Here is a 57520-nt window from a genome sequence, read left to right as displayed (position 1 = left end):
GTCACGCCGCGCCGTCTGGTTTTGTCGGTCAATGGCTTGACGGCCGAAAGCCCGAACACCCGCGAAGAGCGTAAAGGCCCGCGTGTTGATGCGCCCGAAAAGGCGCTTGAAGGGTTCTTGCGATCCACGGGTCTTGCCAAAGACCAGCTGGAAGCGCGGGACGACAAAAAAGGGCAGGTCTGGTTTGCGGTGATCGAAAAGCCGGGCCGCCCGGCGGCTGAGATTATTGCTGAATTGGTTCCCGATGTGGTGCGCAACTTCCCATGGCCAAAATCCATGCGGTGGGGCGCAGGCAGCCTGCGCTGGGTCCGGCCATTGCACACAATCCTGTGCATTTTGACGGATGAAGCGGGCGCAGAGGTTGTGCCGTTTTCGGTCGACACGATCACCTCGGGTGACACAACGCGGGGCCACCGTTTCATGGCGCCGGATGCCTTCTCGGTCACGTCGTTCGAGGATTATGCGGCTAAGCTGAAACGCGCCCATGTGGTGCTTGAGGCTGCTGAACGCGCAGATGCTATTTGGAACGACGCCACGAACCAAGCCTTCGCTGCGGGTCTGGAAGTCGTAGACGACAAAGGCCTTCTGGCTGAGGTCGCGGGGCTAGTTGAATGGCCGGTGGTCTTGATGGGCGAGATTGCGGAAGACTTCCTCGATCTGCCGCCCGAGGTGCTGCAGACTTCGATGAAAGAGCACCAAAAGTTTTTCTCGGTGCGCAACGGAGCGACGGGGCGCATTGAGCGGTTCGTGACCGTGGCCAACCGTGAAACAGCGGATCAAGGCGCGACCATCCTTGCGGGCAACGCAAAGGTGCTGTCGGCGCGGCTGGCGGATGCGAAGTTCTTTTGGGAGAACGACCTGCGCGTGGCGACATCTGACATTAACACATGGGTGCAATCCCTTGATAACGTGACATTCCATAACAAACTGGGCAGCCAGCTGGAACGAATTGAACGCATCAAGGCACTGGCCGGTGAAATCGCGCCCTCCGTGGGTGCTGACGCCGAAACGGCTGCGACTGCGGCGGGTGTGGCCAAGGCAGACCTTAGCTCTGAGATGGTGTATGAATTCCCAGAGCTTCAGGGCTTGATGGGCCGCTACTACGCGACGCACGCGGGCCTGCCGGCGGAAGTCGCGGCGGTGTGCGAAGAACACTACGCACCGCTGGGGCCCTCGGATGACGTGCCCACGGCACCGGTTTCGGTGGCCGTTGCGCTGGCGGACAAGATTGATTTGTTGACCGGCTTTTGGGCAATCGAAGAAAAACCCACTGGGTCCAAGGATCCGTTCGCCCTGCGTCGGGCCGCACTCGGTGTGATCCGGTTGGTGTTGGAAAACGGCGCGCGCATGAACCTGTCAGAGGTTTTGGCCAAAGGGTATCCTGGCGCGGATGTGGCTGATCTGTTGAGCTTTATCTACGACCGCCTCAAAGTGTATTTGCGCGATCAGGGTATCCGGCACGACGTGATTGATGCGTGTCTGGCGATGCCGGGTGCAGATGATCTGGCGTTGCTGGTGGCGCGGGCGCGGGCGTTGAATGACGTGCTGGCGACCGAGGATGGCGAAAATCTTGTGCAGGGCTTTAAGAGAGCGTCAAACATTTTGAGTCAAGCTGAGGCGGCCGATGGGGTGGAATACTCGTTTGGCGCGGATGTAAAGTTTGCGGAGATGGACGAAGAAAAGGCCTTGTTTGCGGCATTGACGACGGCAGAGGGGGCGATCTCTCCGGCCATCGAGGCCGAAGATTTCGCGGGCGCCATGGGCGCCATGGCCCAGCTGCGCGGTCCGGTTGATGCGTTCTTTGACGCGGTACAGGTGAATGCGGAGAGTGAGATTTTGCGTCGCAACAGGCTGAACCTGTTGTCGCAGATCAGAACGATTTGCAGTCAAGTCGCGGATTTGACCAAGCTGACGGGCTAACTGCTGCAATGGGCTTCTACTTGTGGTTGTGGCGATCAACCGCATGACATGAACACACGCGTTATGAATGTGATGCTTGTGTGACCGGCGCAGCACCCTATGCTGCAGATGCACCATGAGATTGGCAACATGCTTGAGAGCCCTGATTTCACTGAAGTGACCACAACTGCGGATATCCGCAAACAGCGTCACGGCAACCGCGCAAAGTGTTTGCAGCGGTTGGTACGTTTGGGGCTGCCGGTGCCACAAACGGTGGCGCTTTCGTTCGAGACAGTGCGCAACATTGCCAATGGGCAGATGCCTGATCTGACGTCGCTTTTGGGAGTGTTTGAGGCTGATCCGCTGCTGATCTCGGTGCGGTCCTCAAGTGAGGCTGCTGATTGGGGCGGACCGGGCACGATCCTGAATATCGGCATGAACGACGCGACCCATGCCCTGCTGTCAGAGCGGTTGGGCCGAGAGCGTGCGGACAAGCTGTATCTGCGGTTCATCCGGTCGTTTGCGATTGAGGTGATGCGCCTCGATGATGCGCCGTTCCTAGATGCGCAAACCCCCGCAGCGGCCATGGCCGAATATGCTGCGGAAATGGACGATGCCTTTCCGCAGGACCCAACCGTTCAACTGAGTGAGGTCCTACGATCTATGGCCCGCGCGTGGGAGGGGACCTCTGCTCGGCTGTTGCGCCAAGCTCAGGGTGCGCCCGCAGATGCAGGGCTGGGCCTTGTGGTGCAGCGTATGGCGCTGGGGCTGGCTCCGGGTCAATCCGGGGCGGGTGTGATCCAATTTGTCAGTTCTGTCACCGGTGAGCCGCAGGTCACAGGGCGCTACTTGGGCCAAGCGCTGGGGCGAGAAGCCCTTGAGAGCAATGCAAAGGCGCTTTTCCTCACCAAGGACCCGCGCGGTCCGTCGCTTGAGGAGTTGTTGCCAGAGGTTTATGCCGAACTTGTGGCCGCCGGGGCCTTGATGCGGCGCAAACTACGGGCCGAGATGCAGGCCGAATTCACCATTGAGGAGGGGCGTTTGGCCATCCTCGATGCAGTTCGGGTCAAGCGCGTGGCACGTGCCAACCTGAATATCGTGACCCGACTTGCGCGCGACGGCATCATCACTCGCCAAGAGGCGATGATGCGGGTTGAACCGCAGGAGCTGTCCCAGTTGTTGCACCGTCAGGTCGATCCGGCCGCGACGATAACGGTTCTTGCAAAGGGGATCGCGGCGGCACCCGGTGCGGCCTCTGGCAAGATTGTCTTTGATGCGGCTGCCGCCCAAGCGGCCCTATCGCGCGATGAACCCTGCATCCTTGTGCGCCGCGAAACCTCGCCCGAGGATGTGCGGGGCATGCATGCCTCAGACGCGATCCTGACAGAGCGAGGGGGGATGACCTCTCACGCGGCGGTGATTGCGCGGGGCCTTGGGGTGCCGTGCGTGTCTGGCGCCACCGGGGTCAAGGTCGATCACGATGCCAAGCAGATCATTTTGCCGGATGGCAGCACGCTGCATGATGGCGACATCCTGACGGTTGATGGGAGCAGTGGACGGGTCCTTAGCGGGGCCGCGCCGATGGTCGAACCTGCACTTGATGGTGCCTTTGGGGAGTTGATGACATGGGCGGATGACCTGCGGGACATCGGCATCAGAGCCAATGCCGATACGCCCGCCGACGCTGCCTTGGCCCGCACCTTTGGTGTGGATGGGATCGGGCTTTGCCGGACGGAGCATATGTTTTTTGAGCCGGGCCGCCTGACGGTCATGCGCGAAATGATCTTTGCGGAGGATCCCGGTGACCGGGCTGCCGCGCTTGAGCGGTTGTTGCCGATGCAGCGGGCCGATTTCATTGAACTGTTCACCATCATGCAGGGCGCGCCGGTGTGCATTCGACTTCTGGATCCACCGCTTCATGAGTTTTTGCCCAGTAACAAAGAGGGCATGCGCGCCATGGCTGAGGCCTTGGATATCCCGCTGAGCCGGGTGCGCGCGCATATCGAATCGCTCAATGAATATAATCCAATGCTGGGGATGCGTGGCGTGCGCCTCGGCGTAGCGATCCCCGAAATTTATGAGATGCAGGCCCGGGCCATCTTTGAGGCCGCGGTCGAAGTGGGCCGCAACGGAACGCCTGTCGTGCCCGAAATCATGATCCCACTGGTCAGTGCTCAGCGCGAGGTGGAGCTTGTCAAACGCCGCGTAGATGCGCTTGCAGCCTCTGTGCGGGGCGAAAGCGGAACGGAGCTCGATTTTCGTCTTGGCGTGATGGTCGAGACACCGCGCGCTGCTTTGCGCGCCGGTGAAATCGCCGAAAACTCTGCATTTTTGTCATTTGGCACAAACGACCTGACACAGATGACCTATGGCCTCTCGCGCGATGATGCGGGTCGGTTCATGTCGGCCTATGTCAATGAGGGCGTCTATCCCGAGGATCCGTTCCAGACGCTTGATCTGGACGGTGTGGGCGAGTTGTTATTGCTGGGGGCGGAACGCGGGCGCGCCGCACGTCCTGATGTGGTGCTGTCACTGTGCGGCGAACACGGTGGCCACCCCGAATCCATCGCGTTTTGCCGAAGAGCAGGGTTTGACTACGTCTCTTGCTCGCCGTTTCGGGTCCCGGTGGCCAAACTTGCGGCCGCTCAGGCGAGGATTCGCCATGAGACAGGCCCCGACGGCGGCGCTTGACCACAAAATCGACGTCAACAATCAAGACAAATTGATCTGACTTGCCCCATTCCTGCCATCTATTAACGCTGATCTGTTACTTTTTTGCCACAAGCGGCGCATCAACGGTTCTGAGCGTATAGGGGGATCGTTCACATTTCGGTAAGGACGTTGCGGGATTGCCTGGGGGCATCCAGCTGTATGGGATGTAGTTGTATGAAGATGTTTGCTGTGTCGGCGGTTATCGCCGTGGTTTTTGGTGGCGTGGCGCAGGCCGATATTCGGTTGAGCACGTCGAACCCCTCTCCCGAGACTGTTGGGATTCAACTCTCAAGCCTTATGGAAACTGAGCGGGAGGCGCTGTTTTCGACCAGCGCGCGCCGGATGCAGTCGATTGCACGGCCCTACGTGGCCCCTCGTGCGGACGCGCCCAAGCCCGTTTTTGACCGTAGCGATTTGGATGCGATGCCCAAGGCGAGCGGTGGGGAACAATGGCAATGCCTGACCGAAGCGCTCTATTTCGAAGCGCGCGGCGAGAAGCTGAAAGGTCAGTTTGCGGTTGCAGAGGTGATCTTGAACCGGGTCGACATGCCCAACTATCCCGATAGTGTTTGCGGTGTGATCAACCAAGGCACGGGCAAACGTCATGCCTGCCAATTCAGCTACACCTGCGATGGCCGCCCCGAGCGGATCAATGACCGCCAGTCGTGGGAGCGTGTGGGCAAAGTTGCGCGCATCATGTTGGACGGTGCGCCGCGCACGCTAACGGATGAAGCCTCGCATTATCACACCACCGCAGTGAACCCCCGTTGGGCGCGCGTTTATCCACGCACCACGCGGATCGGCACGCATATTTTCTATCGTCAGCAATACTGATCCGCTGACCTCGCGTGCGGCGTCGATCCTGACGCTCAATTCGCCGGAACTGAGCCTTTTCAGCGCGCGATCCTTGTGGCACCTAAGGGCCGATTGATCCGCGCAAGGAAGGGCGAGATATGTCAGACGAGACACGGTTGGCCTTTGCCCACCCTTCTGAGCGCGCGGCGGCGACCGCCACCAACACCGATCCGCTCGACCGGATTTCTTTGCGGGATCATATCCGCGAAGTTGAGATCGGCGCGTTTCAGGCCGAGCGTGGATTGCTGCAACGTATCAGCTGCAACGTCGTGGTCGAAGTGGTGCCCATGGGGGATCATCTGGACGACGATGTCGACCGTATCCTCAGCTACGACACTTTGATCGAAGCCATCGATTATGAGCTAAAGGCCGAGCGCCTGAACCTGCTTGAGACGCTGTGCGCCCGCGTGGCTGAACGGATTTTGCATGACCCGCGTGCGGCCCGTGTCTTTGTGCGGATCGAAAAGCTGGATCGCGGACCATTTGCCCTTGGGGTTGAGGTCGTGCGCAGCCAGACCCGTGCGCCGGTACGGATCGTTGAACCTGATGCTGTGGTGCATCCGCAGGTCATTTACCTCTCAAACGAGGCCATTCAGGATCCGCGCCTGTCGGAGTTTGTAGATACATTGGTCGGGGTTCCGACAATTCTGTGCGTCGGCCCCGGCCAGACGCAGGCCCCCCAAGTCGCCCAGCCACAGGCGCAGCGGCGCGTGGATCTGTTGGCTATTGAACAAAACGCATGGATGCTCGCGGCCCGCGATGCGCGGTGCGTTGTGGTCGATAGCCGGACCGAGCTGGATTGGGGCCTCAAGAATGATCAGGTTTCGGTCTGGGCGCCGTCCCGCATTGTGCTGGATGCAACCGATGCGCCCGATGGGGCCGACCCGCTGGTTTTAGCCGGCTACTGCGCGCAGATGTTTGAAGCGACGCGGAGCCTGTTTATTGGCGCCTCAGGCCCAGATGTGCCCAGCACCGCCGAGGTTGCCGCCAGCATCGCCGATGTGCTTGACGAGCCAATCGCCTAAGCCATGAACACCGCGTATTATCAGCCGATCCTGACCCGCGCCCCCCGCAACCCCGATCAGGCCATCCGGATCGCGGGTGGCTGGATGTGGGCCGAGGCCATCAATGTGTTGCGCCGTGGGCAGAGCCCTGAGCGGATCGCAGTAGAGGACGCGCCCAGTGATGTACGCGCGCGTCTCACGGCGCCACGCGCCCCGATTGCCGGTGTGACCATGGATCGCCCGCGTGTGATGGGCATCCTGAACGTGACGCCGGATAGTTTTTCAGACGGTGGTCAGTTGGCCACGGATGCCGGATTGCACCTTGATACGATTCAGTCCCGCGCCCGTGCTATGGCAGAGGCGGGGGCGGATATCTTGGATATCGGCGGCGAAAGCACCCGGCCTGGGGCCAAAGAAGTCCCGGTTCCCGAGGAAATCGCCCGTATCGTTCCCGCGATTGAGGCGCTGCGGGCAGGGGGCGTGACGCAGCCCATTTCGCTCGATACCCGCAAGGCAGCGGTGGCCGAGGCCGGCTTTGCCGCGGGTGCCACGATTCTGAACGATGTTTCCGGCTTTGGGTTTGATCCCGCACTTGGCCCTTGGGCGGCTTGCGAACAGGTCCCAACGTGTTTGATGCATGCCCAAGGCACGCCCGAAACGATGCAGGCCAATCCGCAGTACGATGACGCGCTGCTCGATATCTATGATGCGCTTGAGGCGATGGTGGTTCGGGCAGAGGCGTTGGGTCTGACCCGTGCCCAGATCATGGTCGACCCGGGCATTGGGTTTGGCAAAACCCGCGCTCATACGCTGGCGATTTTGCGGGGTCTGAGCGTGTTTCACGGGTTGGGCTGTCCAATCCTGCTGGGTGTGTCGCGCAAATCCTTTATTGGCGCGCTGACGGGTACAGACCGGGCCGCAGACCGCGATCCCGGCTCTTTGGCGTTGGGCTTGGCGGCAATTGAGCACGGGGTGCAGATTTTGCGCGTGCACGATGTTGCAGGCACCTGCCAAGGTCTGACACTATGGGATGTGGTTCGGCAGAGCGCTGAGGCACCCGCCGACTAAGCCCCCCGTCAGAGGTCCGGCCATCGGCACTGCAAAATTGTGGCAATGGATTGGAAAAGGCATGGGCTCACTTTTTGGCACGGATGGGGTGCGGGGCAAGGCGAACAGCTACCCGATGACCGCTGATATGGCTTTGCGTCTTGGCGCGGCGGCAGGGCGGTATTTCCGTCAGGACCGCTCGGCGCAGCACCGGGTTGTTATCGGCAAGGACACGCGCCTGTCTGGCTACATGCTCGAAAACGCGCTGACGGCGGGGTTGACGTCTACGGGCATGAACGTGCTGCTACTGGGTCCGATCCCGACACCTGCGGTGGGGATGTTGACCCATTCGATGCGCGCGGATTTAGGGGTGATGATTTCGGCCTCTCACAACCCGGCGCATGACAACGGGATCAAGTTTTTCGGACCCGATGGATACAAGCTCAGCGATGAGGCAGAGGCTGAAATTTCAGCGCTGGTTGAACGCGGTGTTGAACCTGCCGCCGCCGAAAACATCGGTCGCGCCAAGCGGATTGATGACGGGCTCGGTCGCTACGTCGAATACGCCAAGACAACTTTTCCTGATGGCTTGCGGCTTGATGGGCTTAAGGTAGTGATCGATTGCGCGAATGGTGCCGCCTACAAGGTCGCGCCCGAGGTCCTGTGGGAGCTGGGCGCAGAGGTCATCCCTGTCGGTGTCTCGCCCAATGGGCACAACATCAACGACAAATGCGGCTCGACCCACACGGCCACGGCCGCCGAGCAGGTGGTGGCGCATGGCGCCGATATCGGGATTTGCCTTGATGGCGATGCGGACCGCGTCTTGATCCTGGATGAAACCGGAACACTGGCAGATGGTGATCAGCTGATGGCTCTGTTCGCGGCGCGTTGGGCGGATGAGGGGCGGTTGCACGGTCCCGCGCTGGTCGCGACCGTGATGTCGAACCTTGGGCTGGAACGGTTTCTTGCGGAGCGCGCGATCCTATTGCACCGCACGCCCGTGGGCGACCGCCACGTGGTAGAGGCCATGCGCAAGGGCAAGCTGAACCTTGGGGGCGAACAGTCGGGCCATATCGTGATGACCGACTACGCCACGACGGGCGATGGTCTGATCGCGGGCCTTCAGTTTCTGGCCGAGATGGTTCTGACGGGTCGCAAGGCTTCGGACCTGATGCAAAACTTTGAACCCGTACCGCAAAAGTTGGTCAACGTGCGCTTCGCCGCCGGGCAATTGCCGTTGGATGATGCCAGCGTACAGGCCGCGATCGCTGCCGCCGAGACAGAGCTGGAAGGGTCGGGGCGCCTACTGATCCGTAAATCCGGCACCGAGCCGTTGATCCGCGTGATGGCGGAATGCGAAGACGCGGACCTGTTGGAAAAAGTGGTTGGCGACGTCGCTGGTGCGGTTGAAATCGCGACCAGCTAGGGGCTGCGGTCAGGCTATGCCGGACCTTCGGCAAAGCCTTGCCTATTATGTGCCAAGTAACCGGGTGATCTGGGTTCTTTACGTGCAGGTCACGCCGCAGTGCGGCGTATTTTTTGGTGTTCAGGGGTGGAAACTTATGCTTACCTGCCGTTCACACTTAGGGCGCGCCGTAGTGGAGATAGTATCCGCATGAGGCGCACCCGGTTTAGGTGACAGGTTTGGATCATCCAGGATGATTCGTCAGAGGTTGGGGTGGGCGTGCGCGCCCGGACCCGCGGGGGGGACGGAGGGAGGAGCCGGCCCCCCCAACTTTATCACCAAACACTCGGTGCGGCCTCAGACCTTTACACGCTCAGATTTCGGATCGTACATCGGCTTAAGGCTCGCGGTGGCAGCCACGCGTGTGCCCGCGACTTCGATCTCATAGCTAGAGGCGAGAACCTCTTGCACGCTTTCGCCTTTGCACGGCACGTACCCCAGCCCCATCGCCCCGCCCAACGTGTGGCCATAAGCGCCAGAGGTCAGGAAGCCCACAACCTCACCGTTTCGCAGGATCGGTTCCGCGTGATAGAGCAGGGGCTCTGGATCGGTCAGCTTGAACTGGACCATCCGCATCGCAAGCCCCTCGTCCTGCTTGCGCAGCACCGCGTCGCGGCCAATGTAGGCCGGCTTGTCCTTTTTCACGGCAAAGCCCAGACCTGCTTCCATCACGTGATCCTCGGACGTGATGTCGTGGCCAAAGTGGCGGAAGCCTTTTTCGATCCGGCAGGTGTCCATCATGTGCATGCCACATAGGGTCAGGCCCATTTCAGCGCCTGCGTCCATCAGGGTTTCGAACACATGTCCGGCCATGTCGGTGCTGACGTAAATCTCCCACCCAAGCTCGCCGACATAGGTGACGCGGTGCGCGCGGGCCAGGCCCATGCCGATCTCAATCTCTTGGGCGGTGCCAAATGGATTGGCCGCATTTGAGAAATCATTGGGCGAGACCTTTTGCAACAAATCACGCGCCTGTGGCCCCATGATGGCCAGCACGCCTTCGGCAGCTGTCATATCGGTGATCGTGACGCGGTACGCGCCCTTGTGGCGCATCAACCACGTTTGATCCGCCAGCCGCGTGGCGGCAGGGGTGACGACAAGATAGGCATCGGGCGAGAGCCGCGTGATAGTGACGTCGGCCTCAATCCCGGCGCGGTCGTTCAGGAATTGGGTGTAGACGATCTTGCCCACGGGCACCGAATAGTTGCCGCCTGCGACATAGTTCAAGAATGCCTCTGCATCCGGTCCCTCGACGCGGATTTTGCCGAACGATGACATGTCGTACATGCCCACGCCCTCCCGCACGGCGGTATGTTCGGCCCGCACGTTTTCAAAGAAATTCTGACGGGTCCAGCTATAGCGGTATTCGGCCTCTTGGCTGCCGCGGGCAAACCAATTGGCGCGTTCCCAGCCGGCGAGCTCGCCCATGACCGCGCCGCGATCCAGCAGGTGTTGGTGGAACGGCGTGCGCCGTACTCCACGTGCTGTCCGCTTTTGCAGATAGGGGTAGTGGTCCGCATACAGCAGTCCAAGTGTTTCCTTGGAGCGTTCGAACAAATACGTCTTGTTGCCCTGAAATGGCTGCATCCGAGAGATGTCCACATCGCCCAGATCAAAGGGCTTTTCGCCCGCGTCCATCCACTGGCTCAGCGCCATGCCCGCGCCGCCCGCAGATTGGATACCGATAGAGTTGAAGCCCGCCGCGACCCAGACGTTGTCCATCTCGGGGCAGAGGCCGAGGTGATAGGCATCATCGGGGGTGAAGGATTCCGGCCCATTGAAGAACGTATGAATGCCCGCTTCCGCCAGCATAGGCATCCGTTCGCAGGCGTCCGCGAGGATGGGCTCAAAGTGGTCAAAGTCCTCGGGCAGTTGGTCGAACTCGAAATCCGCCGGAATGCCATTCGCGGCCCACGGTTTTGCGTTTGGCTCGAACGCGCCCAGCAGGATTTTGCCAGCGTCCTCTTTGTAATAGGCGCATTCATCGGGCACGCGCAGGACGGGCAATTGGGTGAGGCCCGCGATGGCCTCGGTCACGATGTAGAAATGCTCACAAGCGTGGAGGGGCACGTTGGTGCCCAGCATAGCGCCAACCTCATGGCCCCACATGCCGCCGCAGTTGACTACGTGTTCGCAGTTGATCGTGCCGGTTTCATCGCCTTGTTGCCAATGGACGCCCGTGATGCGGCGACCGTCGCGTACAACGCCGGTGGCTTTGGTCCGTTCAAGCACCTGCGCACCGCGTTGCCGCGCGCCCTTGGCAAGCGCCAGTGCGATGTTGGCGGGGTCACCTTGGCCGTCCAGAGGCAGGTAAACACCTTGGGTGACGTCGCCGATGTTCAGGTGGGGGTACTTCTCTAACACCTCGGTGGGGGAAATCGCCTCAACCTCAACACCGAAGGCACGCGCCATGGAGGCTTGGCGCAGGATTTCCTCCTTGCGCGCCTCCGTGAGGGCCACGGTGATGGAGCCTACGCGTTTGAACCCGGTGGCCACGCCTGTCTCATCCTCTAGCCCGCCGTATAGCTCTTGGGAATATTTCGCGAGCCGGGTCATGTTTTGCGTTGCGCGCAGCTGCGCGATCAGGCCCGCGGCATGCCATGTGGTGCCAGAGGTCAGCTGTTTACGCTCCAGCAGGACGACATCTTTCCAGCCCAGCTTGGTCAGGTGGTAGGCGACGGAACAGCCGATGACGCCGCCGCCAATGATGACGACGCGGGCAGAGGACGGAGGAAGGCTCATGATGGGTGGGCTCCGGTGTGGAAATGCGCGGTAAGGGCTGCGATGTGGACGGGGCCGACCTCACAGCATCCGCCGATGATGCTGGCCCCCAAGCGGGCCCAGTCGCGGGCGTGGTCTAGGTATTCGGTGGGGCCAAGGTCCTGCCGGGCCTCAAGGGCGTCGACTGTGGCGCCGGGTTTGCGGAACCGTTCCTTGATATGGGTAAAACCGTTGGCATAGGCGCCCAATGGGACGGTTGCACCGGTCAGCTCCGATAGGGCCGTTGTTACAGCCTCGGGGCGGGTGCAGTTGATCAACAGCGCGTCGATACCTGCGATGTCCAAGACATCAGTCACCGCCTCACCAGAGCGCAGCTTGCTGCCGTCGTTATCCTCAACCGAGACCGCGAGCCAGATGGGTTTGTCGCTGGCCTCACAGCCCGCAACCGCACCCCGCGCAGCCTTTAGGCTGCTTGCGGTTTCAATCAGGTGTAGGTCTACATAAGGCGCATGCAGGGCCACGATCTCGGCATAGAGCCGCGCGGCATCCTCAACCTCGGGCGTGTTCTCGGGCTGGTACGAACCGCCCAACGGGCCAAGTGATCCCGCCACCTGACCACCCCCCGCGTTGTCGCGAGAGAACACGGCAATTTCACAGGCGGTGCGATGCAGCATCTCGAACTGCGCGTCCATGCCCACCTTGTGCAGGCGGTCACGGTGGATGGCATATGTGTTGGTCGTCGCGATCTGGGCTCCAGCCGCGAAGTAGTCATCGTGGATGGCACGCACAGCCTCGGGGTGGTCGATCATCACCTGTGTCGCCCAGAGGGGCGTGGGGCGGTCACCCGTGCGGCGGAGCAATTCTTGCCCCATGCCGCCATCAAGAATGATCATGCGCGTAGTCTTTCGTTGGAGGGATCCCACATGGGTTGATCGGCTTGGACCGTTGCGGGTACCTTGGTGCCATAGACATCCACCGTTAGGGCGGTGCCGGGGGTCAAATGCTCGGCCTTGATCATCCCAAGGGCGATGCAGGTTTGTGTTCGGTAGCCCATCGCACAGGAGGTGACTTCGCCCACATGGGTGTCGCCTGCATAGACCGGGGCCATGTAGGGGGCGTCATGGGTGCCGGGTTCCAGCGTCATGGTGACAAAGCCTTTGGTGCGGCCCTGTTGCTTTTCAGACAAAAGCGCCGCCTTACCGGGGAAGGCACGGGGCTTGTCGAACCGGATGAACCGATCCAAGCCACCTTCAAGGGCTGTGTAGTCGGAAGAAAGATCCCCCTTCCACGCGCGGTAACCTTTTTCGATCCGCATGGAGTTTAGCGCATACATCCCAAAGGGTTTCGCGCCACCTTCTAGAATGGCCTCGTAGAGTGCGGGGATGTCGTCCAGCTTGGCGTGGACCTCCCATCCCAGCTCTCCCGCAAAGGAGACACGCGCCAGGGTGCAAGGATGCCCGCCCAGCGTCGTCGCCTGGAAAGTGAGCCATGGCTTGGATAAATCCGCCTCTGTGCCGATTGCGGCCAAGAGGGAGCGCGACGCAGGTCCGGTCACGATCAGGGTCGAGTACTCGGTTGTATGGTCCGAAAGAGCCAAGCTGCCATCTGTGGGCAAGAACGCCTTGAGGTATTCAAAGTCGTGCCATTGCGCGGGCGCTGCTGTGATTAGCATGAACTCATCATCGCTGTAGGCAAAGACCGACATCTCGGTGACGATCCGGCCCCGGTCATCGGCGAAGTATGCAAGCCCCACACGCCCCGCAGAGGGCAGCCGCGACATGGTCAGCCCATCAAGCCAATCGCGCGCGCCGGTGCCTTTGACGGTAAAGCGGGAAAAGCCGGGCAGGTCCAAGACACCGACGCCATCGCGTACGGCCTCCACCTCTTCGCGGATACGGTCCTCCCATGGGCCAGCACGCTCCCAAGTCTCAGCGGTTTCGAGCGAGATGTCATCGCCGGGTTTGGCGAACCAATTCGCGCGCTCCCACCCGTTGTAGGCGCCCATCTGACCACCCATCGCGCGTAGTTTGGCATCCACTGGCGATAGCTTCTTGTCGCGACCTTCGGGCCATTCGTAGTGGGGGTAATGCATGGCGTATTCATGACCATAGGTCTCAAGCGCTTTGGTGAGACAGTAATCATTGTCCGCGTAGTCGGTATAGCGGCGGGGGTCGACGGCCCACATGTCGTCTTCGGTGTAGCCATGCATGACCCATTCCGACAGGACTTTGCCCGCGCCACCGCCCTGCGCGATGCCAAAGGTAAACGAATGCGCCTCAAACGCGTTGGGCACGCCGGGCATGGGGCCGATCATAGGAAGGCCATCGGGAGCATAGGGAATGGGTCCGTTGATATTGCGCCCCACACCTGCGGTGCCCAACAGAGGCACACGTGCCATTGCGTCCTCGATGTAGAACTCCAGCCGCTCTAGGTCGTCGGGATACAGTTGAAAGCTGAAATCCTCGGGCATTGGATCCTCGGGGGTGACCCAAGCGGCCTTACAGTTCCGCTCATAGGGGCCAAGGTTGAGCCCGTGTTTGTCCTGACGCAGGTAGTAGGAGGTATCTACATCGCGGATCATGGGCATCTTGTGGCCCTTTTCCTTGGTGTAGGCTTCGATCTCTGCGATTGGCTCTGTGAGGAAGTATTGGTGAGACATCACCACCATGGGCACGGTGCGCCCGCCAAAGGGTTTGAACATCTCACCCACGCGCTGGGCGTAGTAGCCCGCGCAGTTGACGACCTTTTCACAGCGGATATCGCCCTTGGGGGTTTTGACGATCCATTCATCGCCGTCACGGTCGATCCCTTCGGCGGGGCAGAAACGCTCGATCCGGGCACCGGCCTCGCGCGCGCCCTTAGCCAGCGCTTGTGTCAGCTGTGCGGGATCAATGTCGCCGTCGAGAGGGTCCCATAAGCCGCCCGCCAGGTCATGGGTTTCCATGAAGGGGTTATGCTCTTGCAATTCTTTGGGGGTGCACAAGTCCATCGTCAGCCCGAGCGCGCGCGCCTGTCCGGCGACCTTCTTGAATTCCTCCATCCGCTCCTTGGTGTGCGCCAAGCGCAATGCACCGGTTACGTGGTAGTTCATCGGATAGTCCACCAACTCGGAGAGGCTGCGGTATAGCTCTAGCCCATAACGCTGCATGTTCATCACGGCCCAGTTGGGCGCAAAGTTGGGGCAGTTGCCCGCCGCGTGCCATGTCGAGCCTGCGGTCAGCTCATTCTTTTCCAGCAGGACACAATCGGTCCAACCGGCGCGCGCCAGATGGAACAACGCCGATGTGCCGACGACACCGCCGCCGATGATGACGACACGTGCTGTGGTGGGAAACTCAGACATGGGCTCTCCTTTGGTATGCAGGCCCTTTGTGATCGGGCTATGGGTGTTCAGTAGACGGGCGGGGCAATCACCCACAGGGCGATAGCTGGCACGTCATAGGGGTTGGCCCAACGAAAGCTTTGCGCACGAATGCGGGCGCTGTCGCCGGGGGTCAGGGTATGGCGGGTGCCGTTGATCCAGATATCCAGACGCCCGGACACGAGGTAGGCGATTTCTTGCGTCGGGCGGAGCACTTCGTCACTGCGCGATACGCCGGGGGCGAAGGTGGAATGTATAACCTCAAAGGCGTCCGTCAGATCAGGTGAAACGAGTTCTTCGGTCAGGCCCGCGATCCGTTCACCAATGGCGCGGCGGCCATCTTTGCGCACGATGACGCCTTCCTCGGACACAGGCGTCAGCAGGCCGACGGGCACGTCCAACAGATCCGCCAGATGCACCATATCTGCATCCTCGGGCCGCGAAATATCGCGTTCTACTTGACTGAGCCACCCGACCGATTTGCCCAACCGATCCGCGACGTCCTGTAGGGTCAGGCCACGCGACTTGCGTAAGGCTCTCAGGTCAGCTCCGAGGTAGATGGATTTGAGGCTTTCGGCGGTGTCAGACAAGCGCGCCTCCCCGACTCGCATGAAACTATTGCTCAAATTTTCACACCAGTGGCCGTGAAAAATCAAGCCATATTTTCACGGGAGCGGAGAGGTGGGGATCATTGCGGCCGTCTGAGGGGAGGCCATGAGGCGCTGGGCGAGGGCGCGCCCATTCCACCCGCCATCACGGTACACACGCAAAGCACGGGCGTCGTCGCGCTTGGCAAGGCGTTTGCCGTTTGGGTCGCGGATCAAGGCGTGGTGGTGGTACTGCGGCGTGGGCAGGTCCAGCAGCCGTTGCAAAAGGACGTGGATCGGGGTGGCCTCAAAAAGGTCGGTGCCACGGGTGGCTTCGGTGATCTTTTGTGCGGCGTCATCCACGACAACGCTCAGGTGGTAGGAGGTGCCAAAGTCCTTGCGGGCGACGACGATGTCGCCAATGGCCGACACCATATGGTCGGGCTGTACGGTGATTACGCCCGTCTCATCGCCGGGGCCTGCGCCGGTCTCGGTAAAGGACACCGGGCCAACCTCGGACGTGGCCTTTGCCATGTTGAGGCGCAGCGTCACGCCTTTGGGGCGGGGGCCGGTGGGGGTATGGCGGCAGGTGCCGGGATAAATCACGCCATCAGGCCCCAGCAGCGGTGCGCCCTCCTGTGGGGCACTGGCGGCAGCCTCAATATCACGGCGCGTGCAGGTGCAGGGGTACAGCAATCCACGGCTCCAAAGGGCGTCAAGCGCTGCACCGTAGGCCGTGTGACGATCCGACTGGCGCATCACGGGCATGGGGTATGTCACGCCCAACCAAGCCAGATCGTCGTGAATGGCGGCCTCCCACTCGGGCCGCGCGCGGGTGGCATCAATATCTTCAATCCTCAGCAACATCTCGTCACCGCGGCGGGCGGCGATCAATGCGGCGTAGGCGTGTCCTAGGTGAAGCGGCCCTGTGGGTGAGGGCGCAAATCGAGTGCGCGTCACAGACGTTCCAAAATGTAGATGGTAGAGGTTTGCGCACCGGGTTTTTCTGGCAAATGCGGCCCGTTTTCGGACCACTGTAACCGGGCTTGGCCGCTTGATTGCACATCCGCTAGGGCGTCCATGTAGCTGGCGTCCTTTAGTGTGGCTTCATTGTAGCTTAGCGCCAGAACCCCGCCGGGTGCGAGCAGGTTCAAGATCGGCGTCAGGATGTCGGCAGGCGCGGCGCCAAGGCTGATGACCCCGCAGGCCACAATCGCGTCGTAGGTCCCGGCCGCGATCAGCGGCATTTGACCGGGCGTGCCTCGCGTCAACGTGCGGTAGGCTTTTTTCTGGCGAGCGACGGCCAGCATCTCTGGCGAAATGTCAGTGCCGTCGATCCGGTGGTAGCCGACCATTCGCAAGGCCAAACCGCACAGCCCGGTTCCACAGCCGAAATCCAAGATTTCCGCATCCATGTTCGGCATGTGGTTCCATAAAGCGTGGGCCAGACGACTGGGCGTGGCGTAGCCCGCCGCCTCGACATCCGCCTCATAGGTCTGTGCCCAATCGGCATAGATTTGAAGCGTTTCTTCGGTGCTGCGCGGTGCCCAGAGTTTGGTGTTAAAGCCGTCTTTATCCTTGGTCATGGCACCACCGTGCCACGGGATCACTCCGCTGCCAAGCTTTCGCGCTCGCCAAGCCACTCCGCCCAGTCCGCTTTTGCCCGGTCAGTATAGATTTTGTACCGGGTTTTGCGGTTGCGGCGGCCACCCTTGGCATCCACCGGAGGGAACAGGCCGAAGTTCACGTTCATGGGTTGGAACGTCTTGGCCTCGGCCCCGCCAGTGATGTGCGTCAGTAGGGCGCCCATCGCTGTGGTGTCTGGGACAGCGGGCAGGGTTTCGCCCAAGATTTCGGCGGCAGCCATGCGGCCTGCGAGCAGGCCCATAGCAGCACTTTCGACATACCCCTCAACGCCAGTGATCTGACCCGCAAAGCGAATGTGCGGCTGAGATTTCAGGCGCATCTGATCGTCAAGCAGCGTGGGCGAGTTCAGGAATGTGTTGCGGTGGATCCCGCCCAAACGTGCAAAGCTGGCGTCTTCTAGGCCGGGAATTGTTTTCAGAACAGCCGTTTGCGCGCCGTACTTCATCTTGGTCTGAAAGCCCACGATATTGTAGAGCGTGCCCAGTTTGTTGTCGCGACGCAGCTGAACAACGGCGTACGGTTTCACCTCCGGCTGATGCTGGTTGGTCAGGCCAACGGGCTTCATCGGGCCAAACCGCAGCGTTTCACGTCCGCGTTCAGCCATCACTTCGATCGGCAGGCAGCCGTCAAAGTAGCCTGCGGTCTCACCCTCATGGAATTCGGTTTTATCGGCGGCCAAGAGGGCGTCAATGAACGCCTCGTACTGGTCCTTTGTCATGGGGCAGTTGAGGTAGGCTGTGCGCTCTTCCTCAGTCTCGCCCTTGTCGTAGCGCGACTGCATCCATGCGACATCCATATTGATGCTCTCATGGTAGACGATGGGGGCGATGGCATCGAAGAACGCCAGCGCGTCTTGGCCGGTTTCGGCGGCGATTGCCCCACCTAGTCCCTCAGACGTCAGAGGGCCAGTGGCGATGATCGTTGGTTGATCTTCGGGCGGCAATGCATTGATTTCGCCGTATTCCACAGTGATCAGCGGGTGTGCCATGATGCGAGCAGTGACGTCGGCGGCAAAGGGGTCGCGGTCGACGGCCAATGCACCACCGGCGGGCAGGCGGTGCGCCTGCGCGGTGTTCATGATCAGACCGTTTGCTTGGCGCATTTCCCAATGCAGTAGGCCCACGGCGTTCTGCTCATCATCGTCGGAGCGGAAGGAATTCGAACACACCATCTCGGCCAGATGGCCAGTGCGGTGGGCAAATGTTTCAACTGTCGGGCGCATCTCGTGGATGACGACGGGGACGCCTGCGTTCGCAGCCTGCCAAGCGGCCTCAGAGCCCGCCATGCCGCCGCCGATGATGTGGAGTGTTTTGGTCATACCCGGCCATGTAGCGGTGAATAGGCGTTTTGGGAAGGGGCGCCGTTGTCGATTTGGAGCCTTGGTGGGTTGAGCCGCTTACAGCTTTTCGAAATGGGCGGCGATGCGGGGGCTGAGCCAGTCCCACAGGTGCGGCGCGCCTGCCGCGATCCTTGTGCCGACACGGGCGCGCACTGTGTCCTCGGTCACGGCATAATCCACCCATGAGCCGCCACCATTCGCGAGGTTTAGGTTCGGCGGCTGGAACCGATCAAGAGATTTGGCAAAGCGTGCCTCAGGCGATTGGTTGGCCTCAAATGTGTCCCACAGGTCGCGAAAGGCGGGGCCGGTGTCGGAAGGCAATAATCCAAAGATCCGGTCGGCGGCGCGAGCCTCGTCTGCTTCGACCGTGGCGGAGGGCGCGGCAAAGACCGGGACATCGCCCGCATCGATTTCCACCAAGTCGTGCAGGATCAGCATGCGGATCACGGCGCCTGTGTCCGATGTATCCCATTCGCCCAGAACCAGAGCAAAGAGCGCGATGTGCCAACTGTGCTCTCCGGTTGTTTCAAAGCGGCTGCCATCGGCGAGGCGGGTGGCGCGGGTAACGGATTTAAGCGCGTCGGCTTCTGCGAGGAACGCTAAGCGCGCGGCAAGATCCCGGTCCGCGATTTTCCTGCCCTCTAACAGATCAAGGGCAGCGCTGTGCAAGAGCGGCCACTCAGTGGCCAAATGCGCGGCGCGCCCGGAGGCAAGGTTGTTGCGTGCGATGGTGACATGATCGGCAGGTGGTGACGGGGCAAGCAGCACTTGAAACACAGGCGCGATGTGATCGAGTGCCTTGGCCCAGCGGGCGTTGGGTGTTTCGGCCGCTTCAAACGCCTCCCACAGGGTGCGCAACTCCGCGGCCTGATCATCTGGCAGGAGGGCGAAGAGGCGATCAGCGGCGCGGGCTTCGCGTGCGGATTGGGTGGGATCCGGCTGATCGATTGGGGTGTCGCCTGCGTCGATCTCAACCAAGTCGTGCACCAAGAGCATCGCGATAACTGCGTCCACATCCACATCGTTGGGGGCCAGCGGGGCCAACGTCATGGCCCACAGACACAGGTGCCACGCGTGCTCCGCCGCATTTTCGGGGCGGGAGCCATCAAGCAGGACATTTGCGCGGTCCACGGATTTGAGCCGATCAGCCTCCATCAGAAAGGCCATTTGGGCGTCTAGTCGGTGCATTGTGGCGTGCTCCTGTTTCGTGAACCCGAAAACGATAAACGGCCCGCAGGGGGCCGTTTATGTGTCATGTCAAATTGCCCAAGCCGCAGATTACTCTGGGCTTGGTGTGTAGTCTCGACTGCGCCGCTCCAACAACTCGGCGGCGCGGATTGCGGCGCGTTGCACGCGGATCGAGGTGATGAACGCTTCTTGGAGGGTTTGAGATTGCTCACCAATTGTCTTGGACAAAAGGCTTACGATATCTTCATCCCCCGTCGCCTGAATATGGGCGATTGCCTTGGCTGCCAAATCATCGGCAAGCTTTTCGGCAAGAGTGCTCAACGTGTTGTTTCCGTGAGGCGGCGACGCACGTAGGTATCGACCGAGCCGATGAGCGTGTCCATATGCGGGTCCTCAAAGAAGTGGCCTGCGCCCTCAACCTCTTGGTGGGTGATGGTGATGCCCTTTTGCTCATGCAGCTTGTTGACCAGTGCGGTCGTGTCCGCAGGCGGTGCGACGCGGTCGTTTGAGCCGTTGATCACGAGGCCCGAAGAGGGGCAGGGCGCGAGGAAGCTAAAGTCGTAGCGATCTGCTGGGGGCGAAACGGAGATAAAGCCTGTGATCTCGGGGCGGCGCATCAAAAGTTGCATCCCGATCCACGCGCCAAACGAGAACCCAGCCACCCAGCAATGTTTGGCGTTGGGGTTCATTGTTTGTAGGTAATCGAGCGCAGATGCGGCATCGGACAATTCACCAATACCTTGGTCGTATTCACCTTGGCTACGGCCTACGCCGCGGAAATTGAACCGCAACACGGTGAAGCCCATGTTGTAGAAAGCGTAGTGCAGATTATACACGACGCGGTTGTTCATGGTGCCGCCGAACTGGGGGTGCGGGTGCAAAAGGATCGCGATTGGAGCGTCCTTGGCTTTTTGCGGGTGATAGCGCCCCTCAAGGCGTCCTTCGGGTCCGGGGAAAATGACTTCGGGCAATTTGGCCTCTTTCCTTGTTCGTCTCGACCCTCGCGTTGGAGGGGCGATGTGTCTGGCCAATGTTGACGAACTGGCTCAGAGACTTTAGAACGCTTCTAAATTGGCCCGCGACCGCGCGAGCCCTTCCTGAGCGTCAGTTAAGCGCAACAAACGGGGACGTCAATCGGATGCGCCGCTTGGACGTGTGCGTCTGTTGTATAGGAGAAGGCTATGAAGCTGAGCACCAAAGGGCGCTACGCCATGGTTGCGCTTGTTGATTTAGCGCAGCAGCCGGACGGCGCGCTGACATCCTTGGGCGACATTTCAGGGCGTCAGGACGTATCGTTGCCATATTTGGAACAATTGTTCGTAAAGCTGCGCCGCGCGGGTTTGGTTGATTCCGTGCGTGGGCCGGGTGGCGGATACCGCCTTGCGCGAGCGCCGTCTGAAGTTCGGGTCAGCGATGTGCTGGAGGCCGTCGATGAAACGGTATCCGCGATGCACAAGGGGGCAGGAGCATCCGGCGGGTTGTCGGGCAGCCGCGCGCAATCCTTGACCAACCGCCTTTGGGAGGGGTTGAGCGCCCATGTATACGTGTATCTGCATCAAACCCGGCTGTCGGATATCGTGGGCAATGACCTGACGCCATGCCCGGCTGTGCCGAGTTTGTTTCAAGTCGTTGATGACTAGGTTTGATCGGCTCTGTTGGGCCATTTGAGTATTTGGGGAACAAAGGATTTGGGACGCGTCTATCTAGATCATAACGCAACGACGCCCCTGCGGGCTGAGGCGCGGGCGGCGATGATTGCAGCCATGGATGTGGTGGGCAATCCGTCCTCGGTCCATGCCGAGGGGCGTGCGGCGAAGGGTGTGATTGAGGCGGCGCGGGCGAATGTGGCAGAGGCGCTTGGCGCGCAGGCCGCCGACATTGTGTTTGTGTCTGGTGCGACCGAGGCAGCGGCTTTGGCGATGGCGGGGCGTGCATTGCAGACCGCGCCCATTGAGCATGACGCCGTTGGAGCGTGGGGCGACGGATCTTTGGCTGTGGATGCAGCGGGTCGGGTTGATGTGATAGATCCTGCGCGCACCGCTTTGCAGGCGGCAAACTCTGAGACGGGTGTAATCCAGGCGCTGCCCAAGGGCTTGGCCCTGAGTGATATGACGCAGGCCTTTGGCAAGGTTCCCTTGGCCTTTGATTGGTCCGGCGTAGATATGGCATTGGTGTCGGCGCATAAACTGGGCGGGCCGAAAGGCATCGGGGCGTTGGTCTTGCGCCGGGGCTTGGATGTGCCCCCTCAGCTGAAAGGTGGGGGGCAAGAAATGGGCCGCCGCGCTGGCACGGAAGCGATCCATTTGATCGCCGGTTTTGGGGCGGCCGCACAGGCCGCGTCGGCGGATTTGGCCGCGGGCAAATGGGCTCGGGTCGAACAACTTAGAACTTTTCTAGAAACTCACCTTGAGGCTGGCTCAAAAGAGACTATTTTGATCGGGAAAGGCGCGGAGCGTTTGCCGAACACCACCTGCATCGTGACCCCCGGTTGGAAGGGTGAGACGCAGGTTATGGCGTTAGATTTGGCGGGGTTTGCCGTGAGCGCGGGATCCGCGTGTTCTAGCGGTAAGGTGCGCGCCAGCGGCGTGTTGCGCGCCATGGGATTGAATGAGGCCGAGGCGGGATCCGCGATCCGGGTAAGCCTTGGACTAGACACAACAGAGGCTGAGGTGGCTGCGTTTTGCGCGGCTTTTCTGAAGCTTCAGGCAAAACATCTTGCGCGGGCTGCGTGAGAGCAAAGGAGGGCTAGATGGTCGCTTTGGACGAAACTCAGGTGAAAGAAGGCGTCGATCAGGACACGGTTGATGCGGTGAAATCTCTTGGTGGGGCTTATAAGTATGGCTGGAACACCGACATTGAGATGGAATACGCGCCCAAGGGTTTGTCGGAAGACATCGTGCGTCTGATCTCGGAGAAGAACAACGAGCCGGAGTGGATGCTGGAATGGCGTCTTGTGGCTTACCGTCGTTGGCTTGAGCTGAAAGAGCCCGATTGGGCGATGGTGGATTACCCTGAGATCGATTTCCAGGATCAGTACTACTACGCCCGTCCCAAGAGCATGGAAGTGAAGCCTAAGTCGCTAGACGAGGTGGACCCCAAGTTGTTGGCGACCTACGAAAAGCTGGGCATTCCGCTGAAGGAGCAGATGATCCTTGCGGGTGTTGAGGGAGCCGAAGACATTGACGCTGATGCGCCGCGCAAAGTGGCCGTTGATGCGGTGTTTGACAGTGTGTCCGTTGGCACGACCTTTCAGGCGGAGCTGAAAAAGGCTGGCGTGATCTTTTGCTCGATCTCGGAGGCCATTCAGGAGCATCCTGAGCTGGTTAAGCAGTACCTTGGTACGGTCGTCCCGCAGTCGGATAACTACTACGCGACGCTGAACTCGGCGGTGTTTTCGGATGGGTCGTTTGTCTACATCCCACCTGGCGTGAAGTGCCCAATGGAACTGTCTACGTATTTCCGGATCAACGCAGAAAACACCGGCCAGTTTGAGCGTACGCTGATCATCGCCGACAAGGGGTCCTATGTGTCCTACCTTGAGGGTTGTACGGCCCCCCAGCGGGACATCGCGCAGCTGCACGCAGCCGTGGTTGAGCTGGTCCTATTGGATGACGCAGAGATCAAATACTCCACCGTTCAGAACTGGTTCCCCGGGGATGAGAACGGCAAAGGCGGTATCTACAACTTTGTGACCAAACGCGCTGATTGCCGGGGTGACCGGTCCAAGGTGATGTGGACACAGGTGGAAACCGGTTCATCGGTGACGTGGAAATACCCTTCGTGCATTCTGCGTGGCGACGACAGTCAGGGTGAGTTCTACTCCATCGCGATTGCCAATAACTACCAGCAGGCCGACACGGGCACCAAGATGGTGCACCTTGGCAAAAACACCAAGAGCCGGATCGTTTCTAAGGGGATTTCGGCGGGCCGCGCGCAGAACACCTACCGCGGTTTGGTGTCGATGCACCCCAAGGCCAAGAACGGCCGGAATTACACGCAGTGCGACTCGCTTCTGATCGGTGACAAATGTGGGGCGCACACCGTCCCGTACATCGAGGTGAAGAATAACTCCTCTCGGGTGGAGCATGAGGCGACGACGTCCAAGGTGGACGACGATCAGCTGTTCTACTGCCGTGCCCGTGGCATGGACGAAGAAGAGGCCGTGGCGTTGGTTGTGAACGGGTTCTGTAAGGAAGTCCTTCAGGCGCTGCCCATGGAATTCGCGATGGAAGCACAGCAGTTGGTTGCCATCTCGCTCGAAGGGTCCGTGGGCTAGAATGGTCGCAAGACGCGCCCGAAAAACCACTGAGTGAGTAACCACAACGATGCGCAAACTCATCTACATCGGAGCGGGCATGATCGGCTCGCTGCTGGGGTTCTTGGTCGATAAGTCCATTTACCCGGATGGGGGCACCACGTTGATGAAGATCGGGTTCGTGTTGGGGCTGTGTCTGGCCTACGTGGCACTGAACCGTGATCGCCCAAAAGATAAACCAGACGGCCAAGCGCCCTCTGACGAAACATAAAAGTCGAGGGCCGGAAGGTCCTGTAAGGAGTAAGAAAAATGCTGGATATCAAAAACCTGCACGTCAAACTTGAAGAAGAAGACAAGGTGATCCTGAAGGGCGTGAACCTGAGCATCGGCTCAGGTGAGGTCCACGCGATCATGGGGCCGAACGGTTCGGGCAAATCCACGCTGTCCTACGTGCTGTCTGGCAAAGACGGCTACGAGGTTACCGACGGCGAGGCAGCACTTGAGGGTGCCGACCTGCTGGACATGGAGCCAGAAGAGCGCGCTGCCGCTGGTCTGTTCTTGGCGTTTCAGTACCCTGTTGAAATCCCCGGTGTGGGCAACATGACGTTCCTGCGCACGGCCGTGAACGCACAGCGCAAGGCACGCGGTGAGGATGAGCTTTCCGCAGGTGAGTTCCTGAAGGTTGTGCGTGAGCGCGCCAAGACGCTGAAAATCGACGCCGACATGCTGAAGCGTCCGGTCAACGTCGGCTTCTCTGGCGGTGAGAAAAAGCGTAACGAGATCCTGCAGATGGCGATGCTTGAGCCAAAGATGTGTGTTCTCGATGAAACGGACTCGGGCCTTGACGTGGATGCGATGAAGCTGGTGTCCGAAGGCGTGAACGCGCTGCGTTCCGAGGGGCGTTCGTTCCTTGTGATCACGCACTACCAGCGGCTGCTCGATCACATCAAACCTGACGTCGTGCACATCATGGCAGATGGCCGGATCATCAAAACCGGTGGTCCCGAGCTGGCGCTCGAAGTCGAAAACAACGGCTACGCCGACATTCTGGCGGAGATGGCATAATGGGTCTGCCGGAAACCAAACAATCCGAGACTGAGGCGCGGGTCAACGCGCTGACGATGCCCGGCGGGGCTGCGTGGGCAGTTGAGGCCCGCAACGAGGCTTTGGCCCGTGTGCAAGCCAAGGGCATGCCCGCGCGCCGTGACGAGTACTGGAAGTTCACCAAACCCACACGGTTTGTGAGCGTAGAGCCAACGCCAGCGGCTTTGTTCGATGCCCAAGAAGAGCCAATGTTCGACGGGATCGAGCGCCTTAAGGTCGTCTTTGTTGACGGTGTCTTTGACGCCGATGCAAGTGACGATCTGGCTGCCGAAAACCTTGAAATCGGCCGTCTGGCTGATGCAACGCAGGCGGATATTCATTGGGTCAAGGATCTGTACGGGATGTTGGAAACCCGGGGCCAAGACCCTGTGGATCGTCCGCTGGCTGCCCTCAACACCGCGTTTGCAACTGATGGTGTTGTACTTCGGGCGACCGGTCCCGTGGCACGTCCCGTGAGCATCGAATACCTGCATGCCTCTGAGTCGTCAGATGCGATCCTGCACCACGTGATCCGTGTGGAAGAGGGTGCCTCCCTGACCGTTCTGGAAACCGGTCCCGCCGCTGCGCGCTTTAACAAATGCATGGAAGTCGACGTGGCCGACGGTGCTGCGTTCCATCACATCCGTATGCAGGGCCGTGATCATGAGCGTCAGGCCGTCACGCATTCGTTCGGTCGTCTGGGTCGTGAAAGCGTCTACAAAAGCTTCACGCTGACAGTGAACGGTGTCCTGACCCGCAATGAGCATGTGCTTGAGTTGCTGGGCGATGACGCGGTGGCGCATATCGCAGGCGCATGTGCCGGCGATGGCGATTTTCATCACGATGACACCGTATTTATCACCCATGATGCCGTGAACTGCGAAAGCCGTCAGGTGTTCAAGAAGGTGCTGCGAAACGGTGCGGTTGGCGTGTTCCAAGGCAAAATCCTTGTAAAAGAGGGCGCGCAAAAGACCGATGGCTATCAGATCAGCCAGTCGCTTTTGCTGGATGACGACAGCCAGTTCCTCGCGAAGCCTGAGTTGGAAATCTATGCCGATGACGTGGCGTGTTCGCACGGCTCGACCACCGGTGCCATTGATGAAACGGCCCTGTTCTATCTGCAATCTCGTGGAGTGCCCAAAAGCATCGCGACCGATCTGTTGGTTCTGAGCTTTATGGCCGAAGCCATTGATGAGATTGAGGATGAGCGTCTGCGCGACGACATTCAGGCGCGGCTAGAGGGCTGGTTGGCCCGTCGGCGCAGCTAAGGCCTGATGCCGATTTCACGCGATATTGCACGCAGCTACGTCCGCCCTCGCGCGGTCGTGGCTGAAAAGCTGGCTGCGGGCCGCCGCGAAGACCGGGTGCTTGCCTATGTCATGGGCGCCTGCCTCTTGTTGTTTGTGGCGCAGTGGCCTGTTTTGGCCCGCGCAGCGCACCTAGAAGACGGCCCTCCCTTGGACGCACGCCTTGGGGGCGCGTTGCTAGGGTGGCTCATGATCGCGCCGCTGTTTTTCTACATCATGGCCGCTGTTATCCATGCTTTGGCGTGGGTTGTCGGTGGCAAAGGCACATGGTTTACGGCGCGCTTGGGGCTGTTTTGGACGTTGCTCGCAACGACACCTCTCATGTTGCTCAATGGTCTCGTGTCGGGGTTTTTCGGGCCGGGGGCTGAGCAAATGATTGTCGGCACTCTGGTGGTGCTTGGGTTTTTCTGGATATGGATTAACGCAATCATCGTGACCGAAGGCAAGGAGGCCGCCGGTGTTTAAGTTCTCAGACGTGCCGAACCTGATCCTTGAAAGCATCCGCGACCCTCAGGAGGGTGCGACACGTGTGTTGTCTTTTGCCCCCCCGCGGGAGGCGCTTTGGCTTTTGTTGGCTCTGGTCGCGGTTCTGTCGACACTGATGAGCCAAGTGGCCTTTTTGCTGTCGGGCGCAAGTGCAGATGCCTCGATGGGCACACTGATGGGGACCCCCGTTGGCATGGCCGCGCTACAGGCGCTGTTCATCGTAGGGACGGTTTACCTGGTCTATTGGGTGGGGCGTGCGTGCGGCGGGCAGGGCAGTTTTGAAGAAACGCTCCTGCTGGTTGTGTGGTTGCAGGTGATCTTTGTCGCGGTGCAACTGGCGCAACTGGTGTTGGCGATTATCGTACCGTTCCTGACCCTGTTGGTGCTTGTCGCCTCGGTCGGGCTGTTTTTCTACCTTTTGACGTATTTCGTCCTCGTTTTGCACCGCTTCCAGTCAGCGGGCATGGTTTTCGCGGGGATTGTGATCAGCGGGTTCGGGACCTTGTTTGTCCTTGGCCTTGCGATGTCCATTCTCGGGATCGGCCCCGAGACGCTGTCCACCGGAGGGACATTCTGAATGACCTACAATATTGATGCGATACGCGCCGATTTTCCGATCCTGTCGCGCGAGGTGAATGGCAAGCCGTTGGTCTATCTGGACAACGGGGCCAGCGCGCAAAAGCCCAAAGTGGTTATCGACGCGATCACGCAGGCCTATAGCCACGAATACGCCAACGTGCACCGCGGCCTGCATTATCTGAGCAATCTGGCTACGGACAAATACGAGGCCGTGCGCGGCAAGGTCGCCCAATTCTTGGGCGTTCCGGATGAGAATGAGATCGTGTTTACCTCTGGCACGACCGAGGCATTTAACCTCGTGTCCTATGGCTGGGGCGCGCATAACCTCAAGGCCGGGGATGAGATCATCCTGTCGGTCATGGAGCATCACGCCAACATCGTTCCGTGGCATTTTCTGCGTGAGCGGTTGGGGGTCAAGCTGGTTTGGGTCGATTGCGACACGAACGGTGATCTTGACCCACAGGCCGTGATTGACGCGATGACGCCGCGCACGCGCATGATCGCGATCACGCACCTGTCCAACGTTTTGGGGACCGTGGTGGATGTGAAATCCATCTGTGAGGCCGCCCGCGCACGGGGCATCGTGACCTGTGTTGATGGCAGCCAAGCGGCGGTCCATATGCCCGTCAACGTTGCCGATCTTGGCTGTGATTTCTATGCAATCACGGGACATAAACTGTACGGGCCCAGCGGGTCTGGCGCGATCTACATGAAGCGCGCGCGGATGGATGAAATGCAGCCCTTTATGGGCGGTGGCGATATGATCCGTGACGTGCACCGCGACACGATCACGTGGAATGATCCGCCCATGAAGTTTGAGGCAGGCACCCCCGGGATTGTGCAGCAAATCGGTTTGGGCGTGGCGCTAGACTACATGATGGGTGTCGGCATGGAGGCGATTGCCGCCCATGAAACCAGCCTGCGTGACTATGCCCGCACCCGATTGGACGGGCTGAATTGGCTGAACGTGCAGGGCAAATCTGCGACCAAAGCGGCGATTTTCTCCTTCACGCTTGAGGGTGCGGCGCATGCGCACGACATCTCAACCGTGTTGGATAAAAAAGGCGTCGCGGTGCGCGCGGGACATCACTGTGCCCAGCCGTTGATGGATCACATGGGCGTGCCTGCGACTTGCCGCGCGTCCTTTGCGATGTACAACACCACCGATGAGGTGGACGCGTTGGTCGATGCATTGGAACTATGCCACGATCTGTTCGCCTAAGCGGTAAAGTCCGCTTCCTTCGCGCCCGTGAGCTGCAATAGCTGGGCGGGCGCGATGGGAAAGACATGACGCGGTGTGCCAGCCGCCGCCCAAATCTGGTCAAAGTCATTGAGACGCGGATCGAAGTAGATTGGTGTGGGGTTTAGGTGCCCGATGGGCGACACGCCCCCAATGGCAAATCCTGTTTGTGCACGGACCGTGGCCGCATCGGCGCGACCCAAATCTTGGCCTGCGACGCGGGCGGCTTTGTCGGGATCTACTTGGTTGCCACCCGCAGTTACAAACAAAACACAGCCCTCTGGCCCCTGAAAAACGATGCTTTTTGCGATCTGGTCCAAGGCGCAGCCCACGGCGTCAGCCGCTTGTTGGGCGGTGCGGGTTTCGCCGGGCATCTCGACGGGGTTTGCGTTGATATTGGCGTCCAGAAGGACGCGCGCGACACGTTTCAGGCTTTTGCTCATGGGTGCATTGGGCCGGTTGACGCGGGCAGGCGCAAGGGCAAAAGTCCGGGCATGACGTTTCTTTCCCGGCTGACCCGCGCACCGCGCGCCTATGCTCCCGATATCGCTGCTGATTGCCTTGCGCAGTTGCCTGTTCCCGCTGAGGCACGGGCGCTTGTGTCTGGCGCTGCGGGCTGTAGCCCATTTCTGAGCCGGCTGATGCTGCGCGAGGCCGCGTGGCTTGAGGACGTGTGGGATAGGCCACCTGAGGCCACGTTGGACGCCGTTTTGGACCGTGTCGCGCACCTGCCGCTGGCAGAGGTGGGCACCGGGCTGCGCCAAGCCAAGCGGCAAGTGGCGCTGTTGACCGGGCTCGCGGATTTGGGCGGTGTCTGGCAGGGTCTTGAGGTCACTCAGGCACTGACCCGCTTGGCCGATACCGCAACGCACCGTGCCCTGACGGCCTGCGCAGAGGCGGAAATCACACGCGGTAAACTGCCCGGCGCGACCGCAGATGACATCGCGACTGCGGGGGGCATGGTCGCACTTGCGATGGGTAAGATGGGCGCGGGAGAGCTGAATTACTCCTCCGACATCGACCTCATCTGCCTGTTCGACGAGACGCGCTTTGACCCGGCCGACTACGGTGAGGCGCGCCAGTCATTCGTGCGGATCACCCGCCGGGCGATGGCGCTTCTGTCTGAGGCGACAGGAGACGGCTATGTGTTTCGCACGGACCTGCGGCTGCGACCCGATCCGTCGGTCACGCCCGTGTGCCTGTCGATGGAAGCGGCAGAGCGCTACTATGAGGCGCTTGGGCGCACATGGGAGAGGGCCGCGCATATCAAGGCCCGTTCAGCCGCCGGTGATGTCGCGGCTGGCGAGGCGTATTTGACCCGTCTTCGGCCGTTCGTCTATCGTCGCCATCTCGATTTTGCGGCCATCCAAGACGCGCATGATATACGGCTCAAACTGCGGCACGCCAAACGCGTGGGTGGGCCTTTGGTGTTAGAGGGTCACAACGTGAAACTTGGCCTCGGTGGCATTCGTGAGATCGAGTTTTTCACCCAGACCCGGCAGTTGATTGCGGGTGGGCGCGACCCATCCCTGCAAAAGCGCGGCACGCTTGAGGCGTTGGGTGCGCTACAGTCCGCAGGCTGGATACCCGAGGAAACGCAGACCACCCTGTCTGATGCATATCTGTGGCTGCGCGACGTGGAACACAGATTGCAGATGGTCCAAGACGCGCAAACCCACAGCCTGCCGCAAACGGCTGAGGATTTTGATCGGCTCGCGGCCTTTATGGACATGGATGTCGCGGATCTGCGCACACGCTTGACTCAGACGTTCAATACCGTCGAAACCTGCACTTCCGCGTTTTTTGCGCCCAGCAGTCCGGTGCCAGAAGTGGCGGATTTGCCGTTTTCGGATGAGGCTTTGGCGCAGGTGGACCGCTGGGCAACGTATCCGGCGCTCCGCTCCGAACGGGGGCGGGAGCTGTTTACTCGTCTGCGCCCCAAACTATTATTGAGCCTTGGACGCGCGGCAAAACCCGACGAGGCGTTGTTCAGTTTTGACGGGTTTTTGCGGGGACTGCCAAGCGGGGTGCAGGTGTTTTCGTTGTTCGCCGCAAACCCGCAGCTGATTGATTTGATCGTAGACATTTGTGCCACGGCCCCGGACCTTGCGCGGTATCTATCGCGCAATGCCAAGGTGTTGGATGCTGTGATAGGGGGGGATTTCTTTGCGCCGCTACCAGATCGTGCGGCACTACGGGCTGGGCTGAGTGAGGCCTTGTTTGCGGCAGACGATTATGAGGGCCAATTGGACATCGCGCGCCGTTGGCAGCAAGAGGCGCATTTTCGCATCGGGGTTCACATGCTGCGCGGCACGATCGACACGGGCGAAGCCGGTACCCGGTATGCCGATTTGGCCGAGGCCGTGGTTCAAGCGTTATGGCCCGCAGTTGTCGCAGAGTTTGAGACCAAGCACGGGACTTTGCCGGGGCAGGGGGCTGCGGTGATTGCGATGGGCTCCCTTGGGGCGCGGCGGTTGACGGCGCGGTCTGATCTGGACCTGATTGTGATCTATGACGCCCCGCCGGATGCTGAATCTACCGGGCCGCGGTCCCTGCCGCCTCGCAGCTATTTTGCGCGGCTCACACAGGCCCTGATCACGGCCATGACAGCCCCCACGGGCGCGGGACGGTTGTATGAGGTCGACATGCGGCTTCGTCCGTCTGGCAAACAGGGGCCAGTCGCAACCGCGTTAAGCAGTTTTGAAGCCTACCAACGCACGGAGGCCTGGGTGTGGGAGCACTTGGCCCTAACCCGCGCGCGGGTGATTGTGGGCGCACCCGAACTGGCCCAAACGCTTGAGGCGATCCGCAGTGAGGTCTTGGCCCAAAGCCGGTTTGGCGCGGATGATGTCGCGGCGGCTTTGGTGGATATGCGCGCGCGGTTTATCGCAGCGGGCCGGGTGGGGCATGCCTCGGCCACCAAATCCGGACCCGGCCGGATGCAGGAAATTGAGCTGATTGGGCAGGCGAACGCGTTGATCGCAGGGCGACCTGTGCGCAGTACCTCGGGGCAATTGGCCGTGAGAGGCGGGTTTTGCGACGCCGAAGATCAGGCCGAATTGGCCCGCATCTATGCGCAGCTGTCGCAGTATCAGCAGGCGCTGCGCCTGCTTACGGCTGATGACCCTGACCCCGAAACACTGGGCATTGGTGGGCAGAGTTTTCTGCTGACCCTAACGGGGCATAAGGCGCTGACTGACCTGAAAACGTCGCTGCATGATGCGCCTGCGCGTGCAGATAGGATCATCACGAAGATGCTTGCCAAGTCCTGCGTGCAGGATACCTAAGAGCGGCACGCATCGAGCGGCACAGGGCGATAGGAGAGACCATGATAATGGACGGACGCGCGGATTTTGACCCCAAGGGTTTGGTTTGGGAATCTTTTCGGATTGAAGGCATCACGCTGGAAGAATGCCGCTCAATCTTTTTGGATTGGGCACTGAGCCTAAGCACCAGCGAGCCGAAGCCCGCGATTGAGGCGTTATTGTTGCGTCACATGACAGCCGACGATGATCATCCGATGAAGCAAGTCCTACGTGAAGGGCTCGCGGAGCAGCCTGCACCCGGACGACGTGGCGGCCGGGCGGCCCGTGTCGGCAGCTAGGGCTGTTGCCTGAGCCCATCGAGAGCTTGGATCACTAAATCGCGGCGCGCCATTGTGCGCTTGCGCCTTAACTGGCCGCCGAACATCTCGGCTCCGGCACGGTCTTGGGCATAGGCTGCGTAATTGTTCAGCGTAAACAGGATTAGTTTTAACCGGTTCATGACTTTTTCTCCCGCATTTGTGTGGAACGTCTGGGTCGGCAGCCGGTCATCTGCCATAGCAAAGGGTAGTGCGTCGTCCTGTCGCATCAACCGTAAATGCTGGGTGATGGGAGGCAACGTGATCAAAAAGGGGGAGGGATGGTAGGCCCGGCAGGACTTGAACCCGCAACCAAAGCGTTATGAGCGCTCTGCTCTAACCAATTGAGCTACAGGCCCCCGGCGGCGTCGCAGATCGTCGCCACACCGTGTGCATATCACGGCCAAAAGGGGGGTCAAGCGACAGACGCATCCTTTAATGATCTAAGCGGGCCACGCGACAGAGTCCTTTCCTTCGGGGCCTGCCTGCGCTATGCCGCCGGGCATTAGCAATGGAGTGCCCCATGACCGACAAACTCGGCCTCACTTACGCCGACGCAGGCGTAGATATTGATGCGGGCAACACGCTCGTGGAGCGGATCAAACCAGCAGCCAAACGGACGTCGCGGCCTGGCGTGATGGCGGGTCTAGGCGGTTTTGGCGCTTTGTTTGACCTCAAAGGCGCGGGCTATAGCGATCCGATCCTGGTGGCGGCAACGGATGGCGTCGGCACCAAGCTGCGCATTGCGATTGATACCGGAAACGTGGACGGGGTCGGCATCGATCTGGTGGCCATGTGTGTCAACGATTTGGTGTGTCAGGGGGCCGAGCCTCTGTTTTTCTTGGATTACTTTGCGACCGGCAAGCTAGAGTTGGACAGTGCTACGCGCATCATCAACGGTATTGCGGCCGGGTGTGAGGCATCTGGCTGCGCGCTCATCGGTGGTGAGACCGCTGAGATGCCCGGCATGTATGATGGCGGTGACTTTGATCTTGCGGGTTTTGCTGTCGGCGCGATGGAACGTGGCGCAGACCTGCCTGCGGGTGTTGGCGCGGGTGATGTCCTGCTGGGATTGGCTTCCGACGGCGTGCATTCCAATGGTTATTCGCTGGTGCGGCGGATCGTGGCGCGCTCTGGTCTCGCGTGGGATGATGCTTGTCCGTGGGACGCAGAGCAGACGCTTGGCGCGGCTCTCTTGACGCCCACGCGTTTGTACGTGAAGGGGGCTGTGGCTGCGATCAAGGCGGGCGCGGTACATGGGCTTGCCCATATTACCGGCGGTGGCTTGACCGAAAACCTGCCACGCGCCTTGCCCGAAGGTTTGGGCGCAGAGATTGACCTGTCGCGCATTTCGGCCTCGCCTGTGTTTGGGTGGCTGGCACAAGAGGGCGGTTTGGACGAGGCAGAAATGCTCAAGACGTTTAACTGCGGCGTCGGCATGATTGCTATTGTGCCCGCTGACCGCGCCGCCGATGCGCGCGCAGCGTTTGAAGCCGCAGGGCACGCCGTGACCGAGCTGGGTCATGTGGTCGAAGGCACGGGCGTGGCATATTCGGGCGCCCTCGCGTGAGCAAACGCGTTGCGATTCTGCTGTCGGGTGGCGGGTCCAACATGATGACGCTGGTCGACAGCATGACGGGTGATCATCCGGCGCGTCCCTGCTTTGTCGGATCCAACGATCCGAACGCCGGTGGTTTGGCCAAGGCCGCGGCGCAGGGCATTCCCACGGGCGCCGTGGATCATAAACCTTTTGGCAAGGACCGTGGCGCGTTTGAGGACGCTTTACGTGCATTGATCGACGCGCATGCGCCCGACATTGTATGCCTTGCAGGGTTTATGCGGGTGCTGACGGCGGATTTTGTGCAAGCCTATGAGGGGCGGATGCTCAACATTCATCCCAGTTTGCTGCCCAAATACAAAGGTTTGCATACTCATGCCCGCGCCCTTGAGGCTGGTGATGCCGAGGCAGGCTGTACCGTGCATGAGGTCACGCCCCTGTTGGATGATGGCCCGATTTTGGGTCAGGCCCGTGTGGCGGTTGAGGCTGGTGACACGCCAGATACCCTGGCGCAGCGGGTTTTGACGCAAGAACACCGCCTGTACCCTGCGGTGCTGCGACGGTTCGCGTCCGGTGATCGTACGCCAGTTATCCTGTGATTGCTTTCCATTCACCGCGCTTTGTTCTAGGCAGGAGCGGAATTGGACAAGACGAACCTGATGGCCGCTAAAAACATTCCCCTGATCACCACCACCGACCTTTTGGCCGCGTTCTGCGCGCGGGCTGCGAAATATCCCTATGTCACAGTCGACACAGAGTTTTTGCGGGAACGGACCTATTACTCGAAACTGTGCCTCGTGCAGCTGGCCTATCCGGGTGAGGGCGTGGACGACGACGAAGCAATCCTGCTCGATCCCCTTGCTGAGGGGCTCTCGATGGAGCCGCTTTACGAATTGTTCCGGGATGCGGGCGTGGTCAAAGTGTTCCATGCCGCCCGTCAGGATCTTGAGATTTTTTGCGTTGATGCAGACCTGATCCCTGCGCCTTTGTTCGACACACAGGTTGCGGCGATGGTTTGCGGCTTTGGTGAACAGGTTGGCTATGAGACGCTTGTGCGCAAGATCGCGAAGGCAAGCCTCGATAAATCGAGCCGCTTTACGGATTGGTCGCGCCGTCCGCTGACGGATGCGCAGATGACCTATGCGTTGGCGGATGTCACGCACCTGCGCACGATCTACGAATTCCTCGCCGCGCGTTTGGACAAAACCGGGCGTCGGGCTTGGGTCGAAGAAGAAATGGCGGTTCTAACGGATCCTGCCACTTATCGCGTGAACCCTGAGGCCGCATGGGAGCGGTTGAAAATGCGGACCTCTAGCCCTCGGTTCCTAGCCATTGCCAAGGAATTGGCGAGCTTTCGTGAGGCATTCGCACAGGATCGGAATATCCCACGTAGCCGCGTCTATAAGGACGATGCCCTGATGGAGTTGGCGTCGACCAAGCCGACGTCGCACCAAGACCTTGGCAAGTCCCGCCTGCTGCTACGCGAAGCGCGGCGTGGGGACATTGCTGATGGGATCATCGCGGCCGTGGCCAAAGGGCAGGCCGTGCCGCAAGATCAGCTGCCAAAGCCGCCCAAGTCCCGTGATCGGGCCGAGATTAACGCAGGCCTTTCGGATCTTTTGCGCGTACTGCTGAAGGCTAAGGCCGAAGAGGCCGGTGTCGCGCAAAAACTAATCGCCACCGCTTCTGACCTTGATGATATCGCATCGGGCATTCGGACAGGCGATTGGCTTAAGGGCTGGCGTGGCAAGGTCTTTGGCGCAGACGCGCTACGGCTGTGCAACGGTGAGATTGCTTTGTCGTGCCAAGGCACAGCCGTCAAAATTGTTGAGGTCTCTCAGCTTAGCGGCTGACAGTCCGGCGGTTTTGGCCTGCAACGATTGTGATCGTGCGCGCGTCACCCAGCGTTTGCGTGCTGAGGAATGTACCGGCCAATACTTCACGCGCCGCGTTCGCGCCAACGGGGGCGGCGGTCACGGGCTGTTTGACGCGGAATTCAAATACCAGCCCAGTGCCATCCTGAGTGTCGATGGGCACCAAAACAGCCTCCCAAAAACCCTGAGTACTGGCGAGCCCTAGGGTGGAGATAATGGCCCCGCCCGGTGTCGGCTCAACCTTGAGGTTGAGGACCTGTGCAATCAGGACATCGTAGCGCACTTCAGCCGTTGTATCAGGGGTGGCTGCAACGGTTTCGCTATCACCGCCAAACCAATTGAACGGGTTCAGGCGGCTTTCTGATACGCGACCACAGCCCACCAAAACCGCTGCCGTTACCACGGCTGTCACCATCCACTTGCCCATGTCCTGCCCCTTTTTGTCAGCCGCATCTGCGGTGTCTGATGCGTAGCCCAATCCCGCGCCGGAGGAAAGTCCGCAGCCACCGGAGCCAGTGATAGGCATTGGGACTGGACCTTTGGGTCCTGACGGCCTAGCTCGTTGCGCATAGAAAAAGGAGCCCACCATGGCAACAGAAGCCTTTGAAGAGCTTGCAGAGACATTTGAGTTTCTGGACGATTGGGAAGATCGCTATCGTCATGTGATCGATATGGGCAAGGCGTTTCCGCCCTTGGATGATGCCGTCAAGGTGCCGGCGACCAAGGTTGATGGATGTGCCAGCCAAGTTTGGATCTTGCCACGGATCGAGGGGCAAGGACCCGAGGCGCAATTTGATTTTGAGGGCGAGAGTGATGCGATGATTGTACGCGGCCTGATCGCGGTTTTGCATGCGCTTTACGCAGGCCTTTCGGTCAAGGATGTGGGCGCTGTGGATGCACCCGCAGAATTGGCGCGGCTGGGGTTGAATGACCACCTTTCGGCGCAACGCTCCAACGGGTTGCGCGCCATGGTTGAGCGTATCCGCAAAACTGCGCAGGAAGCGGCGACGGTTTAATCCGTCTCGCTCTTCAACAGCTTACCTGATTTGGGAAGCCCAAAAAAAAGGCCGAGCACAAGGCTCGGCCGAAGTCCAACAGGGAGGTGAAGACGCGAGCCGAAGCTCATCAGCATCTTCGAGAGTTCAAATAGGTGGCAATGTGCTTTACAACAAGGCACTTTTATGACGCAGGTGCGAATAGCCGCTATGCGTTTGCAGAATACCTAGGCGACGTTGCTGCTTTCGGCAGCTCGTTTGAGCTTGCGGTAAGCAATGACCTCTTCTTGCACAAAATCCCGAAAGACTTCGACCCGGCGTGAGTGGCGCAATTCCTCTGGGTAGGCGAGAAAAACAGGCACTTCACGCGAAAGAGCCGTAGGCACAACCGGCACAAGGTCCGGAAAGTCGCGGGTGAGATAATCGGGCAAGACCCCAACACCAAGGTCATAGATGACCCCCTGCAATACACCGAAGTAGTTGTTAACGGTCAAGAAATTCTCAACCCCTTCTTCTTGCAACTGTCGGATCAATTGGGCACCAGCGTTCACCTGAAAGCTGTTGGCGTTTTGACAAATCACGCGGTGGTTTTGCAGGTCGCTCATCGTCTCGGGTGTGCTATGCGCCTCGAGGTAACTGGGTGAGGCATACATCCGCATCCGAATGTCCATGAGCCGCTTGCGGACCAAATCCGCTTGGCTCGGCTCTTTCATCCGGATTGCAACGTCTGCTTCGCGCATGGGTAGGTCCAGCACACGCTCTTCTAGCATGAGGTCGATTTTGAGGTCTGGGTACTTTTCATAAAGCTTTGCGAGTCGTGGCGCGAGCCAGAGCGTGCCGAACCCGATGGTGGTTGTGACACGCAGTTCGCCAAAGATTTCTTCTTCGCTATCGCGGATACGCGCATTGGCGGCATCGAGTTTCTTTGCCATCGAATTGGTCGCATCAAACAGCAACTCGCCCTGTTCCGTCAGGATAAGGCCCCGTGCGTGGCGGTGAAACAATGTCGTGCTTAGGCTTTCCTCAAGAGAGCGGATCTGGCGGCTGACGGCTGATTGGGAGAGGTGGAGCGTTTCGCCAGCGTGTGTCAGGCTGCCCGCAGACGCCACCGCGTGGAAAATTCTCAGCTTGTCCCAGTCCATTCGTAAGTGCCCCTGTGGCTAATGCGGTTTTAATTGGTAGCGGTATCGCACATGCGTGGTTACTTGCGAACCGCCAATTTGGTAACATTCTGAACTAACGCGGAAAACGTAACGGCAAGTAGAATTTTCTTGTAGGTCATAGATTGTGACCTATATTTAATTCAAGGATCGCTTCGCATGGGAGGTGTGTGATGAGCCTGTTGGATGTCCGTCTGAGTGACCGCTACGATCTTGAAAAGGACCACGTCCTGCTAAATGGGACGCAGGCGCTGGTCCGATTGATGCTCATGCAAAAGGCGCGGGACCGTGCGGCAGGGCACAACACTGCAGGCTATGTCACCGGGTACCGCGGTTCGCCCTTGGGGGGCGTCGACATGCAAATGACCCGCGCCCGCGATGTCTTAACGGCGCAGGACATTCGTTTTGATCCCGGTTTGAACGAAGACCTAGCTGCTACCGCTATTTGGGGCACGCAACAGGCTGCCTTGCGGGGTGAGGGGCGGTTCAATGGTGTGTTTGGGTTGTGGTACGGTAAGGGGCCGGGCGTTGATCGGTCTGGCGATGCAATGCGGCACGCCAACATGGCAGGGACTGCGCCGCTCGGCGGTGTGCTGATGGCCTGCGGTGATGACCACACGGGCGAAAGCTCAACCACATGCCACCAATCTGACTGGGCGTTGGTTGATGCCCATATGCCGGTTCTAAATCCCGCCGGGGTGCAGGAGATTTTAGACTACGGGTTGTACGGGCTGGCGCTTAGCCGGTTTGCGGGGGTTTGGTCCGGCCTGAAACTGATGAAAGATACCGTTGAGGTCACGGCCGTCGTGAATGGTCGCGCTGATCGGATGCAGTTCGTGACCCCCGAAATCGATTTGCCCCCCGGTGGTTTGCACATCCGGCTTGGCGATCACTGGATCCCCCAAGAGGAACGGCTGGTTTGTCACAAACGTCCGGCGGCCGAGGCATTTGCCCGAGCCAATAAGATTGACAGACGGATGCAGGGACGGGCCGGTGCGCGCATCGGGTTGGTGGCCGCGGGTAAAAACTGGCTCGATTTGGTGCATGCCATGGGGGCCTTGGGGCTGGATGCAAAAGCTTGCGAGGCGCTTGGTATTACGACCTACAAAGTGGGCCAAACATGGCCGCTGGATATGGCGTCTTTGCGTGATTGGGCCGAGGGTCTTGATGTCATCGTTTGTATCGAAGAGAAACGTAAGCTGATCGAAGTGCAGGTGAAGGAAGCCATCTTTGATGACCGGCGTGGGCGGCAGGTTTATGGAGCGCTCGGCCCAAATGGTGCCGCGTTGTTCCCATCCCACTTCGCGCTCGATCCCGCCGACGTTGCGGAAACGCTTGGCAAACTCTTGCAGGAGCTTGGCGTGGAATCCCCGCCTATCCAAGCGGGACTGACTAAGCTGCAGGCGGCCCGTACCCAGGAAATCGCGCCAGATTTGGCAATACGCAGTCCGTACTTTTGCTCGGGCTGCCCGCACAATACCTCGACCAAGGTGCCAGACGGTGCGCGCGCAGGTGCGGGCATCGGGTGTCACGTCATGGCTTTATGGATGGATCGCGGGACCGAAGGCTACACGCATATGGGGGCTGAGGGGGCCAATTGGATTGGTGAGGCGCCGTTTTCTACACGTAAACATGTGTTCCAAAACCTTGGGGAGGGGACCTACAACCACTCGGGGTTGATGGCCATTCGGGCCGCTCGCGCCGCGGGCACAAATATCACCTATAAAATCCTTTATAACGATGCTGTTGCGATGACCGGTGGGCAAAGCAACGATGGCGACTTGCCGCCAGAGCAAGTGGTCCAAGAGGTTCTTGCGGCCGGGGTTGAGACGGTCGTGGTCGTTTACGATCCTAAAGAAGAGGTGGACAAAACACGTTTTCCTGTCGGTTTGGAATGGCACACCCGAGATCATTTGGGTGCAGTTCAGACCCGTTTGCAAAGCGTTGAGGGTGTCTCGGTTTTGCTGTTCATCCAAACCTGTGCGGCTGAAAAACGGCGTCGTCGCAAACGCGGCAGCTTCCCTGATCCCGAAAAGCGTATGTTTATCAATACAGATGTGTGTGAAGGGTGCGGTGACTGCTCGGTTCAATCGAACTGCGTGTCTATCATCCCGGTTGAGACACCGTTCGGGACAAAGCGGGCAATCGAGCAATCTTCTTGTAACAAAGATTACAGCTGCGCAGATGGGTTTTGCCCGTCGTTTGTCACCGTAGAGGGCGGCATGCCGCGCAAAGCCGCGATCACGCATGTGGTGGTGCCTGACTTACCAGAGCCAGAATTGCCGATGATCGACGGCACGTTCAATGTGTTGGCAACGGGCGTCGGCGGGACAGGCGTTGTGACGTTGGGGGCCGTGTTGGCGATGGCTGCCCATCTTGATGGCAAAGGTGCCGCCATGATGGAGATGGCAGGATTGGCGCAAAAGGGCGGCGCGGTCACAGTCCATTGCCGCCTTGCGAACACACCCAGTGATATCAGTGCGATACGTGTCGCAATCGGTGAATGTGATACGTTGATCGGGGGGGACTTGGTTGTTTCCGCCGGGGCCAAAACGCAGACACTGCTTGACCCCGCTCGTACCTATGCAGTGGTTAACACGCATGAAACAACGACCAGCGCCTTCACCCTGAACCGAGACTATTCTCTGCCGGGCGAGGGCCTCCGCGCCGCTTTGGCTGAACGGCTGGGTTCAAGACTGATGTCAATCGACGCGTCCGAGCTGTCAAAGGTTCTGATGGGCGACTCGATCTATGCCAATATGATGTTGCTGGGTGCAGCGTGGCAGGCAGGACGTTTACCCGTTTCACTCGCGGCGTTAACCCAAGCGATTACGCTAAACGGTGCGGCGGTTGATCGGAACAAACAGGCGTTCACCTATGGTCGGTGGGCGGCCTTTGATCCACAAAGTATAGCGGACCTGTTGGCGCCGTCTGAGCCAGTTAAACAAGATTCTGAGGCCGCGCGCATTGCGCATCTTAAGGCGTATCAAGGTCAGCGGCTTGAGAAGCGATACCTGCGTTTGCTCGAATTGGCGCCGGATGAACAGGTGCGCGATGCGATGGCTGCCAGCTTTCATAAGTTGCTGACCTACAAGGATGAATACGAAGTTGCACGGCTGCTGCGGGGGACAAAGGCGCAGGCTGATGCGGCATTCGATAGGCCTATGACGTTAACCTATCATCTCGCGCCGCCACTGCTGTCACGCGTTGGTCCTAATGGGCGTCCGCTCAAGCGGGCGTTTGGGTCCTGGTTGGAAAAATTGTTCCCAATCTTGGCTTTTGGCAAGCACCTTCGTGGGACCCCTTTTGACGTGTTCGGCTATGCAGAAGAACGGCGCAAAGAGCGGGCTTTGATTAGTCAATATGAACAGGACATGAAGCGTCTTTTGCCGATGCTAACAGCAGAGAACCGCGATCTGATCCTGTCATTGGCCGAGCTGCCGCTCGACATCAGGGGATTTGGTCCGGTAAAGGCCGCCGCTATGGAGACAGCGGCACAGCGACGTGCAGAGCTTCTGACCGCAATCGACCGTGGCCCCAGTGCAACCGTGCCCGAAGCCGCTGAATAACTATCCGCGTCGCACGAAAAAGGCAGTGCCGTCGTCTTGGTCGTCGCTGCCTTCAAAGGTGTAGCCGGCCTCGGCACAAAAATGCGGCACATCAACATGAGCTGCTGGATCATCCGCAATTAGGCAAGCGACTTGGCCTGGGGCCAAGTCAGCGATCCGTTTTCGCAGGCGTAGAACGGGCAGGGGGCATAGCAGCCCGCGCGCATCTATCTCTAGGTCAAAATCTCGCATGCGGCTGTCCCCTTAACCACCTTGTGATACCTAATCGCGGATTAACTGAGCACTTTTGGGGTCAGTCAGTCCCGCGATATGGCTCAACATATTGTAGAGCCATGTCCCACGGGAAAAAGATCCAAGTGTCTTGGCTGACGCCCGTAATGAACGTGTCTACCATCGGCTCGCCCTTGGGCTTTGCGTAGACTGTTGCAAAGTGTGCGTTCGGGTAAAGGCCGCGCACAACTTCTAGGGTCTTGCCGCTGTCCACGAGATCATCGATCACCAACACACCGGTGCCGTCGCCCATCAGCTCGTCCGAGGGTTTGTTCAAGACAACTGCCTCACCCTGCGTTTGATGATTATAGCTGCGGACTGAAATCGTATCGACCATGCGAATATCCAACTCACGCGCGACGATCATGGCAGGTGCCATACCACCCCGGGTGATTGCGACAATCGCGCGCCAAGCACCATCATCGGGCCCGCGCCCGTCGAGGCGCCATGCAAGAGCCCGGCTGTCACGGTGGATTTGGTCCCAGCTGATGTGGAAACCCTTTTCATGGGGTAAACGCGTGCTCATGCGGATTAATCCTTTTTGTCGACGGTGATGTCAGGGGCGTCTACGGCTTTCATACCCACAACGTGATAGCCTGAATCCACATGGTGGACCGTGCCAGTCACGGCGGAGCTAAGATCGCTCAACAGATACATAGCCGATTTGCCGACTTCTGTCGTTGTCACCGTGCGGCGTAGGGGTGAATTATGCTCGGTCCATTTCATGATGTACCGGAAGTCGCCAATGCCGGAGGCTGCGAGCGTTTTGATCGTACCGGCCGAGATCGCGTTAACGCGGATATTTTGCTTGCCCAGATCCTCGGCCATGTATTGCACCGATGTTTCCAGCGCCGATTTCGCCAAGCCCATCACGTTATAATGCGGCATCACTTTTTCTGCGCCGTAATAGGTGAGCGTCAGCAGTGAGCCCCCATTTGGCATCATCTTTTCGGCGCGCTGTGCGACGGCTGTGAATGAATAGACCGAGATGTTCATCGTCATCAGGAAGTTATCGAGTGACGTGTCGACATAGCGCCCGCGCAGTTCAGATTTATCTGAAAAGCCAATGGCATGAACGACAAAGTCGAAGTGATCCCAGTGTTCCTTGAGGCCATCAAACATGGCGTCGATCGAGGCCATATCGCCCACGTCACAGGGCAGAACAATGTTGCTGCCCAGTTGTTCGGCCAACGGCAGCACCCGCTTTTTTACCGCGTCGCCTTGATAGGAAAACGCCAACTCTGCGCCTTGCTCGGCGCAAGCTTGCGCGATGCCCCATGCGATCGATTTGTCGTTTGCAAGGCCCATAATTAGCCCGCGTTTGCCGTTCATAAGTCCTTGCATTTCCATCGCCTCAGATCATCTCTATGTGGGTTGATGTGCTTTAGGCGAAACCGTCGGGCGCATCAAGTTCCAAGCCGACAATGGGGAAAAGGTCACAATGGGCAGCAACGATACACAGAGCCAAGATATCTTTGCAGGGGACGATCCGTTTCAGATTGCGCGTCGTTGGATGGCAGAGGCTGAGGCGTCTGAGCTGAACGATCCCAACGCGATTGCCTTATCCACGGTGGATGCGGATGGCATGCCTAACGTGCGCATGGTTCTGCTAAAAGAGATCGAGGACAACGCGTTCGTCTTTTACACCAATTACACATCCGTAAAGGGCCAAGAGATCACGCAAGCTGGTAAGGCCGCGTTTGTGTGCCATTGGAAATCCTTACATCGCCAGATTCGCGTGCGCGGCGTGGTTGAGAGGGAGGAGGGGCCTCAGGCGGATGCCTATTATGCAAGCCGTTCCCTGAAATCGCGACTTGGCGCGTGGGCATCGGCGCAGAGCCAGCCGCTCAAGTCGCGCGGAACGTTGATGGCGGAGGTGGCCAAGGTGACAACGCAGCATGGCACTGCCCCTACGCGGCCACCATTCTGGGGCGGGTTTCGGATTATGCCGGTTGAGATCGAGCTATGGGCGGATGGGGCCTACAGGTTGCATGATCGGTTTCGCTGGACCCGGTCAGAAGCTGCGGCGCGGACGCGTGAACACGATCCAGCGGCTTGGTCTACACAGCGTCTAAACCCTTAGGTCCGCGACGACCGAATGCTTGCTGCATTGTATCGTTTTGAGTATCAATGCGACCCAGACTTGCGATTGATCACATAATCGCACAAGGTGAGGAAAAAATTGGGGACAGGGCATAAAGTGGACCGCGTTGCAGTAGAAAATATTTCCGACGAAGACCTTATTCGTTGTGAGGGTACAATTAAGTGGTTCGATGTGACGCGCGGTTTTGGCTTTGCCACCTGTGCGCAGGTCGACGGGGACGTGTTGCTGCACATGAATGTGTTGCGCAACTTCGGCCAAAGCTCTGTGCCTGATGGGGCGAGCGTTACCTTTGACGTGCAACGCACATCACGCGGGTTTCAAGCCGTTGAAGTGTTTGCCATCGTGCCACCCTTTCTTGATTTGGACACGCAGGAAGAAATGCCTGAGTTCATGCAGCCGGTGCCAGATGGCACGCCGTTTCTACCGGCGCGGGTCAAGTGGTTCGACAAGGCCAAGGGCTTTGGCTTTGCGAACGCCTTTGGCTCTACTGACGATATTTTTGTCCACGCTGAGGTTCTGCGCCGGTTCGGCCTAGCGGATCTCCAGCCCGGAGAGGCGATTTGCCTACGGACAATCATGGGCGAACGGGGGCTATTGGCGGCAGAGGTGCGGCGTTGGGAATATTACGAAACACCGTCCTAACAGCCGGGCTCCTCGCGACCTTTGGTGCGGCGAACCCTGCCATTGCTGACTGTTCTGCGGACCGTGTTGATCTGCGCGGATCGTTTGGACAAGTCTCATTTGCCGTCAACTTGGCGGACAGCCCCCAAGAACGTGCGCAGGGTCTAATGCATGTTGAGAGTATGCCGCGCTTTGAGGGGATGCTCTTCATTTACGAATCTCCTCAGCCGCTGGCCTTTTGGATGCGCAACACACTCATCCCGCTGGATATGATCTTTCTTAATGCAGCCGGAGAGATTCGGCACATTCACGCAAACGCGATCCCCCACGATGAGACCCCCATTCGCGCGCCTGAGCCGGGCCTCGCTGTGTTGGAAATCAATGGCGGAATGGCGAAAGCGCTTAATTTGGCCGTCGGAGACGTGCTGCGACACCCTGGATTGCCCCAAGATATAGCGGTTTGGCCCTGCTCAGATAATTAACCGCACAAGAAGGTGAAGTTGGGTCTTTTCAAGCCCGACGAAACCCATTAGAGCGGCGGTGTGTCGGGGCGTGGCGCAGTCTGGTAGCGCACCTGTTTTGGGTACAGGGGGTCGTGAGTTCGAATCTCGCCGCCCCGACCACCGCAACTTCGGTTGCACAATTTCTAAGCAAGACATCTTATGGATATTAACCTCACTTAACACTGGGTTAATGATCATTTTTTGTCGTTAACTTGTGTCTTCTTGAGACTTTACCTGAGGTAAAGGTGCTAAGCCCCCGGTGTTTAACGCTTTTGTTTTTTTGGCAGTTGATGTGCTTAGAGCCTTGAATCGAAGGGGGCGAAAACTTGGGCGCACCCCCTCATTCGTCAAGGGTATTTTTGCTGTGGATTGTTTGATTTTTCAATTGACCCAATAGGTCCGACTACGGCAAGTTGTGTGGGCGGCGCAGAATTGCACTACATATGGTGCCGCAGCGGAGCAATCATCTTCATCCCCATTATGGGCTCGGCGCGGCACCGCGCGCCATCGAAGACGTGCGTTTCAACGCGGCAGCACGCGCTGCCAATTATTTAATGCGCCGGAGGCAGATATGAAAATTGAGCGGAAACTCACGCAGGATGGTCAAGACGCGTATGCGAACTTGGCCTTCACAACGACGACATCCGAAATCCGTAACCCTGACGGGACAACAGTGTTCAAATTGGACGCAGTCGAAGTGCCGGAAAGCTGGAGCCAAGTCGCCAGCGATGTGATCGCTCAAAAATACTTCCGCAAAGCCGGTGTGGCTGCGTGCCTCAAGACGGTTAAAGAAAAGGGCGTGCCCGAGTTCTTGTGGCGCTCGGTTCCTGATGAGGACGCGCTGGCCAAATTGCCCGAAGAGGATCGTTTCGGCGGCGAGACCTCTTCGAAGCAGGTGTTTAATCGTCTGGCCGGTGCATGGGCCTATTGGGGCTGGAAGGGCGGCTACTTTACGACCGAAGCTGACGCGCGTGCCTACTTCGACGAAATGCGCTTGATGCTGGCCAAGCAGATGGCCGCACCAAACTCACCACAGTGGTTCAACACTGGCCTGCACTGGGCCTATGGCATCGATGGTCCGGCGCAAGGCCACCACTATGTGGATTACAAGACCGGCAAACTGACCAAGTCGACCTCGTCGTACGAACATCCGCAGCCCCACGCATGCTTCATCCAATCTGTCTCAGATGACTTGGTGAACGAGGGCGGCATTATGGACCTCTGGGTTCGTGAAGCGCGTTTGTTCAAGTACGGTTCCGGCACGGGTACGAACTTTTCGTCGCTTCGCGGTGCAGGCGAAGCGCTGTCGGGCGGTGGTAAATCCTCCGGCCTGATGGGCTTTTTGAAAATTGGTGACCGGGCAGCCGGCGCCATTAAATCCGGCGGCACCACACGTCGCGCGGCTAAGATGGTGATCGTTGATGCCGACCACCCCGATGTAGAAGAGTACATCAACTGGAAGGTGCTGGAGGAGCAAAAAGTTGCATCCATCGTCGCCGGGTCCAAGATGCATGAGCGTGAGCTCAACAAAATTTTCGCGGCGATTAAAGCGTGGGACGGGGCACTTGAAGATGCCGTCGATCCAGCCAAAAACGCGGGCCTCAAGTCCGCGATCCGTGATGCGAAAAAATGCGCAATTCCAGAAACATACGTCAAGCGCGTGCTGGATTACGCAAAGCAGGGCTACGACAGCATCGAATTCCCGACCTATGACACAGATTGGGACTCCGAAGCCTACAACTCGGTCTCTGGCCAGAACTCCAACAACTCGGTTCGTGTGACCGATGCGTTCCTCAAGGCTGTTGAGGCCGATGCAGATTGGGACCTCATCAACCGGACCAACGGCAAAGTCGCCAAGACAATCAAAGCGCGCGACCTTTGGGAAACCATCGGCCACGCCGCTTGGGCCTGTGCCGATCCCGGCATCCAATACCACGACACGGTCAACGCGTGGCACACATGCCCCGAAGACGGCCCAATCCGCGGCTCGAACCCCTGTTCCGAGTACATGTTCTTGGACGACACGGCTTGTAACCTTGCGTCGATGAACCTGCTGACGTTCTTCCACGACGGCAAGTTCGATGCGCAAACGTACATGCATGCCGCACGTCTTTGGACCGTAACGCTCGAAATTTCGGTCATGATGGCGCAGTTCCCATCCAAGGAAATCGCGCAGCGCTCGTATGACTTCCGCACGCTGGGTCTGGGCTATGCCAACATCGGTGGTCTGCTGATGAACATGGGGCACAGCTACGACAGTGATGAGGGCCGCGCGTTGTGCGGCGCACTCAGCGCTGTGATGACCGGTGTGTCCTATGCGACGTCGGCTGAAATCGCCGGTGAGCTGGGTCCATTCCCCGGCTACGCGAAAAATGCCAAGCACATGGCCCGCGTCATGCGCAACCACCGCAACGCGGCCTACGGCAACGCCGATGGTTACGAAGAGCTCGATATCAAACCCGTTCCACTGGACCATGCCAACTGCCCCGACGCTGATCTGTCGGCCTTGGCGAAAACCACCTGGGATCAAGCCGTTGAACTGGGTGAGGCACATGGTTTCCGTAACGCGCAATCCACTGTGATCGCGCCCACCGGTACCATCGGTCTGGTCATGGATTGTGACACCACAGGGATTGAGCCCGACTTCGCATTGGTCAAGTTCAAGAAGCTCGCCGGTGGTGGTTACTTCAAGATCATCAACCAATCGGTGCCCGCAGCTCTTGAAAAACTGGGCTACGGTCAGGCGCAAATCGGTGAGATCATTTCCTACGCGGTGGGGCATGGCACACTCGGCAACGCACCCGGCATTAACCACTCTAGCCTCGTGGGGCATGGGTTCGGTCAAGCAGAGATCGACAAGATCGAAGCTGCTCTGCCATCCGCGTTCGACATCCGCTTTGTGTTCAACCAATGGACGCTGGGTGAGGATTTCTGCACTAAAACACTGGGCATTCCGGCTGCGAAACTGAACGATCCGACGTTCGACCTTCTGCGTCACCTTGGCTTTGCCAAGACCGACATTGATCTGGCGAATGACCACGTCTGCGGGACCATGACGCTGGAAGGCGCACCGGGTCTCAAGGATGAGCACCTGAGCGTGTTTGATTGTGCCAACCCATGCGGCAAGAAGGGCAAGCGTTACCTGTCCGTCGATAGCCACATCTACATGATGGCTGCAGCGCAATCGTTCATCTCAGGCGCGATCTCCAAGACGATCAATATGCCCAACGATGCCTCGATCACCGACTGCCAAAAAGCCTATGAGTTGTCATGGTCGCTCGGTATCAAGGCAAACGCGCTCTATCGCGATGGGTCCAAGCTGTCCCAGCCTTTGGCCGCTGCATTGGTCGAAGACGACGACGAAGCCGCCGAAACGCTCGAAAGCGGCACCACGATGCAAAAGGCGCAAGTCATCGCCGAGAAAATCGTGGAAAAGGTCATCGTCAAAGAGGTTGTCCGCAGCCACCGCGAAAAGATGCCAGAGCGTCGTAAGGGCTACACCCAAAAGGCCGTTGTTGGCGGACACAAAGTGTACCTGCGGACGGGCGAATACTCTGACGGCAACCTCGGTGAGATCTTCATCGATATGCACAAAGAGGGTGCAGGCTTCCGTGCGATGATGAACAACTTCGCCATCGCGGTGTCCGTGGGTCTGCAATACGGTGTGCCGCTGGAGGAGTTCGTCGACGCCTTCACATTCACCAAGTTTGAACCCGCTGGCATGGTTCAAGGCAACGACAGCATCAAGAATGCCACGTCAATCCTTGACTATATCTTCCGCGAATTGGCGGTCAGCTATCTGGATCGAACCGACCTGGCGCACGTAAAGCCCGAGGGCCACGCGTTCGACGATCTGGGCCGGGGTGAGAAAGAGGGCGTGGCAAATGTTTCTACACCGTCTGAGACAGCTGCGAACAAATCGCTGGAAATGCTGAAGCAGGTATCTTCCACCGGTTATCTGCGCAAGCGTCTGCCCAACGATCTGGTCGTCCTGCAAGGCGGCGCAGAGGTGTTGTCGCGCAGTGCGGCCGATCCGGTTGGTACGCTCAGCACATTGGTGCCCGAAACGGTATCCGTGACGACGACAACCGCTGTGGCTTCTGGTTCGGTGTCAATGGATGCTCGCATCAAGGCCAAGATGCAGGGCTACGAAGGTGAGGCATGCGGTGAGTGTGGCAACTACACGTTGGTGCGCAACGGCACTTGCATGAAGTGCAACACCTGCGGCGGGACGTCCGGTTGTAGCTAAACAAGACTTGGGCCGGGGCAGATTGCTCCGGCCCTTTCAGTTATGCCTTCGTGCACAGGCGAGCCAGTGCGAGCGGTCAACGATTTGGTGCGAATGGCAAAACTGGGGGGCGGTAGCCCCCTTTTTCTTTGCCTAGGGACATCGTGAAAAGTCCGTTTACCCCGGCATCTGCAACAATCCTCCGCAAACGTGAGCATTAACCTTTGGGATTGACTTAATTTCCGACCCAGACAAACCTTACGTAAGGTAAAGCGAATTTTGCCCGCTACCTTTTAAAATCAAAATTAATCAAAACGTTTTCTGGGAGGAAAAAATGATCAAACGCAGCTTTGCAGCTCTGCTCTGCACGTCCTTTTTATCTATGCCTCTGGCCGCACAAGATAACATGGATCGTTTGTCTAACATGCAAAAGACGGACGCCACCTTTACACACGTTGAACAAACGGGCGCTCGGGCTGATGCGCTTAGGGCGATTGTGGATCACATCAGCGTGCCCGACGGCTTTGAGGTCAGCCTCTATGCGGTTGTGCCGGATGCACGGTCCATGGCGATGGCCCCCCAAGGCACTGTGTTGTTTGCAGGCACGCGCAAGGACAAGATGTGGTCGATTATCGACCGAGATCGTGACCGGATCGCCGATGAGGTGAAAGATTTCGCCCCCTCTGTCACCTTTGACATCCCCAACGGTCCCTGTTTCTCACCCGACGGTTTCCTTTACATCGCGGAGCGGAACCGGGTGTTGGTCTTCCCCGCCGCTGAGTTTTTCTTTGAAGGTCCGGATCCCGCCGTTGGTGTAGTGGTGCCCCAGGGCGGCCTAGTCCCTGCCGAAGAAGAAAGCTTCAACCACACTGCGCGCGTTTGTGACATCGGGCCGGACGGCAAACTCTATATTTCGCTCGGGCAGCCGCATAATGTGCAACCCATTGATAAATTAGAGATGTATGATGAATGGGGGATTGGTGGGATCATCCGAATGAACACCGACGGTTCGGGCCGTGAGGTTTACACACGCGGGGTTCGCAACTCAGTGGGGCAGGATTTCAACCCCGCAACGGGTGAACTGTGGTGGACGGACAATCAGGTTGACGGGATGGGCGATGACATTCCACCCGGTGAGTTGAACCGTCAAACCGCCGCCGGTCAGCACTTTGGTTTTCCCTGGACCAATAGTCGCGTGGAAATCCCGCTGTATAAGGATGTGCCTCGCCCCGAAGGCGTCAGCTTTGTGGAACCACAGCTTGAACTTACGGCCCATGCTGCCGACTTAGGGATGCGGTTTTACCATGATGACAGCTTCCCCCAAGCTTATCACGGTGGGATCTTTTGGGCACAGCACGGGTCATGGAACCGGACAGAGCCTGTGGGCGCGCGCGTGATGTTCACCGCCCTTGATGAGGACGGAAATGCCGCCGGTGCGCAGGTCTTTGCTGATGGTTGGCTGAATGAGGACACCGGCGAATACCGCGGTCGTCCGATGGACATTGAGTTCCTGCCAGACGGGTCAATGTTGGTGTCCGATGATTTCGCAGGTGCGATATGGCGGATTGCCTACGTCGGAATGGCTCAATGAAGCAGGCGTTAATTTTGGGTCTCGGCGGGCTTATGCTCGCCGGGGGCCTCCCTCTTGTTGCCAATGCGGGTGACGCCGAAAACGGGCGTAAGGTCGCCAATATGTGCCGCACGTGTCATGGGCTGGATGGCTACGCGCAGATCCCGATTGCGCCCCATATCGGGGGCGAGCCGACAGCCTACCTGGAGGCGCAATTGATAGCGTTTAAAACTGGGCAGCGTGAGCATGAGATGATGAGCATCGTTACGGCAGGACTGTCTGTGCAACAGATCGCTGATGTCTCGGCGTGGTACGGCGCGCACCAAGTACGCGCCACACTGCCGGAGGGGGTGAACGCGGAGGATGCCCCGCAGAACTGTGTGTCGTGTCACGGGGCGGATGGGATTTCGGTGCTTTTGGACGCGCCGAACCTCACGGGTGAGACGAACATTTACATCGACACGCAGCTAAAGGCATTCAAGCGCGGCAATCGCCAGCATGAAATCATGTCAGATGTTGCCGCAGCCCTTTCGGACACAGAAATCCGTGAAGTTGCGGATTGGTATGCGGCTGTAACGCTCGAAATCCTACCGCCAGAGGAATAGGTCTAGACGTTCCCGCGTCCGGCAAACCGTGCGGCTTCGGCCGCTGCGGCCCGGATCGCCTTCGACTTGTTGACCGTTTCTTGGAACTCAGCCTCTGGGTCGCTGTCATAGACCACGCCACCACCGGCTTGGATGTACAGCTTGCCGTCTTTGATCACGGCCGTGCGCAGTGCAATGCACATATCCATATCACCGTTTGAGGCAAAGTAACCGCAGCCCCCGCCATAGACACCGCGCTTTTCGGGCTCTAGCTCGTCGATGATTTCCATCGCACGCACCTTTGGCGCGCCAGAGACCGTACCCGCAGGCAGACCTGCCAGAAGGGCAGACAGTGCATCGTGGTCATCGGACAGTTCGCCCACAACATTCGAGACGATGTGCATGACGTGGCTGTAGCGTTCGATGATGAATTGCTCAGTCGGGCGCACCGTGCCGATTTTGGACACACGACCCGTGTCGTTGCGCCCCAGATCGAGCAGCATCAGATGCTCTGCCAGTTCTTTGGCATCCGCCAATAGATCAGCCTCAAGCTCCTTGTCTTCTTCTGGGGTGGCGCCGCGGGGGCGGGTGCCTGCAATGGGTCGGATCGTGACCTCTTGGCCAAAGACCCGCACAAGGATTTCGGGCGAGGCCCCAACCACCTGAAAGCTGCCCATGTTGAAGTAGAACATAAACGGCGACGGGTTCGTGCGGCGCAGCGCGCGGTAAAGCGAGAAGGGCGGAAGTGGAAAGTCTTGGGTCCAGCGTTGGGACGGGACAACCTGAAAGATATCGCCTGCGCGGATGTAATCCTTGGCCTTGTCCACGGCCGCTAGATAGTCGGGCTTGGTGAAGTTGGACACAGGGGCGGGCAGGTCGGCCGCCTCTGCCTCACCGCGTGGGGCAGACGGGTTGCGTTCCAAGGCGCGCAGGGCATCGGCCACACGTTCCGCGGCCTGGGCATAGGCTGCGCGGGCGTTCAGCCCAGAGCCGACCCATGCAGGGGCGACCAGAATAACCTCACCTTTTACGCCATCCAAAACGGCGACAACCGATGGGCGCAGCATCAACGCATCGGGCAGGCCAAGGGGGTCTGGGTTCACATTAGGTAGGTGTTCCACCAGCCGGATCATGTCGTACCCAAGAAACCCAAAAAGCCCCGCCGCAGAGGCAGGCAGATCATCGGGCAGGTCAATGCGGCTTTCAGCGAGGATGGCACGTAAAGCCGTGAGGGGTGCGTCGGCACAAGGCTCAAACGCATCGGTGTCGTAGCGGGCAGAGCGGTTTAGGCGCGAACTCTCACCCCTGCATTCCCAAACAAGATCAGGCTTCATCCCGATGATCGAATACCGGCCACGCACTTCACCGCCAGTCACGGACTCAAGCACAAATGACATAGGCTCCGCATCCGCGAGCTTGAGCATGAGCGACACCGGCGTATCCAAATCAGCCGCGATCCGGGTATAGACGACTTGGTTCTCGCCAGCCTCCCAGCCGGCGGCGAAAGCTTCGTAGTCAGGCAAAAGCGCCATGGTTTACAGGCCCCCTTGGCCGATCGATGCGTTGGCGGCATTGATCGCTTGTTGGTTCACGGTCAGGCCTGCGTCGGCTTGTACCGCTTGGCCGTAGGCTTCGAACACGTCTTGGGCGCGGCCGCGCAGGATCGCCTGCTCAAGCGCGTCGACAGTTTGGACAACCTCTGGCGCGCTGCGGTCTGCCGATACAATGCGGTCCACCCGGACGACAAATGCTGTGGCGTCGGGACCCGCAATCGCGGCGACCTCTCCCTCTTCGAGGGCAAAGACTTGGGTTGCCAAGGCACGAGGCGCACCCTCTAGTACTCCGTCACGGGCGAGGCCTGCGATGGTCTCAGTCTCTAGGCCTTGGTCTTCCAATGTTGCATCGCTGTCGGCCAATGCCGTTGCCTTCTCTAACACACGCGCGGCGTTTGAGGCGGCGACCCAGCTGGCGGTTACGTCAGCCTCAATATCGGACAATGGGGGCAGAGCAGGTGGGATGACCTCTAGCAGTTCAATCGCAAAGACACCGCCGTCAGACAGTTCCAATACCTCGGGGAAGTCCCCGTCTTGGACGGCAGCCGCCGCAAGTTGGAAGGCATCGTAGCCCGCGATCCCATCGCTGTCGCCTTGGCGCCATTCGATGGTTTCAACGCTTAGGTCTGTCTCGGCTGCCAACTCATCAAGGGTGGCTCCTGCCGCGAGCAGATCGTCGATCTCGGGGATAGCATCCGACAGAACGCGGCGCGCTTGGTCGCGGGCGTATTCGGCCCGCAGCACGTCAGCGACGTCCTCAAGCGGAACTTCTGTGGCGGACAACACGGCGTTCACGCGATAGATCGCGGGCCCGAGGTCAGTGTCAACGGGACCAACCAGGCCGGGCTCATCAGAAGCGAATAATGCAGCCGCAATAGCGTCGGACACATCGGATGCCGCCAACTCGCCCTGATCCACATCGTCTAGCGTCAAGCCACGCTCGGTCACAAGCGCGTCGAAGGTCGTTGTGCCAGCGGTCATCTCGGCCAATGCGGCATCGGCAGCGGCGCGGTCGGCAAAGCCAAGGCGCTCGGCCAAGACGCGAGGGGGCTGGCTAAACTCATCGCTGCGCTGTTCGTACAGTTCTTGCAGAGTTGTTTGGGGGACGTCGATCGTGCTGAGCAATTGCTCGGGCGTGGCCCAAGCAACCTTGATGCGGCGCGCTTCGGGGGCCGTGAAAGTGGCGGCGTTGTCGTCGTAGTGGGATTGCAGCTCATCCGCCGAAGGGGCCAGCGGACCCGCATCCAGATCAGCCATTGTGACTGTGACCAGCGTGATGTCGCGTGTCTCAAATTCCCAGTTGGCGATCAGTTCGGCGAAGGTCGAGGATGGGCTGATGCCCCCCAAGACCGCGCCTTGTAGAATATCACGCGCAGTCTCGGAGCGGACTTGGCGTTCAAATTCCCGCTCATTCAATCCTGCGGAGCGGAGGGCAAAGGTATAACCGTCACGGTCAAACGTGCCGTCAACGCCCTGAAAAGCTGGGATCGAGGCGATTTGGCGTGCGACCTCCGCGTCACCGACCGAAATGCCCAAGCGCGCTGTTTCGTTATCAAGGGCCGCAGAGGCGATCAGCCGGGCCAGAACGCCGCGATCAATCCCAAAGCTCTGCATGTCTGACAGCGACAAAGCCTGACCTGTCTGTTGTTGCAGGTTGCGCTGCTCTTGGCGGATCGCACGGGCATAGGCGTTGGTCGTAACCTCTTGGTCACCGACTTCGGCCACAACCCGGACGGAGCCGCCAAAACCTGTGACGCCAAAGCCAGCAAGCGCAAACATCAGGAGCGCGAGGACACCCCACATGGCAATATTCGACACCTTTTTTGTGGTGGATTTTGTCATCGGGGTCTCCGTTGGAAAGGCTTTGGTTAATGTTGTTTACGCAGCCGCGCAGGGCAGGGCAAGCGGGCGCGGGCGGCTTTAGTGCGTTAGGGCGGACAGCCGTTCAAATAGCGTGGCTATTCCTGCCGCGTCTGCGTTGGCAAATGCAATGCGCAGGGTGTTTTCGGCCCGGCCAGAGCCGCCCATATCACGGGTTGGGCCAAACATTGTTCCCGGCAGCATCAAGACGGCGGCGTCCTGCACCAGTGACTTGGCCACCGCATCGGATCGTTTGTCGAATGGGTGGGCCACGTAGGCGAAATAAGCCCCACACCCAAGCAGGCCCCAATCCGGGAGTTTCTTGAACCCTGTCTCCATCGCAGCGCGGCGCGCTAGGATTTCGGTGCGTTCGCCTGCAAGCCACTCACCGAGGTTCTCCATGCCCCAAAGGGCTGCGCGTTGGCCCAATTGGTTGGGACAGATCGTGACTGTATCCAACCACTTTTCGACCTGTGCCATCCGGTCGGTTGCAGCGACGATGGCGCCAACGCGATGCCCGGTCAGGCGGTATGCTTTGGAAAAGCTATAGAGCTGGATCAGGGTGTCGTCCCAGTCCGGGTCTTGAAACAGATTATGGGGCGCGCCGGTTCGACTGTCGAAATCGCGATAGGTTTCATCGACGATCAGGGCCAGCCCATGGGACCGGGCCAGATCAAAGTACGCCTGCATTAACTCAGCGGGGTATTCGACGCCCGCCGGATTGTTCGGACTGACCAAGACGATGGCCCGTGTGCGCGGGGTGATGAGGGAGGCGGCGGCCTGCGGATCAGGTAAAAGGTCTGCGCCGCTTTCGAGGACGCGGCAACCGATACCCGCCATATCGAGCCACATCTTGTGGTTAAAGTACCAAGGGCTGGGAAGGATGACGTTGTCGCCCGCCTGCGCCAGTGTCGAAACCACTGCCGTGAACGCTTGGTTGCAGCCAGAGGTAATGGCCACATTCGCCGGAGAAACCGTACCGCCATAGGCGTCGGACCATGTTTGCGCCACGCGTTCGCGCAATGGCTGTAACCCTAGTACGGGGCCGTAAAGGTGCGCGCTGCTGTCGTTTTGAATGATGTCTGCCATGGCCGCACGCAACGGTGCGGGGGGCGGGTCCACCGGAGCGGCTTGACTGAGGTTCAGCAAGGGCCGCTCTGGTGGGAATGTCGTTTCCGCGATCCACCGCCTGGCCTCCATCACGGGGGGCGACAGAGTGGCGGCGAGATCGGGATTTACCAACATATATTTTTCTCAGTAGGTTAGGGGGTGAACTTCATGCCCGCTTAGAACGGGATTTCGTCATCCATGTCCGAGGCACCACCGCCGCCGCCAAAGCCACCGCCTTGGTTGCCGCCGCCACCACCGTAGCCGCCTCCGCCGCCACCGTAGTCGCCACCACCGCCACCGCCGCCATAGCCGCCGCCACTACCACCACCGTAGCCACCGCCACCGCCGCCGGAACCACCGCCGCCTTCGCCGCGACCATCCAGCATGGTCAGCTCAGAACGGTAGGGGCGCAGAGCAACCTCAGTGCTGTATTTGTCTTGACCGTTTTGGTCCTGCCACTTGCGCGTTTCCAGTTGGCCTTCGATGTAGACCTTGGAACCTTTGCGCAGATATTGCTCTGCGACGCGGATCAGCGGCTCAGAAAAGATCGCGACAGAATGCCATTCGGTCTTCTCACGACGCTCACCGCTGTTCTTGTCTTTCCAAGTTTCAGAGGTCGCAATGCGCAGGTTGCACACCTTGCCGCCGTTGGGAAAGCTGCGGACCTCGGGGTCGCGGCCAAGATTTCCGATGATGATGACTTTGTTCACGGAGCCTGCCATGGCCGTTCTCCCTTTCGAATCCGTTTGGCGCAGAAAACCATTCGAGGGCAGGGAAGGAAAGGCGCAAAAGCCCCGTGTCTTTCCATGTTGCGAATTATTGTTATATTCATCGGGAACGAGGGACGCGGGGGCGGACAGGATGCGGCTGTTATGGGTGATCATTGCGACGGTTGCGGTGCCGATGTCGGTTGCCGCGCAGTCAACCACCGCGTCCAGCTCGAACCGCATGGCGATCTTTGAAAGCCAGACACAGTTGATGGATGGTCGGTTGTCCAAACAATACTCCAACTCGGTGCGGTTGCAGCCGCAGAGCTTTGGGGCGTCGGCTGTGGCGATCCCGCGCTACACCGGGTCGATGCAGTCACAGTACCTTCCGACTGCGCGGGAAATGGCGCGCCGTCATGGCATCCCAGAGGACTTGTTCCTCCGGTTGGTTAAGCAAGAAAGCAACTGGAATGCGTCGGCAAAGTCGAGCAAGGGTGCGTTGGGGTTGGCGCAACTGATGCCGGCGACGGCCCGGGATTTGGGCGTAAATCCGCGCGATCCGCGCCAAAACCTAGAGGGTGGCGCGCGCTACTTGGCCCAACAGTACCGCAAATTTGGCAGCTGGCGGTTGGCATTGGCGGCGTATAACGCGGGACCTGGTGCCGTGGAAAGGCACGGCGGTGTGCCGCCTTTTCGCGAGACACGCCAATACGTGAAGGCGATTTTGGGCAAATCCTTGGGCTCGTGAACCCATGAAAAAAAGGGCGGAGAAACCGCCCTTTTGGAATGTCAGACCGTCTTAAATACGGCCATATGCGTTGATCGAAGCCTAGCGGGCGACGGGGCCAATCATCATG

Annotated in this window: 51 protein-coding genes and 2 tRNA genes (2 of these 53 running past the window's edge); 30 read left to right on the top strand and 23 right to left on the bottom strand. The window is 59.3% G+C overall.

Features of this window, described 5'->3' with window-relative positions; translation table 11 throughout:
* From glyS to glmM, 6 genes are all read left to right on the top strand, one after another.
* Positions 1-1920, top strand: the 3' portion of a protein-coding gene (glyS, locus tag THS5294_RS11785) for a glycine--tRNA ligase subunit beta (protein ID WP_058123917.1). 138 nt of this gene lie to the left of the window's left edge; only the last 1920 of its 2058 coding nucleotides appear in the window; its start codon lies beyond the left edge, outside the window; the stop codon is at positions 1918-1920.
* Between the two features lie 129 nt (positions 1921-2049).
* Positions 2050-4590, top strand: a complete 2541-nt coding sequence (locus THS5294_RS11780) for a putative PEP-binding protein (RefSeq protein ID WP_082645031.1) — start codon at positions 2050-2052, stop codon at positions 4588-4590.
* Between the two features lie 195 nt (positions 4591-4785).
* Positions 4786-5445, top strand: a complete 660-nt coding sequence (locus THS5294_RS11775) for a cell wall hydrolase (protein WP_058123915.1) — start codon at positions 4786-4788, stop codon at positions 5443-5445.
* A gap of 119 nt (positions 5446-5564) precedes the next feature.
* Complete coding sequence (locus tag THS5294_RS11770; protein WP_058123914.1) at positions 5565-6491, top strand: dihydroneopterin aldolase; 927 nt, start codon at positions 5565-5567, stop codon at positions 6489-6491.
* Between the two features lie 3 nt (positions 6492-6494).
* Positions 6495-7538, top strand: a complete 1044-nt coding sequence (gene folP / locus THS5294_RS11765; protein WP_058123913.1) for a dihydropteroate synthase — start codon at positions 6495-6497, stop codon at positions 7536-7538.
* Positions 7539-7599: 61 nt separating this feature from the next.
* Positions 7600-8943: a phosphoglucosamine mutase gene (gene glmM / locus THS5294_RS11760; RefSeq protein WP_058123912.1), complete on the top strand. Its 1344-nt coding sequence runs from the start codon at positions 7600-7602 to the stop codon at positions 8941-8943.
* 336 nt (positions 8944-9279) lie between these two features.
* Here the strand turns inward: glmM and THS5294_RS11755 are convergent, their stop codons facing one another.
* The 10 genes from THS5294_RS11755 to THS5294_RS11710 all read right to left on the bottom strand — a co-directional run bounded on the left by THS5294_RS11755 (position 9280) and on the right by THS5294_RS11710 (position 20796).
* Positions 9280-11724 carry a GcvT family protein gene (locus tag THS5294_RS11755; RefSeq protein WP_058123911.1) on the bottom strand — a complete coding sequence of 815 codons (2445 nt, stop codon included), beginning with the start codon at positions 11722-11724 and terminating at the stop codon, positions 9280-9282.
* Positions 11721-12596 carry a homocysteine S-methyltransferase family protein gene (locus THS5294_RS11750; protein WP_058123910.1) on the bottom strand — a complete coding sequence of 292 codons (876 nt, stop codon included), beginning with the start codon at positions 12594-12596 and terminating at the stop codon, positions 11721-11723. Before THS5294_RS11750 ends, THS5294_RS11755 begins: the two co-directional genes overlap by 4 nt.
* Positions 12593-15046, bottom strand: a complete 2454-nt coding sequence (locus THS5294_RS11745; RefSeq protein ID WP_058123909.1) for a GcvT family protein — start codon at positions 15044-15046, stop codon at positions 12593-12595. Before THS5294_RS11745 ends, THS5294_RS11750 begins: the two co-directional genes overlap by 4 nt.
* 47 nt (positions 15047-15093) lie before the next feature.
* Complete coding sequence (locus tag THS5294_RS11740) at positions 15094-15654, bottom strand: helix-turn-helix domain-containing protein (RefSeq protein ID WP_233486473.1); 561 nt, start codon at positions 15652-15654, stop codon at positions 15094-15096.
* A 75-nt stretch (positions 15655-15729) separates the two neighbouring features.
* Positions 15730-16611 carry a tRNA glutamyl-Q(34) synthetase GluQRS gene (gene gluQRS, locus THS5294_RS11735; protein ID WP_058123908.1) on the bottom strand — a complete coding sequence of 294 codons (882 nt, stop codon included), beginning with the start codon at positions 16609-16611 and terminating at the stop codon, positions 15730-15732.
* A complete protein-coding gene (locus THS5294_RS11730) occupies positions 16608-17237 on the bottom strand; it encodes a class I SAM-dependent DNA methyltransferase (RefSeq protein ID WP_058123907.1) in 630 nt (209 codons plus the stop codon). The genes gluQRS and THS5294_RS11730 overlap by 4 nt, the downstream gene beginning before the upstream one ends.
* Positions 17238-17257: 20 nt before the next feature.
* On the bottom strand, positions 17258-18616 hold the full coding sequence (gene trmFO / locus THS5294_RS11725) for a methylenetetrahydrofolate--tRNA-(uracil(54)-C(5))-methyltransferase (FADH(2)-oxidizing) TrmFO (protein WP_058123906.1): 1359 nt from the start codon (positions 18614-18616) through the stop codon (positions 17258-17260).
* Between the two features lie 78 nt (positions 18617-18694).
* Positions 18695-19825 (bottom strand): HD domain-containing protein, encoded by a 1131-nt coding sequence (locus THS5294_RS11720; protein ID WP_058123905.1) that lies wholly within the window; start codon positions 19823-19825, stop codon positions 18695-18697.
* Between the two features lie 90 nt (positions 19826-19915).
* Positions 19916-20146, bottom strand: coding sequence for a hypothetical protein (locus THS5294_RS11715; protein WP_058123904.1), 231 nt, complete (start codon positions 20144-20146; stop codon positions 19916-19918).
* A complete protein-coding gene (locus tag THS5294_RS11710; protein WP_038003532.1) occupies positions 20143-20796 on the bottom strand; it encodes an alpha/beta hydrolase in 654 nt (217 codons plus the stop codon). The genes THS5294_RS11715 and THS5294_RS11710 overlap by 4 nt, the downstream gene beginning before the upstream one ends.
* Before the next feature lie 210 nt (positions 20797-21006).
* Here THS5294_RS11710 and iscR point away from each other — a divergent pair, with 210 nt between their 5' ends.
* Genes iscR through THS5294_RS11665 form a run of 9 tightly spaced genes read left to right on the top strand, consistent with a single transcriptional unit; the run spans position 21007 to position 28757 of the window.
* Entirely contained in the window at positions 21007-21465 is a 459-nt protein-coding gene (iscR, locus tag THS5294_RS11705) for a Fe-S cluster assembly transcriptional regulator IscR (protein WP_058123903.1), read from the top strand.
* A gap of 48 nt (positions 21466-21513) precedes the next feature.
* A complete protein-coding gene (locus THS5294_RS11700) occupies positions 21514-22557 on the top strand; it encodes a cysteine desulfurase family protein (protein ID WP_058123902.1) in 1044 nt (347 codons plus the stop codon).
* Between the two features lie 17 nt (positions 22558-22574).
* Positions 22575-24101, top strand: a complete 1527-nt coding sequence (sufB, locus tag THS5294_RS11695; RefSeq protein ID WP_038003527.1) for a Fe-S cluster assembly protein SufB — start codon at positions 22575-22577, stop codon at positions 24099-24101.
* A gap of 49 nt (positions 24102-24150) precedes the next feature.
* Positions 24151-24351, top strand: coding sequence for a hypothetical protein (locus THS5294_RS11690; RefSeq protein WP_058123901.1), 201 nt, complete (start codon positions 24151-24153; stop codon positions 24349-24351).
* A 38-nt stretch (positions 24352-24389) separates the two neighbouring features.
* On the top strand, positions 24390-25145 hold the full coding sequence (sufC, locus tag THS5294_RS11685; protein ID WP_038003523.1) for a Fe-S cluster assembly ATPase SufC: 756 nt from the start codon (positions 24390-24392) through the stop codon (positions 25143-25145).
* Positions 25145-26431, top strand: a complete 1287-nt coding sequence (locus THS5294_RS11680; RefSeq protein WP_058123900.1) for a SufB/SufD family protein — start codon at positions 25145-25147, stop codon at positions 26429-26431. The genes sufC and THS5294_RS11680 overlap by 1 nt, the downstream gene beginning before the upstream one ends.
* A 6-nt stretch (positions 26432-26437) precedes the next feature.
* Entirely contained in the window at positions 26438-26935 is a 498-nt protein-coding gene (locus THS5294_RS11675; RefSeq protein ID WP_058123899.1) for a hypothetical protein, read from the top strand.
* Complete coding sequence (locus tag THS5294_RS11670; RefSeq protein ID WP_058123898.1) at positions 26928-27533, top strand: Yip1 family protein; 606 nt, start codon at positions 26928-26930, stop codon at positions 27531-27533. Before THS5294_RS11675 ends, THS5294_RS11670 begins: the two co-directional genes overlap by 8 nt.
* Entirely contained in the window at positions 27534-28757 is a 1224-nt protein-coding gene (locus THS5294_RS11665) for a cysteine desulfurase (protein WP_058123897.1), read from the top strand. It begins immediately after the preceding gene.
* Here the strand turns inward: THS5294_RS11665 and THS5294_RS11660 are convergent.
* On the bottom strand, positions 28754-29218 hold the full coding sequence (locus tag THS5294_RS11660) for a YbaK/EbsC family protein (protein ID WP_058123896.1): 465 nt from the start codon (positions 29216-29218) through the stop codon (positions 28754-28756). The genes THS5294_RS11665 and THS5294_RS11660 overlap by 4 nt on opposite strands.
* Before the next feature lie 51 nt (positions 29219-29269).
* Here THS5294_RS11660 and THS5294_RS11655 point away from each other — a divergent pair, with 51 nt between their 5' ends.
* Both THS5294_RS11655 and THS5294_RS11650 read left to right on the top strand, forming a co-directional pair.
* The gene (locus tag THS5294_RS11655) at positions 29270-32062 is read left to right on the top strand and encodes a bifunctional [glutamine synthetase] adenylyltransferase/[glutamine synthetase]-adenylyl-L-tyrosine phosphorylase (RefSeq protein WP_058123895.1); all 2793 of its coding nucleotides are present in this window, start codon (positions 29270-29272) and stop codon (positions 32060-32062) included.
* A gap of 47 nt (positions 32063-32109) precedes the next feature.
* Entirely contained in the window at positions 32110-32379 is a 270-nt protein-coding gene (locus tag THS5294_RS11650; protein ID WP_425303905.1) for a hypothetical protein, read from the top strand.
* Here the strand turns inward: THS5294_RS11650 and THS5294_RS18365 are convergent.
* Both THS5294_RS18365 and THS5294_RS11645 read right to left on the bottom strand, forming a co-directional pair.
* Positions 32376-32540: a hypothetical protein gene (locus THS5294_RS18365; protein WP_158508599.1), complete on the bottom strand. Its 165-nt coding sequence runs from the start codon at positions 32538-32540 to the stop codon at positions 32376-32378. The genes THS5294_RS11650 and THS5294_RS18365 overlap by 4 nt on opposite strands.
* A 139-nt stretch (positions 32541-32679) precedes the next feature.
* A tRNA-Ile gene (locus tag THS5294_RS11645) sits at positions 32680-32756 on the bottom strand.
* Positions 32757-32920: 164 nt separating this feature from the next.
* Between THS5294_RS11645 and purM the strand changes: the two genes are divergently transcribed.
* From purM to rnd, 3 genes are all read left to right on the top strand, one after another.
* On the top strand, positions 32921-33967 hold the full coding sequence (gene purM / locus THS5294_RS11640; RefSeq protein ID WP_058123893.1) for a phosphoribosylformylglycinamidine cyclo-ligase: 1047 nt from the start codon (positions 32921-32923) through the stop codon (positions 33965-33967).
* On the top strand, positions 33964-34554 hold the full coding sequence (gene purN, locus THS5294_RS11635; RefSeq protein ID WP_072936623.1) for a phosphoribosylglycinamide formyltransferase: 591 nt from the start codon (positions 33964-33966) through the stop codon (positions 34552-34554). The genes purM and purN overlap by 4 nt, the downstream gene beginning before the upstream one ends.
* Before the next feature lie 75 nt (positions 34555-34629).
* Positions 34630-35808, top strand: coding sequence for a ribonuclease D (gene rnd, locus THS5294_RS11630; protein WP_116904537.1), 1179 nt, complete (start codon positions 34630-34632; stop codon positions 35806-35808).
* Here the strand turns inward: rnd and THS5294_RS11625 are convergent.
* The gene (locus THS5294_RS11625; protein ID WP_058123891.1) at positions 35798-36355 is read right to left on the bottom strand and encodes a hypothetical protein; all 558 of its coding nucleotides are present in this window, start codon (positions 36353-36355) and stop codon (positions 35798-35800) included. The two genes, rnd and THS5294_RS11625, sit on opposite strands and share 11 nt — an antisense overlap.
* A 61-nt stretch (positions 36356-36416) precedes the next feature.
* Between THS5294_RS11625 and THS5294_RS11620 the strand changes: the two genes are divergently transcribed.
* Positions 36417-36845 carry a SufE family protein gene (locus tag THS5294_RS11620; RefSeq protein WP_058123890.1) on the top strand — a complete coding sequence of 143 codons (429 nt, stop codon included), beginning with the start codon at positions 36417-36419 and terminating at the stop codon, positions 36843-36845.
* A gap of 206 nt (positions 36846-37051) precedes the next feature.
* On the opposite strand, the gene THS5294_RS11615 is transcribed toward THS5294_RS11620, so the two are convergent.
* On the bottom strand, positions 37052-37966 hold the full coding sequence (locus THS5294_RS11615; protein ID WP_058123889.1) for a LysR family transcriptional regulator: 915 nt from the start codon (positions 37964-37966) through the stop codon (positions 37052-37054).
* Between the two features lie 191 nt (positions 37967-38157).
* On the opposite strand from THS5294_RS11615, the gene THS5294_RS11610 reads away from it, so the two are divergent.
* Entirely contained in the window at positions 38158-41553 is a 3396-nt protein-coding gene (locus THS5294_RS11610) for an indolepyruvate ferredoxin oxidoreductase family protein (protein ID WP_058123888.1), read from the top strand.
* Here the strand turns inward: THS5294_RS11610 and THS5294_RS11605 are convergent, their stop codons facing one another.
* The 3 genes from THS5294_RS11605 to fabI form a co-directional block, all read right to left on the bottom strand.
* Entirely contained in the window at positions 41554-41784 is a 231-nt protein-coding gene (locus tag THS5294_RS11605) for a sulfurtransferase TusA family protein (protein ID WP_058123887.1), read from the bottom strand.
* A 61-nt stretch (positions 41785-41845) separates the two neighbouring features.
* Positions 41846-42349 (bottom strand): xanthine phosphoribosyltransferase, encoded by a 504-nt coding sequence (gene gpt, locus THS5294_RS11600; protein WP_038003493.1) that lies wholly within the window; start codon positions 42347-42349, stop codon positions 41846-41848.
* 5 nt (positions 42350-42354) lie between these two features.
* Positions 42355-43167 (bottom strand): enoyl-ACP reductase FabI, encoded by an 813-nt coding sequence (gene fabI, locus THS5294_RS11595; RefSeq protein WP_116904536.1) that lies wholly within the window; start codon positions 43165-43167, stop codon positions 42355-42357.
* A 97-nt stretch (positions 43168-43264) separates the two neighbouring features.
* Between fabI and pdxH the strand changes: the two genes are divergently transcribed.
* The 7 genes from pdxH to THS5294_RS11560 all read left to right on the top strand — a co-directional run bounded on the left by pdxH (position 43265) and on the right by THS5294_RS11560 (position 51454).
* A complete protein-coding gene (gene pdxH, locus THS5294_RS11590; protein WP_038003490.1) occupies positions 43265-43906 on the top strand; it encodes a pyridoxamine 5'-phosphate oxidase in 642 nt (213 codons plus the stop codon).
* Between the two features lie 117 nt (positions 43907-44023).
* The gene (locus THS5294_RS11585; protein ID WP_233486472.1) at positions 44024-44569 is read left to right on the top strand and encodes a cold-shock protein; all 546 of its coding nucleotides are present in this window, start codon (positions 44024-44026) and stop codon (positions 44567-44569) included.
* The gene (locus THS5294_RS11580; protein WP_306434231.1) at positions 44542-45030 is read left to right on the top strand and encodes a DUF192 domain-containing protein; all 489 of its coding nucleotides are present in this window, start codon (positions 44542-44544) and stop codon (positions 45028-45030) included. The genes THS5294_RS11585 and THS5294_RS11580 overlap by 28 nt, the downstream gene beginning before the upstream one ends.
* Before the next feature lie 64 nt (positions 45031-45094).
* Positions 45095-45171 (top strand) — tRNA-Pro (locus tag THS5294_RS11575).
* A gap of 451 nt (positions 45172-45622) precedes the next feature.
* Positions 45623-49300, top strand: a complete 3678-nt coding sequence (locus THS5294_RS11570; RefSeq protein ID WP_058123885.1) for a vitamin B12-dependent ribonucleotide reductase — start codon at positions 45623-45625, stop codon at positions 49298-49300.
* A 313-nt stretch (positions 49301-49613) separates the two neighbouring features.
* The gene (locus tag THS5294_RS11565) at positions 49614-50870 is read left to right on the top strand and encodes a PQQ-dependent sugar dehydrogenase (protein WP_058123884.1); all 1257 of its coding nucleotides are present in this window, start codon (positions 49614-49616) and stop codon (positions 50868-50870) included.
* Positions 50867-51454 (top strand): c-type cytochrome, encoded by a 588-nt coding sequence (locus THS5294_RS11560; RefSeq protein ID WP_058123883.1) that lies wholly within the window; start codon positions 50867-50869, stop codon positions 51452-51454. The genes THS5294_RS11565 and THS5294_RS11560 overlap by 4 nt, the downstream gene beginning before the upstream one ends.
* 2 nt (positions 51455-51456) lie before the next feature.
* Here the strand turns inward: THS5294_RS11560 and trpE are convergent, their stop codons facing one another.
* The 4 genes from trpE to ssb form a co-directional block, all read right to left on the bottom strand.
* Positions 51457-52965 carry an anthranilate synthase component I gene (gene trpE / locus THS5294_RS11555; RefSeq protein WP_058123882.1) on the bottom strand — a complete coding sequence of 503 codons (1509 nt, stop codon included), beginning with the start codon at positions 52963-52965 and terminating at the stop codon, positions 51457-51459.
* A gap of 3 nt (positions 52966-52968) precedes the next feature.
* The gene (locus THS5294_RS11550) at positions 52969-54828 is read right to left on the bottom strand and encodes a peptidylprolyl isomerase (protein ID WP_058123881.1); all 1860 of its coding nucleotides are present in this window, start codon (positions 54826-54828) and stop codon (positions 52969-52971) included.
* Positions 54829-54906: 78 nt separating this feature from the next.
* Positions 54907-56091, bottom strand: coding sequence for an aminotransferase (locus tag THS5294_RS11545; protein ID WP_058123880.1), 1185 nt, complete (start codon positions 56089-56091; stop codon positions 54907-54909).
* Between the two features lie 41 nt (positions 56092-56132).
* Positions 56133-56678: a single-stranded DNA-binding protein gene (ssb, locus tag THS5294_RS11540; protein ID WP_058123879.1), complete on the bottom strand. Its 546-nt coding sequence runs from the start codon at positions 56676-56678 to the stop codon at positions 56133-56135.
* Positions 56679-56817: 139 nt separating this feature from the next.
* On the opposite strand from ssb, the gene THS5294_RS11535 reads away from it, so the two are divergent.
* Positions 56818-57411, top strand: coding sequence for a lytic transglycosylase domain-containing protein (locus THS5294_RS11535; RefSeq protein WP_058123878.1), 594 nt, complete (start codon positions 56818-56820; stop codon positions 57409-57411).
* Between the two features lie 81 nt (positions 57412-57492).
* Here THS5294_RS11535 and infC read toward each other — a convergent pair whose 3' ends face one another.
* Positions 57493-57520: the final stretch of a translation initiation factor IF-3 gene (gene infC / locus THS5294_RS11530; RefSeq protein ID WP_324618323.1), read on the bottom strand. 467 nt of this gene lie beyond the right edge of the window; 28 of the gene's 495 nt are visible here — the last part of the coding sequence; the start codon falls outside the window, past its right edge — the gene reads right to left on this strand; its stop codon occupies positions 57493-57495.

The organism is Thalassobacter stenotrophicus, assembly GCF_001458315.1.
GTDB classification, from domain to species: Bacteria; Pseudomonadota; Alphaproteobacteria; order Rhodobacterales; family Rhodobacteraceae; genus Thalassobacter; species Thalassobacter stenotrophicus.
This window is presented reverse-complemented; position numbering and strand designations above follow the sequence as displayed.

Excerpts from the sequence above, each read along its gene's own strand:
- THS5294_RS11780 (WP_082645031.1), top strand. The coding sequence starts at position 2,050 with ATGCTTGAGAGCCCTGATTTCACTGAAGTGACCACAACTGCGGATATC.
- THS5294_RS11775 (WP_058123915.1), top strand. The coding sequence starts at position 4,786 with ATGAAGATGTTTGCTGTGTCGGCGGTTATCGCCGTGGTTTTTGGTGGC.
- THS5294_RS11770 (WP_058123914.1), top strand. The coding sequence starts at position 5,565 with ATGTCAGACGAGACACGGTTGGCCTTTGCCCACCCTTCTGAGCGCGCG.
- folP (WP_058123913.1), top strand. The coding sequence starts at position 6,495 with ATGAACACCGCGTATTATCAGCCGATCCTGACCCGCGCCCCCCGCAAC.
- glmM (WP_058123912.1), top strand. The coding sequence starts at position 7,600 with ATGGGCTCACTTTTTGGCACGGATGGGGTGCGGGGCAAGGCGAACAGC.
- THS5294_RS11755 (WP_058123911.1), bottom strand. The coding sequence starts at position 11,724 with ATGAGCCTTCCTCCGTCCTCTGCCCGCGTCGTCATCATTGGCGGCGGC.
- THS5294_RS11750 (WP_058123910.1), bottom strand. The coding sequence starts at position 12,596 with ATGATCATTCTTGATGGCGGCATGGGGCAAGAATTGCTCCGCCGCACG.
- THS5294_RS11745 (WP_058123909.1), bottom strand. The coding sequence starts at position 15,046 with ATGTCTGAGTTTCCCACCACAGCACGTGTCGTCATCATCGGCGGCGGT.
- THS5294_RS11730 (WP_058123907.1), bottom strand. The coding sequence starts at position 17,237 with ATGACCAAGGATAAAGACGGCTTTAACACCAAACTCTGGGCACCGCGC.
- trmFO (WP_058123906.1), bottom strand. The coding sequence starts at position 18,616 with ATGACCAAAACACTCCACATCATCGGCGGCGGCATGGCGGGCTCTGAG.
- THS5294_RS11720 (WP_058123905.1), bottom strand. The coding sequence starts at position 19,825 with ATGCACCGACTAGACGCCCAAATGGCCTTTCTGATGGAGGCTGATCGG.
- iscR (WP_058123903.1), top strand. The coding sequence starts at position 21,007 with ATGAAGCTGAGCACCAAAGGGCGCTACGCCATGGTTGCGCTTGTTGAT.
- sufB (WP_038003527.1), top strand. The coding sequence starts at position 22,575 with ATGGTCGCTTTGGACGAAACTCAGGTGAAAGAAGGCGTCGATCAGGAC.
- THS5294_RS11690 (WP_058123901.1), top strand. The coding sequence starts at position 24,151 with ATGCGCAAACTCATCTACATCGGAGCGGGCATGATCGGCTCGCTGCTG.
- sufC (WP_038003523.1), top strand. The coding sequence starts at position 24,390 with ATGCTGGATATCAAAAACCTGCACGTCAAACTTGAAGAAGAAGACAAG.
- THS5294_RS11680 (WP_058123900.1), top strand. The coding sequence starts at position 25,145 with ATGGGTCTGCCGGAAACCAAACAATCCGAGACTGAGGCGCGGGTCAAC.
- THS5294_RS11675 (WP_058123899.1), top strand. The coding sequence starts at position 26,438 with ATGCCGATTTCACGCGATATTGCACGCAGCTACGTCCGCCCTCGCGCG.
- THS5294_RS11665 (WP_058123897.1), top strand. The coding sequence starts at position 27,534 with ATGACCTACAATATTGATGCGATACGCGCCGATTTTCCGATCCTGTCG.
- THS5294_RS11660 (WP_058123896.1), bottom strand. The coding sequence starts at position 29,218 with ATGAGCAAAAGCCTGAAACGTGTCGCGCGCGTCCTTCTGGACGCCAAT.
- THS5294_RS11655 (WP_058123895.1), top strand. The coding sequence starts at position 29,270 with ATGACGTTTCTTTCCCGGCTGACCCGCGCACCGCGCGCCTATGCTCCC.
- THS5294_RS11650 (WP_425303905.1), top strand. The coding sequence starts at position 32,110 with ATGGACGGACGCGCGGATTTTGACCCCAAGGGTTTGGTTTGGGAATCT.
- THS5294_RS18365 (WP_158508599.1), bottom strand. The coding sequence starts at position 32,540 with ATGAACCGGTTAAAACTAATCCTGTTTACGCTGAACAATTACGCAGCC.
- purM (WP_058123893.1), top strand. The coding sequence starts at position 32,921 with ATGACCGACAAACTCGGCCTCACTTACGCCGACGCAGGCGTAGATATT.
- THS5294_RS11625 (WP_058123891.1), bottom strand. The coding sequence starts at position 36,355 with ATGCCTATCACTGGCTCCGGTGGCTGCGGACTTTCCTCCGGCGCGGGA.
- THS5294_RS11620 (WP_058123890.1), top strand. The coding sequence starts at position 36,417 with ATGGCAACAGAAGCCTTTGAAGAGCTTGCAGAGACATTTGAGTTTCTG.
- THS5294_RS11615 (WP_058123889.1), bottom strand. The coding sequence starts at position 37,966 with ATGGACTGGGACAAGCTGAGAATTTTCCACGCGGTGGCGTCTGCGGGC.
- THS5294_RS11610 (WP_058123888.1), top strand. The coding sequence starts at position 38,158 with ATGAGCCTGTTGGATGTCCGTCTGAGTGACCGCTACGATCTTGAAAAG.
- THS5294_RS11605 (WP_058123887.1), bottom strand. The coding sequence starts at position 41,784 with ATGCGAGATTTTGACCTAGAGATAGATGCGCGCGGGCTGCTATGCCCC.
- gpt (WP_038003493.1), bottom strand. The coding sequence starts at position 42,349 with ATGAGCACGCGTTTACCCCATGAAAAGGGTTTCCACATCAGCTGGGAC.
- fabI (WP_116904536.1), bottom strand. The coding sequence starts at position 43,167 with ATGCAAGGACTTATGAACGGCAAACGCGGGCTAATTATGGGCCTTGCA.
- pdxH (WP_038003490.1), top strand. The coding sequence starts at position 43,265 with ATGGGCAGCAACGATACACAGAGCCAAGATATCTTTGCAGGGGACGAT.
- THS5294_RS11570 (WP_058123885.1), top strand. The coding sequence starts at position 45,623 with ATGAAAATTGAGCGGAAACTCACGCAGGATGGTCAAGACGCGTATGCG.
- THS5294_RS11565 (WP_058123884.1), top strand. The coding sequence starts at position 49,614 with ATGATCAAACGCAGCTTTGCAGCTCTGCTCTGCACGTCCTTTTTATCT.
- THS5294_RS11560 (WP_058123883.1), top strand. The coding sequence starts at position 50,867 with ATGAAGCAGGCGTTAATTTTGGGTCTCGGCGGGCTTATGCTCGCCGGG.
- trpE (WP_058123882.1), bottom strand. The coding sequence starts at position 52,965 with ATGGCGCTTTTGCCTGACTACGAAGCTTTCGCCGCCGGCTGGGAGGCT.
- THS5294_RS11550 (WP_058123881.1), bottom strand. The coding sequence starts at position 54,828 with ATGACAAAATCCACCACAAAAAAGGTGTCGAATATTGCCATGTGGGGT.
- THS5294_RS11545 (WP_058123880.1), bottom strand. The coding sequence starts at position 56,091 with ATGTTGGTAAATCCCGATCTCGCCGCCACTCTGTCGCCCCCCGTGATG.
- ssb (WP_058123879.1), bottom strand. The coding sequence starts at position 56,678 with ATGGCAGGCTCCGTGAACAAAGTCATCATCATCGGAAATCTTGGCCGC.
- THS5294_RS11535 (WP_058123878.1), top strand. The coding sequence starts at position 56,818 with ATGCGGCTGTTATGGGTGATCATTGCGACGGTTGCGGTGCCGATGTCG.